This is a genomic window from Bifidobacterium callitrichidarum, from assembly GCF_003129905.1.
In the GTDB taxonomy this organism is placed as follows: Bacteria; Actinomycetota; Actinomycetes; order Actinomycetales; family Bifidobacteriaceae; genus Bifidobacterium; species Bifidobacterium callitrichidarum.
On record NZ_QFFM01000025.1, the window covers coordinates 1 to 48,756 of the forward strand.

A 48,756-nucleotide genomic window follows, 5' to 3' on the forward strand; every position below is an offset into this window, starting at 1 on the left:
CACGTCCATCGGGTTGGTGATGAGCGAGAGCACCTGGCGGGTGGTGCCGTGGACCGCGTGGCCGGCGCGGGCCATGTCGATGCCGTCGGGGCCGTCGTCGAAGCTCTTCTCCCAGGCGCCGTGCGAATGGATGTCCACATAACCAGGAGTCAAAATCCGCCCGGCCGCGTCAATAACCGCACCGTCCGATCCCGATGGAGCGGCCGGGTCGATGCCGACCGTGCGGCAGGCATGCTCGAACGCCTCCTCGCCGCTGCCGTCCGCCGTCGCGGCGCCCGTGCCCACGATCACGCCGCGCGCGTCCGAGACCACCCAATATCCGCTTTGCTCGCCGCGGGCATCCACCTTGCGCGCCCCGCGGATCGCGACCGGCTTGGCCTCGCCTTCCAACGCCGCGGTCACGCGCGCGACGATCTCGTTTCTGTCCTGCGTCATGATTTCCTTCCTGTATGCGTTCGGGCTCCTTCTTTGCGGAGAAAGAAGGAGCCCGAACCGTTCGATTGCCGATCAGATGCCCTGCCAGGCCGGCTTGTGGGCGAAGGCGTAGCGGTAGTAGTCCTTGTGGCGCAGGCGGCTGGCGGCCTCCTCGTCGATGATGATCGTGGCGTGCGGGTGCAGCTGCAGCGCGGAGGCCGGGCAGAACGCGCTCACGCCGCCCTCGACGGTCTCCTCGATGGCCTCGGCCTTGCCCGCGCCGAACGCGAGCAGCACGAGGTGGCGGGCCTTGAGGACCGTGCCGATGCCCTGCGTGATGCAGTGGGTCGGCACCTGTTTGATGTCGTTGTCGAAGAAGCGGGCGTTGTCGATGCGGGTCTGCTCGGCCAGGGTCTTCACGCGCGTGCCGGATGCGAGGGAGGAGCCGGGCTCGTTGAAGCCGATGTGGCCGTCGGTGCCGATGCCGAGGATCTGCACGTCGATGCCGCCCGCGGCCTCGATGGCCGCGTCGTAGGCCGGGCCGGCGGCGGCGATCTTGTCGCCGTCCTCGAGCGGGGCGCCGTTCAGCACGTCGCCGGGCACGTGGACCTTGGCAGGGTCGAGGCCCAGGGGCTCGACGACCGTGCGGTGGATGGTGGAGTGGTAGGACTGCGGGTGGTCGAGCGGCAGGCCCAGGTACTCGTCGAGCGCGAAGCCGCGCACCTTGGAGACGTCGATGTGCTCCTCGTGCACGATCTTGGCGAGGGCCTGGTAGGCGGCCAGCGGGCTGGAGCCCGTGGCGAGTCCCAGCACCGCGTCCGGCTTGGCCTTGATGAGGTCCGCCACGCAACGGCCGTAGATCTCGCCGGCCTCCTTCTCGTTCTTGATGATGATCACTTCAGCCATGATTGATTGCCTCTTTTCTGTGGGTGTGTTTTGGGGAATATGCACAGGCGGCGGCATGGTGGTGCATGCCGCCGCCCGTTGCCGGTCAGATGAGTTCGAGGTTCACGTCGAGGGTGAGCGGCCTGCCTGCGGGCAGCTGGTAGGCCGTGTGGACGGGGGCTCCCCAGGAGTCGTCTCCGCCGACGCCCATCTGCGCCGCGAGCAGACGCAGGTAGTTGTGGCGCGGGGCGGGCAGGTCCTCATGGCGGCGCGCGGCTTCGATCATGTAGGTGTTCCATGGCAGCAGGCTGGCCGTGAAGTGACGGTCGCCGCGCTGGCTGACGCGCAATCCGTGGCCTTGGATGTCGGTGGCTTCGAGCCAGCGGACGTCCTCGTGGCTTCCGGTTTCCTGCACCATGAGATACGGCGCCATGCTTGCCTCTGAGGTGGTGTCCCAGATGCCGAGCTTGCCGCCCTGCTTGCGGTCGCGGTAGGTTTCCTCGGGGCCGGGCCCGTAGTAGCGCAGCTGCGTGTATTCGCCGGGCAGTTCCCATTCGACACCGAACGCGGGCAGGCTGGCGGCGTTGGTGACACCGCCGGGGTATTCGACGGTCAGTCGCATGTGCATGTCGGACGTGATGCGGTAGGCGACCGTCACGGGCGTGTGGCCCGGGTCGGCGAGCTCGTACCGGTATTCGGCCGTGAGTCCTCCGTCGTCGGATTGCGTGATGCTCGTATCGGTCACGATGGCGTAGCGGCCGGCCGCGAACCATGCTGCACGGTCGAATCCGGAACGGTTACCGCGGTCGTTGTCGGTCAGAGGGCGGAAGGTGACGAGTTCAGGGCGACGGATGACCATTTCCCGTCCGTCCCGCGTCCAGGAGACGATGCCTCCCTGGGTGCGCGACAGGAGGATTTCCTCGTCGTCGCGGCGGATGCCCGTGTTCCACCGGCCGAGCGTGACCGTCGCGCGGCCGTCGTCGTCATAATCGGTCTCGGTGATGTCCCGTTCGGGGTTGAGGGTGCCGGTAAGCTGGCCGAACGCGAGCTCGTAGCCGGCCGGCGCCCATGCGGTGGATTCGGCGAGCAGGAGATCGACCTCGTAGGTGACCTCGCGCGTGTTCCCGTCCGTGTCGATGTCCGGGAAGGCGATGTCATGGCGTTGGGTGTCTCCGGCGGCCACGTCGAACCGGTAGTCGGCGTGCCAGATCTCGCGCCCGTCTTCGAGGAGCCGTGCGGCGAACACGTAGCCGTCGGTGCCGATGAACAGGTTGCGGTTCTCGATGGTCACGCCGTGCCCGTCGGGGGTGAGCTTGATCGGCGAATACAGCTGCTTGACCTCCTGCGCCTTGGGGCTGGGCGTGCGGTCGGCGAACACGATGCCGTTGCCCACGAATTCGTAGTCGGTCGGCCGGTCGCCCCATTCTCCGCCGACGCTGAGTCGTTCGCTCCCGTCGGGCAGGCGCTGGACGAGCCCCTGGTCGATGTAGTCCCAGATGAACCCGCCGGAGTAGCGCTCGTACTGTTCGAGGTCGATGAACTCGCTCAGGCCGCCGCACGAGTTGCCCATGGCGTGCATGTACTCGCAGCTGACGAACGGCTTGTTCGCCGCGCCACGCTCGTCGCCGTGTTCGAGCCAGTCGCGGATCTCGTCCGGCTTGGCGTACATACGGCTTTCGAAATCGCTGATCCCATCATAGGCGTGGTTCCAATTGACGCCTTCGTAGTGGACGGGACGGCCCGGGTCGAGCCGATGCGCGTGCATGCTCATGGCCTTGAGGACTTCGCCCGCGTAGGATTCGTTGCCCAGCGACCAGACGAGTACGCTGGGATGGTTGCGGTCACGCATGATCATGCTGTCCAGCCGGTCGATGCATGCGCCCAGCCAGGCCTCGTCGTCACCGGGGACGGAGGTGCCCACGGGGATGTCGCCGGGGCTGTTCCAGCTGCCGTGGGTCTCCAGGTTGGTCTCGTCGATCAGATAGATGCCGTATTCGTCGCACAGCTCGTACCAGCGTGACTGGTTCGGGTAGTGCGAGGTGCGCACCGCGTTGATGTTGTGGCGCTTCATGAAGCGGATGTCCCACAGCATGTCCTCTTCGGTGACGGCACGGCCGCGCCGGCAGTCGAACTCGTGGCGGTCCACGCCGCGGAACACGAGGCGCTTGCCGTTGAGCTTGAGGATGCCGTCCTCGATGGCCACATGCCGGAAGCCGATGCGGGTGCGCGCGGTCTCCAGAACCTTGCCGTCCGCGTCGAGCAGGGTGACGGACAGTTCGTACAGGTCCGGGCGTTCGGCGCTCCAGGGTGCGGCGTCGTCGATCTCGGCTTCGGCGTGCAGCGTTCCGGCCGCTTCCGTGGCGGTGCGCCAGACGATGGTGCCGTTCTTGTCTCGCAGCGCGAGGTCGGCCGTCGCGGCGTTCGTGGCGCCGTCGATCAGCACGTCCAGCGAGAGCGATCCGATCGACGTGGCAGGCTCCCAATCGGCTTCGGCGTGGATGTCGGAGACGTGGGCGGCGGGTCTCGCGTTGAGCTCGACGGAGCGGAACAGGCCGTGCAGCCGCCAGAAGTCCTGGTCCTCCAGCCAGCTCGCGCTCGAATACTCGTAGCAGGCGACCGCCAGCACGTTGCCGTCCTTCCTGACGGCGTCCGTCACGTCGAACTCGCTGGGCGTGAAGGAGTCCTCGGCGTAGCCGACGAACGCGCCGTTGAGCCACACGTAGATGGCGGTGGCCGCGCCCTGGAAGGTGAGCGTCACCGTGCGGCCCTCGCGGATGGCCTGGGCGACCGCGCCCTCCGCGGCGAACTTGCGTCGGTAGACCGCCACATGGCCATGCTCGGGGATGGCCGGGGCCTTTGGGTCCTCGTGGCCGTCCCACGGGTACTGCACGTTCACATACTGCGGGTCTAGCAGTCCCGCGGTCTCCAGATGCGAGGGCACCCGCACGCGGGGGAACGACGAGTCGTCGAAGCCCGGCGCGGCGAACAGCGGCGACACGTCGCTGATCCAATCCGGTCCGTCGCTCGTCCCGTCGGGGAAGCTGTTCGCCGGCGCCGTCTCGACGCGGACCCGCCATTCGCCGTCAAGGCTCTGCGTGAGATCCGTGCCCTCGCCGCCGGAGGGGGCGTGCGACCAGCACGTATGGTCGGAATGGGCGTCGAGCCGGTGGACCGCGTACACGCGCGGGTCGGCGAGCCATGCCGTCGTCGGCATGGACGGGGAGACGATCGGATCGCCGTTCTTCCGCTGATCGTCGGTTGTGTTCATGATGTCCTCGCTTTCGCATCGGATTGCGTCGCGTCGTTGCCGCCGCAGTGCGGGAGCCTTCGAATGTGACTCCTTGCACAACGATGATAAAGATATTTACTAATTTACGCAACTTCTTGCGCATGCCTCGACGGCGACTGCGAGAACCTGTGCAAATCTATTGATTGCAACGATAATTCGGCTGCTGCGATGTCTTTTCCCTGCGCGTCGCGTCGAATCGACGAATGCGATTCGTTGGCATTGCTTGCGACACGCGGTAAAGTTTTTTACTTTTTTGAGAAAGTTCTATACTCGCGTCTTGCGGGATCGGAGCTGTTCCCGCGCACGGATTCTTTACAGGTCGCAAGGAGGCCACCACACCATGAGCGGATCCACCACACAGCGCACGGCGACGCCCGGACAGCCGCAGGCAGCGCCCGCGAGGAACATGGGACAGAAGATCGCATACGCGTTCGGCAATCTGGGACAGGCCGCGTTCTACAACACGATGAGCACGTTCTTCATCACGTTCGTGACCACCGCGCTGTTCGTCGACGTGGACAAGACGCTGGCCGCGCGCCTCATCGCGGTGATCACCGGACTCGTGGTGGTCATCCGCATCGCGGAGATCTTCCTCGACCCGCTGCTCGGCAACCTCGTGGACAACACGAACACCCGCTGGGGCCGGTTCCGCCCCTGGCAGTTCATCGGCGGACTCGTGCCCGGCATCCTGCTGATCATGGTGTTCACCGGCCTGTTCGGCCTCGTGGACGTGAACACCGGCGTGTTCATGGTCCTGTTCGTCATCGTGTTCATCCTGCTGGACGTGATCTACTCGCTGCGCGACATCTCCTACTGGGGCATGATCCCCGCGATCTCCTCCGACTCGCACGAACGCAGCACGTACACCGCGCTCGGCGCGTTCACCGGATCCATCGGCTACAACGGCGTCACCGTCATCGTCGTGCCCGTCGTCAGCTGGTTCACCTGGAAGTTCACCGGCCAATGGGAGCAGGGCCGCACCGGCTGGGCCGCGTTCGCCATCATCATCGCCGTGCTCGGCCTGTTGACCGCGTGGAGCGTCGCGTTCGGCACCCGCGAGAACCAGGGCGAGCTGCGCGCCAAGGCCGAGGCCAACGGCAACCCCATCGAGGCGTTCAAGGCCATCGCCCAGAACGACCAGCTCCTGTGGGTCGCCCTGAGCTACCTGCTGTACTCCGTGGCCAACGTCGCCACCACCGGCGTGCTCTTCTACCAGTTCAAATACGTGCTCGGCGCGCCGGACAGCTTCTCCATCGCCGGCGTCATCCCGGTCATCACCGGACTGGTCACCACGCCCCTCTACCCGGTGCTCAACCGCCGCATCCCGCGCCGCTGGCTGTACACCGCCGGCATGGCGTTCATGATCGCCGGCTACACGCTGTTCATCATCGCGCCCATGAACCTGCCCGTCGTCATCGTCGCGCTCGTCCTCTTCTACCTGCCCGCGCAGACCATCCAGATGACCGCCATCCTGAGCATGACCGACTCCATCGAATACGGACAGCTCAAGACCGGCAAGCGCAACGAGGCCGTCACCCTCTCCGTGCGCCCGATGCTCGACAAGATCGCCGGCGCGCTGTCCAACGGCATCGTGGGCTTCGTGGCCGTCGCCGCCGGCATGGTCGGCAACGCCACCGCCGCCGACATGACCGCCGCGAACATCCGCACGTTCAAGACCTGCGCCTACTACCTGCCGCTCGCCGGCATCGTCGCCAGCCTCGTCGTCTTCCTCCTGACCGTCAAGATCGACGAGAACATGCACGACCACATCGTCGAACAGCTCGAAGAACGACTCGCCTCCGAGGAAACCGACAAGCAGTAAGCAATCAGGGCAGCAAGGGAACGGCCCGGCGCTAACGGTTTGAACCGTTGGCGCCGGGCCGTTGCCATGCCCGCCGGGGAGAGAAGAAGGAAGAGAACCGGCGGGGTTCCGGCCGGATTGTCGTCCGGCCGGAAGAATCATCGCGGCAGAAAGCGGTCCCTGCCGCTTCGGTCAGACCACGGATTGCCCGCCGGGAACCGAATCCACGGTTTCGACGGCATCCGCGTCGGCGTCCTCGGCATCGACGGGTTGCATCGTGCCGGAGTGACGGCCGGCGGCGTTGTTCCCGCGCCTGAACCTGCGGGCGGCGACCAGTCCCACGCCGACGGCGAGCAGGGTGATCGCCGCGGCGATCACGCCCTGGATGGCGGCGCCGGTGTGGGCGAGCCCGGTCCGGTAGCCGTTCCAGTCGTCGGTGTTGCTGACCACTTCGGTGTCGGGGCAGACGAGCCTGCCGTCGATCGTGACCGCGTCATCGGGTGCGGACGTCTCGTCCTTGCCGTCGAACGGATCCGGGTCGGAGACGACGCATTCGATCAGAGGCGTGCCGGTGACCGTGGCGCGGTCGGTGTGATGGTCGGTCACGCCCTTGAGGACGCCCCTGACCTCGACGCTTTCGCCGGGCTTGAGGATGCGGCTGTCCCAATCGGCGGGGTATTCGAGGTCGGTCACCCGGCCGTCGCCGGCGACCAGTTGGTCCTTGAGGTTCAGGTCCTTGGTTCGGTACCATGCGCCCTGCTTGGTGTCGGGGTCGGCGGTGCTGGTGTTGGTGATGGTGAACACGATGCGCGTGTCGCCCTGCATGGCCAGCGCGTCCTTGACCTGGTCGCGGTCGCCGGCCGGCCAGCCGGAGGCCTCGTCCCATTTCTCGATCTTCAGGCTCGGGGTCATGTCGGGCGTGTGCGTCTCGACCTGGTTGGAAGGCCGTTTGGTGCCGTTGAGGGTTTCGTCGAACCGGTTGGCGATGTGTTCGCCGGTCTTGACGCGCTTGCACTGGATGAACGCGGTCCATGCCTGCTCGCTTTCGTCGTTGCCGCTGATGAGGTCGAGCATGCGCTGGGTCGCAGTAACGGTGACCACGCCCTTGTCGTCCTGCGCGAGGGTGAACAGTTCGCCGCCGTATGCGCCGGCGTCGAAGCTGCTGCCGGCGATCTTCATGCCTTTATGGGCGATCACCTTGCCCTGTTCGGTCAGGTCGCGCATGGCGTACACGGCCCATTGGCCGGTGTACTGGTCGTGCTCGGTGTCGAGCGGGTCGGTGATGCTCCAGTCGGTGACCTTCTGGTAGGCGCGGTGCGCGGGCAGCACGGAGCTGTCGAGACGGTAGAGGAACAGGCTGTTGAGGTACACGCTCCGCTTGTCGATGGATTCGCCGTCCACCTTCACGACCACGTCCTTGGACGGGTTGACGGGTTTGAGGGGGTTGGCGACCTCGTTGGTGTCCTTGCGGGTGTCGTTGACGACCTGCGTGGCCTTGTTCTTCACGATATGTCCGTCGGTGACCTTGATGACGGTCATCGGCAGGATCACCTCGTAGCTCGTGCCCAGCATCGACTGGTCGATGGCTGGCTCCTTCAACGGGTCGTGGTCCTTCTTTTCGGCGTATTCCTTGAGGTTCTTGGGCTGGGGGTCGCCCTTGATGGTCTCGCCGGTGGCCGGCACCTTCGTGTCCGCGGTCTTGGCGTACACGTAGGCGACGCCGTCGATCGCCGCGATGTTGAACTTCGCGGTCACGTCCTTGCCGGTCGCGGTGTCGGTGACCTCGATGCGCTTGGCGTCAAGGGAGAGGTATTCGTCGTCCCAGTCGTCGGTCATGCCGAGTCTCCAGACCTTGTAGGCCTGGTTGGTTTGCTTGGCGTCGATAATCACGCGGTAGTAGATCCGGTCGCCCAGCAGGGCGGTCTTGCCGTCGATGCTGATGGACGGGTCGGCCTGGGTGTCCTTCTTCACCGGCGTGAAGTCGGGAGGCTCGTTCCACACCCTGTTGCTCGGGGTGACCATGTTGTTCAGTGTCAATGCCCACTGGTTGCCGATTTTGGTGTCCGTGGGCGCGTCCTTGGCGACCGTGCCCTCGAAGCGGACGATGATGCGCGGGTTCGCGCCGTTGCGCCAGTTGGTCTTCACATACCCGTCGGAGAACACGAGGCGCACCGCGTGCTGCGAGTCGTTCCACTGGGTCTCGTACTCGGTTTTCGGGATGAACCTGCCGGTGGACAGGTCGGTGACCTCCAGGGTCTGCTTGTCCACTTCAAGATGCTCGTCGTAGGTGTCGGTGACCGCCACCTCGCTGACGGAGTACGCGAGATTGCCGGGCAGGTGGGGCTGCGTCTCCAGACGGTATTCCACGCGCTGGCCCGGGTAGACGACCCTGCCGTCCACGGACGCCTGGTCGCCTCCCTGCGAGGATTCGCCGACCACGTCCTTGACGACGGGCGGTATGTAGCCGCAGATCTTCGGTTCGTTCGTGGGGATGGTGTGCGTGTTGACGGTCTGGGATCCCTTGTTCGTCAGCGCCTTGCCATCCGGCGTGGTGCAGAACGACAGTTCGTCGCTCGACTGCTTGCCGAAGTCGTCGCGCACCTGGCCCGCGCCCTTGCCGTTGGCATAGGACGCCTTGCCGGGAATGAGCAGCGTGACCTGCTTCGCGGTCTTCAGCCCCTTCAATCCCTCGCGGTAGGCCTGGCCTGCGGTGGCGGTCACCGTGGTGCCTTCCATCGTGATCGCCCACTGGTCGGTGACGTCCCTGCCGTGGTTGGCGATGTCGGTGACGCTGGACTCGCGATCGGTGCCGGCATCGGCCTCGTACACCTTGATCTTCGACTTGTCGTCGGCGTCGAACAGGTAGTCGGCGGCCGACCAGTCGTCCGTGAGCGTCAGAGCCTCCGGGGCTTGGATGAGGTTCTTGGCGATGGTGCCGTTGACCACCGAGGCGACCCGGTCCCCGTCCAGAAGCGTCATATCGTCGGCGCCGGTCTGGTTGGTCTCCTTCGGGTCGATGACCGCCTCCCACTGGCCCTTCGCGTTCAGGCGGATCCAGCTCTTGTCGGGATTCGGCCGCCACGTATCGAACTGTTTCGTTCCGGCGTCGGCCTCGGGCTCGTGGTTCCACTGGCCCCACGCATGGTCCCTGACCTGCTGGAAGTCGGAGGGCTTCGACACGGTCACGTCGAAGCTGAATTCGTAGACATGGTCCATGGGCATCTCGCCGTTGTCCGCCGAACGAGCGGCCGACACCGTGTTCGACGCCTTGTCCCAGTTGATCTCGAACTCGCCGGAAACGTCGCGGTTGCCGTCGGTCCTGTCGATGAGCCTGTAGTTGTCTACGGAGTATTCGACGCCGTTGGGTTCGATCACGTCGCGGAAACGCATCTCGTAGCCGCCGCGGCCGGTGCCGTACGTGATGGTGGTGCGGTTCGTCATCCGGTCGGCGCTCACGCCGTCCTCGATCTTCTTGACCGGGGGCTCGGGCGGCATCGGGCTCACCTTCCAGGATTCGGCCGGATCGCGGTCCGCGGTGTCCACGGCCGCCTGCATGCGGCCCTGCTTGGGCACCTGGATGTCGATCCAGTACGAGCCCTCGGCCCAGTATTTCATGCCGAAATCCTTCGGCGAGGCGAGATTGTCGAGCTGGGTGTCTCCATTGCTGGAGAAGCTGATCGGCTTGCTCACGCTCTTCGCGGGCATGTAGGGGCCGTTCTCGTAATGGATGATCGCGGTGCCGTTCAACGTCTCCTTGATCGCGGAACCGCCGTTGTCTGCGTGGATGACGTCGCCGATCGGGTCGGTGGAGCCGACCTGCATGTCGGTCTTCTGCTTGTGGCTGGTGGTCACGTTCAGCTTGTAATCGACCGGTGGCTGGTTCTGCGCCAGCACGATCACGCGGAACGAGGCGTTCGGGTTGGAGTTGATCGACTCCTGTGCCAGCGAGTCAACGCTGCGCGTGCCGAGCTTGTCCTTCCATGTGGTCGAGGTCGAGTACTTCTGGCCCTGATACGTGTAGTCGCCCTTCGCCTCGGCCTTCCACTGCGCCTCCCAACGGTTCTTCGCGTTCGAGCTCACGTAGCTGCCGTTGAACGAACCATCCGCCAAGCGCACGTAGCCCACCGCCACCAGACGGCAGTCCGCGTTCCCCTCACCCGTATAGGAGCGTTGGCACTCATCGATTGCGTCGCTCAAAGTCTTGTTCATGTTCACGAATTGGTTCTGCCCGTTCGCCAGATCGGACGACAGACGCACCTTCGCGTCACTCAACGCCGTCTTCATGCCATCCAGCGTGGCCGGCCACGAATCCTTGTAGATCCAATGCACATCGGCCGTCTGCGTCGGACCACCGCCCGAACCGCCGCCATCCTCGCCGGAACCACCGCCACCGTTATCGGCCAACGCGACCGGAACCAGACAGGCCAGCAACGCCGCGGCGGCAGTGATCGACGCCACCGCGCCGGTGCCTTTCTTCCCGAACCTCATACGAAATCCTTTCCCACATGCGATCACAAGCCCCTCTCCGGGAAAGGGAGGAGACGGGGACTCCAGAACCCGCCTCCTCCCGGGTCCCTGGAAGAAAAGCACGCCCGCAAGCCCGACGGCCGGCCGCCGGACCCCGAACGCACCATCAGCATCACCCCGCTCCAGGTGGTCTTGCGGCGGACAGACGTTGTCCCGGTCGAACCACCTCATCGTGGATCTGGGCTGTTGTGTCGCTCAGGTTATGATCTGATTGCGAAACGCGGCGGTATGCACACAGGTTACACTGTATAATAGTCATGTATTTCAATTAAAAATTGATTATTGTGAGTTTTAGAGAATGGCAATGCGATGATTCGTTTGAAAAGACTTGTTCTGGACGACATGAGGAACATATCGCATGGCGTCCTGGATTTCGATGATCTGCCCACCGGTGGCAGCGTCACGGGTATTTACGGGCAGAACGGGTCCGGCAAGACCACCGTCATCGACGCCATCGGGATACTGCGCGCGCTGTTGTCCGGGAATATGCTGCCGGATACCGCCGGTGATGTCGTCAGCGCCAGCGCCGGTTCGGCGACCGTGACGGCGACATTCCTCGTCGGCGATAAGCAGAAGCCGAACTATCTTGAGTACAGGGTGTCCATGCGCAAGGCGAACCCGGATTCGACGCGGGCGCGCGTCGTCGCCGAATCGGTGCGTATCGGCGACGATCCCTCGCGCTTGGGCCGTGAGGTGTTGGGACATCGTATGGAGGATTCCGAGGCGGACGGGTTCGTGTCGACCCCGGTCTACGTGTGGCGTTCCATCGAGGCGGTCGCTTCGGTGAAGACCGTGATCTCGCGCACCGCGGACCGCGCGTACATGGAGGGGCGTTCGTTCCTGTTCTCTCGGTGCGCCACGCTCGACGACCGGCCGGACGCCGAGTTCCTGATCGACTGGGCTGTGGCCCGCGTGCGGGAGGCGAACGGCGTGTCCGCCAGATCGTTGACGTACATCAACGAACGCTTCGGCGAGTTCGTTCGCCTGCGCGAGGCCCTGTGCGGCTACGCGACCAACGACATCTTCGTGTCCACCACCCGTCGCGGCTCCTACGCCGCGTTCGCGATCATCCCGATCATGGAGGAGAACCCGGAAGGTCGCAACACGGAGTTCGCGTTCGACCTGCTGCAGCCCAATCCATTGACCCCCGGCCAGGCGAAGCGACTCGGGCAGACCGTGGAGTCCTTCGACCGCATCCTGCCCACCATCGTGCCCGGCCTGCACGTCCTGCTGAAGACCGGCACCGCGCCTTCCGGCAAGGACGGCGAGGACCGGGTCACCGCGGAGCTGTTCTCCCGCCGCGGCGACGTCACGGTGCCCTTCCGCTGCGAGAGCGAGGGCATCATACGCATCACCGCGCTGCTCGGCTATCTCAAGCACGCGTACAACGACGAGAACGCACTGGTCGCCGTGGACGAGTTCGACTCCGGCGTGTTCGAGCTGCTGCTCGGCGACATGCTGGGCCAGCTGGCGGACGGGTGCGCGGGGCAACTGGTGTTCACCGCCCATAACCTGCGGGCATTGGAGGTGCTGCCGAACAGCTGCATCCGCACGACGGTGACCGATCCCAAGAATCGGTTCGCGACCATCCCGCGCAAGTCCTCCACGAACAACCAGCGCAAACGGTACCTGACGGCCAGCGAACTCGGATGGAGCGGTCCCGACATCTACGATTCGCCCATCCCGCGCATGTTCGGCAACAGCCTCTACGCCGCCGGCCACCCCGACGAGGACGACGATATCGACGACGATCTGGCCGCGCTCAACGCCGCCGGAACGGAGGCGGACCGTGGCTAAACGCAAGATCGTCCTGCTGGTCGTGGAGGGCGCAAGCGACGCCAGCCTGCTCGTGCCGGCGTTCTCGGCGTTGATCGAGAACCGCCTGTTCCAAGGTCAGGAATTCCATTGCGACGTGCTGACCGCGCCGAATCACCGTGAGGAATTCCACCGGCGCAACGGGTTCTATCCCGCGGACAAACCCTCACAAACGGTGCGCGAACTCGTCGAGTATTATCTCAAGGACCATGATCGCACATGGGGCCAGCTCGGCCATGTCATCCAGATCTGCGACCTCGACGGGGCGTTCACCCCCGACGACCAAGTGCGGGAGGACCCGTCAGCGGAAGGAACCCTGTATTCGACGACCGACATCATCACCACGAACCGCGACGCTCTGATCGCAGACCGGACGACCAAGCGAAACGGCGTGGACTCCCTGCTCAAACTCGACGGATTCAGGAAGAAGCAGGGCGGTCGCACCGTCTTGATTCCATACCGTCTGTTCTATGTCAGCCGCAACCTCGAACACGCGTTCCGCGGCAGGACCGACAACCTGGACGCGCAGCACAAGCAGAGCGGCGCCATCAAACTGGCCGACCGCTTCACGCAGAACCCGAACCTGTTCTCGACGACCCTTCAATCCCTGCGACGCATACATGGCAACCCGGCCACTTGGGAGGAATCCTGGCAATACGCCATGCAGGACTTCCACTCGCTCGAACGTGGCAGCAACCTCGCATTCGTGGAACCATACCTAGCAGGCGAACTACAATAGGTCATCAGCCGCCAGAAAGAGCTTTAGGAACGCATTCGGCGGCCCTAAAACTCTCTGGTTTGCGGATATGAATCGTGATTGCGGACCTATGTCTGGCCGTCATCGCACAGCATGGAATTTGTCCATGATATGCGATGACGCACTCGTTCTAGCTGCGGCCGATACGGGTGATGGCATAAACGACGAAGGCTCCAATGATGGCAATGGACGCAAGGATGGCGAGCTTGGTTTCGCGGCGTTCCTTGGCTGCCATGTCGGCCTGTCGGTTGGCCAGGGCTTCGGCTTCGGCGGCGACGCCGCTGGCGGCGATGGCAGCGATATGCGCGCTCATCTGGTCTTCGAGCGCGGAATCCTCGCTCGTGCCGTCGAAGATTTCTTCGTCTTCGTTATGGCTGTCGTTCATGGTTCTGCTCCGTTCCTGATTGTTGGATTGTTTGCTTTCCCGATTGTTGGCTTGCTTGATTGCTTGCATGTCCGATTGACTGCATGCAGTCAAGTTTGATTGTTTGATTGCCTGCATGCGGGCTTGTCTGCTTGTCAGCTTTCGTTTTGCCCGGCGAGGATGGACATGCGTGCGGCGATGAGCGCGTGGCGCGCGATCGCCAGGTAGAGCTGGTGGCCCTCGCCGTCGCCCCAGAACCGGTCGAACTGTTCGGTCGGCATCATGCTGGCGGGGTCGAACCCGTTCCACACGCCGCCGCAGAACACCTTCGCCGCCGCGTTCACCTCCTCGTCGGACGGCACGCCCGGATGCCCCTCCGCGGCGTCCGCGGCCGCGCGCATCTGCGCGCCGAACACGCGGGCCTGCAACGGCGAGAGCGTGTACGCCAGTCCCGCCGTGGAGCCCGCGGGGAATCCCGTGTTCACGCCGAGGGTGATGACGTGAGACTCCTCTCCGATGCTGATCCGGTCGCCGAGCACGGAGACCTCCATCGAATAATCCATAGTGTCTCCTTTCCGCAGACGCGCCGGCTTGCCGGATCGCGTCCGCATGTTTGACTGCCTGAATGTTTGGTTGTTGGCTTGTTTGCTTGCTGGATTGTCTGACGGGTTACGGCTCATCGTCGCCGTCGAGCCGGTCGAGCTCGCGTTCGATGGCGTCGCGCAGGAGCTGCTGCATGGGCAGTCCGTGCGCGGCGGCCGCGGTCTTGAGCCGGGTCTTGAGCGACACGGGTATGCGCAATGAGAGCATGACCAGCGGTTCGCCCGTGGCCTTGGAGGTCTTGTTCTGCTGACGCAGCACGTCGTCGAACGGCACCGGCCGTGCCAGTGGCTGGTAGTTGCCCTGCATGGTCTCACTCCTGCTTTCCGGCGATCTGCTGGAGTTCGGTGACGAGGTCCCGGTATTCGCCCAGCTGGTGCGGGTTGGTGCCGAGCGACCGCTTGTAGGACTGAGCCTTCGGCACGATCGTGTCGAACCGGGGAGTGTCCATGGCGTTGAGCGCGTCCATGGTGTCGCGGAACGCCTTCGTGTTGCGTTCGGCCTTGACCAGCAGCAGCGCGGCTGGCGTGCTCATCCTGGCCATGTCCAGGGTGCTCCATGCCTGCTGGAGGTCCATGGGCGAGTCCGACGCCGGCACGATCACGAAATCGGCGGCCTTGATGGCCATGTCCAGGGTCGGCCCCTGCGGCGGCGCGTCGATGATCGCCCATTCGTCCGGGTCCGCTCCCGCGGCGAGCTGACGGAGCGTGGCCTGGTTGGCCGGAAGCACGTCGAACGTCAGCGGGTCCGCGGTCTGTTCAGCGGCGGCGGCCCACAGGCTCGCGCTAGACTGCGGGTCCGCGTCGTACACGACGGCACTGCCGCCCCTGGAAACGATGACCGAGGCGATGTAGATGCTGGACGTGGTCTTCGCGACCCCGCCCTTGGCGTTGGCTATGGCGATGCGCATTCGTTCTTCTCCTTTGCGACTGCCGGCGATCACGCGAACCTGATCAGTCGGACGCCTGATTGTCTGCTTGTCTGATTGCTTGGATTCCTGCTTGTTTGAATGTTTGATTGCCTGACGGCTCATGCGGGTCGGGGCAATCGGCCGTCCTGCCCCGTGCGCGCAGGCGTCGTTGCTGGCGTTCGGCGCTGGCCTCGTCGGTGGCTTCGTCGAACACGTTCCGATGGGCGCGTATCCAGTCCGTGAGCAGCCGCCAGCGTTGCGGCCACGGCAGGCCGCGGTCCCGGCAAGGGACTCCGTCGGCTTCGGCCATGCGCGCGATCCTGCGCCGGTCGGTGCACACCTTGCCGCCGTACACGCCCCATTCGAGTCCGCCGCTGGCCGCGTAGGCCAGGCATTCGGCGCGTACCGGGCATCGTTCGCACACGGCCTTGGCGACCGAGTGGAACGCCTTCGCGTCGCCGGGACGGTGCTCGAACTCCAGCGACCACAGGTAGTCGGACCATGGTTGCGGGAAGTCGCGGCATTCGCCGGCCTTCTTCCACGCCTCAAGACGCTGCCCGTCCCCGCTCATGGCCGCACCGCCTCCGCCGGCGCAACGGCTTTCGCCTTGCGGCGCCCGGCGACGTCGTGGGTGGCGTGGTTGCGTTTGTCGTACGCGCATACCGGGCACGCCTCCTGCGAGATGGCGCCTTCGATGTGTTCCTGACACAGCGAGGTGCGCAGCAGCGCCGCCCCGTAGATCGGCACGCGGCTTGCGGACGACGAGCTGACCGGTATCGCCCGGTTGGGGTCCTTGACGACCGGCAGCGGGGCGTCTGGCGCCCGCTTTCCCGTCGGATCGGGATGGGTGAGCATTTCCAGTCGCAGCTGCACGTAGTTCGCGGCGAACCTGGCGCCGCTGGTGAGCCGGGGAAGCCAGTAGCGGTTGCGGTACGCCCAGTCCATCGTCGCGACGATCTCGCCGTACGGGCGATCGATCAGCAGCGAGTGGACGGCCTTGCGGTCGGCCATGGTCGCCGGAACGTCGAACCTCTGGTCCACGGCGAGCATGCGCCGGCGGATGCCGTCGAGCACGCGCACCTCCTGGCCGGCGCGTTCCGTGACCGGCTCGGGCAGCTTGCCGGGTTCGGGCACCCATAGCGGGTTCCTGCAGCCCTTGGGAGGCAGGGCCTTGCCCCAATCGGTCGCCGGAACGGGTTCGGTCTTCGTGGGGGCTTGTTCGGCGTTGAGGGGAGCATCCCCGAAGGGGATGAGGGGAGAATTGTTTATCACTTGTCTATTGGGTGACTTTCTGTCCAAGATTCCGGGACAATTTGTCCTCGGCTCCACGCCCTTCGGTTCGGGTGACAATCCGTCGGGTGACAAATTGTCCTTGTCTGGATTCGATTTGCCGTCGCCTTCCGCCAGCGCGTCCAGGTTCCGGGGCTTCTCCTCGATGTTCTCGGCGGCGTGGTCGCCGTCCATGACGACGTCCCACACGCGCGAGCGGTGTCCCTTGGCGATCGGCTTGCGCGTGCGCGGGTTGCGCGCCGACATCTCCTGGTCGCCGGGCCTGATGTAGCCCTTGCGCTCCAACTCCTGCAACGAACGGATCACGGTGCGCTCACAGCACCCGCAGTTGAACGCGATGGTCTCCACGCTCGGCCACGCGGCGGCGCCATCGTCGTAGTAGGCGCGGCGGGCCAGATACACCAGCACGAACTTGGTGATGCCCTTGACGTCGTCGCGCTCCCATGCCCAGTTCTCGGCTCTGCTGCTCATCGTTCGACCTTCCCGCCGTCATGCTCCGGGTCCGCTTCGCGGCGTTCGCGCAGCCTCGCGCCGATGTCGTCGCCCAGACGGGCGGCGCGGCACAACGCATACGAGAGAACGCCGCCGGACACGCACACGGCGGCAACGACCAGCCACCACATGGTTCGGCCGGTATCGGGGAAACGGTCCGCGGACGCGCGCCTCAGCGGCGCGAGCCCCGGGACGGGTGGGCGAGCATGGACAGCACATGCGCCTTCGCGATGCGCAGATCGACTTTGCCGCCGGCCCGCGTCGTCCGCCGCGCGGCGTCGCGCTGGCGATTAGGCTCGAAGACGGATGCCGGGCGAATGCCGGCGGTATTGGTAGAATCGGTCATGGCGATGACCCTCCTTCGGGGAATCGGAACGACGGGCGTCTGATCTTGGCGGATATGCGCGCCCGCGGCTCCATGGTTGTTGCCGTTCAATCCCCGCGCCGGGTTCCAGCCGGTCCGGGGATTCTCGTTTCGGGTTTCCACCCGCCATCCGTGAGATAGGCGTCGATGCCGAGCACATACCCAGGGGACAGGTTTCGGTGAATGGCCAGCCAGATCAGGTCGGACTGCTGCCACGGTATCGAGCCGTTGACCTTTCCCGCGACCGAGGATTTGGACGTACCCATCTCCCTCGCGAGGTCTCGGCAGCTCAGACCCGCCGCCGTCATATAGCGACGCATCGGAGAATCCATTATTTTTGCCGTCAGTCCATTCACAATAGACAATATATCAAGAAACTTGCACAGCAGCAAATCATTGTTGTAGGATTATGTCCATCGATATTGGACAACTCCAATCTGAAAGGACTTGATATGGCAAAAATCGAACCGTCGTCCGAATCCAATGGACTCGGCGACTACCTGCAGAGGGTATTCATCTGGAACGTCAACATGCAGCTGACCGGCCGCGGGATGACCCAGCAGTCACTTTGCGCGGCACTGGGGCTGAAGAGGGGCGCCGTGTCCGCGAAGATGACCGGCAAGACCTCCTGGACCATCCAGGATATCGCCGCAGTGGCGGAATTCTTCAACGTCCCCCCGCTCTCCCTGCTGGATGCGTCGATGTACGAGCAGATGATGCGCGGAATGAGCAGTGACGGAGGTGCATCTTTGGTGGCAGTGGCCACCGCCGGGTTTCCTGTGCGAGCAACTGAAGGCCAAGCTGGCGGCCTGAAACCGTTGGAAACAAAAGGCTCCGGGCCACGATACCTCGTGGAACCCGGAGCCGGCGAGTACCCCCAGAGAGAGTCGAACTCTCGTTGTCAGATTGAAAGTCTGGTGTCCTAACCGTTAGACGATGGGGGCGGACAACTCGTGTAACATTACTGGAAGATCTGGATTAATGCAAATCGGCGACACGCCGACGTATCGTGCGGGTCGTGTCGCCGCTTTGCTGGGAGATACCGGCTCGGTCGCCGACTGCCGGCCGGGTCGGCATCTGGGGATGACCGGTCAGGCTTCCGCCTTGTCCGTATTCGTATCCGTAGCCATGCCTTCGCCGACTGCCTGATAGGTGAAGTCGTGAATCACGCGACCGGCCGTCAGGCCCTTCTTCTCGAAATTGGTGAGCACACGACCGGCGAATCGTTCGGATTCGGTGAAGTCGGCGTGCGGCATGTCCGCGGCCAGGTCGGCGTTGCCCTTGCCCACGTGCTCCAGTGGCAAACTCGCGGTCATGGTGCCGATGTTATGCCAGCCGGGCAGGTCGTCCATCACTTCGTGGACGTGCAGGGCGTAGTCCTCGATATCGGTGGCGATGCGCCACACACCGCCCTCACCGAGCGCGCGATGGATGTCCGCGGCCAGGCCCTCCTGCACGATGCGGCGCTTGTGATGCTTCTTCTTGGGCCACGGATCCGGGAAGAAGGTCCACACCTCGGCCACGGACCCGGCCTCAGCGACCTTGAACAGCTCCGGCGCGTTGACCTGGGCCACGCGCAGATTCGTCAGCTCCTGCTTGCCGGCAAGCAGCATGGTGTGCGCCACGCCCGGGTCGTACACCTCCAATGCCAGGAAGTTCGTATCCGGATGCGTGGCGGCCGCGGCCACCACGTTCTCGCCCTGGCCGGTGCCGATCTCCACGATAAGCGGATTGTCGTTGCCCCAGGTCCGTTCGACGAACTCGCGGCTGAGCTGCACGCCCTCGCGTACATCCAGCAGGCCGTTACCGGCGGCGATGTCCAGAAGATAGGTGTCGGCGTAGCGGTCCCATGCGCGCTGCAGTCGGTCGTCCAGGCGGCCCGAGCGGCGAACGAAGGAAAGGACCTTGTGCATCGGGTGGCCGGTGCCGGCTTCCGTTTCGATGGGGTTGTTGTCTGCGGCGGCGCGGGTATCGTCGGTGATTTCGAGATCCGGGGACTCCGGGGCGACGTCGGATTCGGGGTTGGTCATGCTGTGATTGATGCCTCTCGCTGGTGGGCGCCGTGGGGTGACGGGCGGCCATAACGTATCGAAATATGCTGTAGTTCACCATACCAAGTCGTTTCCCCGAACGGATACTGCGGTTGCGGCTGTGATGCTGCGGGTGCGATGAAGCGGCTGTGGTCTGTATTCGCGTTGTTGCTTTACCTTTGGCTCTGTTAAACCAAGATTGATATGCGCCTATTCTTGGCTCCCCTTGTCAGGGGAGCTGGCAGCAAAGCTGACTGAGGGGTAGTCAGACATGGATTCATGTCAATCTTGGTTTAACAGAGCCCTACCTTGTACCTGTGCTTTCGCTCGGGATTTTGGTGAGATTTCTATGATGCGCGCTTATTGGGATGGATATGAAATCGTTGGAATTCCGCGGGACACGCCGTAGTTTGCGTGATCGCTGGAAATCAGTAATATATACATCTGTTGCTTCACGCAAGTGAGACACACGGCCCCGTAGCTCAGTTGGTTAGAGCGCCGCCCTGTCACGGCGGAGGTCACCGGTTCAAGTCCGGCCGGGGTCGCTGGAATGGTTGAGGATTTGATTCGAATCTTCTTCTGTTCATGGCTCTGTAGCTCAGTTGGTAGAGCGAGCGACTGAAAATCGCTAGGTCAACGGATCGACGCCGTTCGGAGCCACCACGCGGAACCCCGCAAGCCAAGATTTCCAAGGCTTGCGGGGTTTCCCGATTCTCCGGCAAACTCACCATAAACCCGCCGACTCACCATAAACTCACTGCATTCAATTGCAACAAGGGTTATAGGCAATTGGGGGTTAAGTAAAGAAAAGTGTGTCTTATCCGTGCGTGTCACTGGCGTGTCGGTGGGCTAGTGAGCGTCCGGCCCAGCCTTTCCTGATGCCGAACCCGCCCTCGTAGGCATCGATGCCGGCGGCCGGCAGTTGCACGCCCGTCAGGGTTCCAGACGTCGGCGCGTCGTCCTCCGCTGGTTCCTTCCTGATGGATTTCCAGTGGTCGGGCGTGACGAACGACACGGGGTCGGGCTCCGCGGTGAGCATGTACACCGCCCATTCGCAGCACCGTTTCATATGCTCCTCCGACAGGCCCCGGTGATGGTCGAGCGTGCGTTTGACCACAGCGTTGACACCGCCCTCCAACTGGTTTGCGGTCGACGGCAGCGAATCGCCGTCCCCGACGACGGCGGGATCGCAGAACGCGAACAGCATCCCGGCGCGGTTCAATCTGACGAGCCGGAAGTAGGCGCGGCGCAGGCGTTCGTGCGTCCACCACCACTTACGCCCTTTCGCGTGCGCGGGATCCTGTCTGGCCGTGGTCCTTTCCTTGAGGTAATCACCGTGCTCCCCGTGCCATGCATTGAGTTCGGCGAGCCAGGCGGCGGCCTCATCCGCAGTGCGGATTTTGGTAAGCCCGCGCGCGAGTTTGAGCAGTGCCTTTCCCGCCCCGCTTTTGGGCTTGTTCGTCAGATCGACGCGGGTGTTGCGCAGCACGTGCACGAGACAGCGTTGCACGGCGACGCCCTTCCACCGGGTCCCGGCGGCCGCCAGGCATCCTTGGCCGCCATCGCTCACCAGCAGCCCCGGCCCCCTCACCCCGTGGAACAATTGCAAGTAGGCCGGCTTCGTCTCCGTGGAGCACCACTGCCATTTCACGGGACGGCCATCCTCGCCGGTCAGGACCAGCAGGCACCAGCCATATGGAACATACGTCCCGTCCGCCATCACGTACCGGTGGAAACGGGGGACGGGAGGCAAGACCGGCTCCACATTCCAGCACCACGCGACGCGGGCCGAGAACGCCTGACGGGTGATGCCGAGCCGGGCGGCCGCCTCGCCCATGGAATCCTTGCCGGTCAGCCACGCGAGGAACGCGCGGAACTCCGCCATACGGGTCGAGTCCTCCCGCTTCGCGGTGGTGCTCAGCCTGCACTCATCGCACCGCCATCGCCGGGAGCCGGCCTTCGTGAACCCGTTCCCGCGCATCGGCCTGCCACACAAAGGGCATTTCCTCGCCCTCGAGGACCTGTTCCTGCTCATGGAACAAGCCAACCCGAAAAGTCAAGCACCCCGCCGGATTAACACCCAAACCGTTAATCACACCCCGACACGCGAACCCGCAGTAAGCCTCACCCCGGATTTAAGACACACTTTTCTTTACTTAACCCGCAATTGGGGTTATAGGTTGTGGAGTTAAGGGCCAAAACGTGAAAGCCTTGAAACGCTCCGGCGAGTGGAATAATGGGATTCGCATACAACCGTTTATCCAACTCTGTTCAAAGGAGAACGCCATGGCGCAGCCTATGACCGATTTCACCACCGATCTGCAGCATTCCGGCATGCCGGCCAAGGACCTCGACGAGACCATCCGCTTCTACACGGAAAAGATTGGGTTCAAGCTCGTCGGCGTCTACCATAACGGTGAGAACCGATGCGCCTTCCTGCGATACGGGCACCTGACCATCGAGACGTGGGAAGGCGATCCCGCGCCCATGACGACTGGCGCGATCAACCATTGGGCGCTGGACACGCCCGACATCGAGGCGGCCTACGAGAACGCCAAGGCCTTGGGGCTGGACATCAAGGAAACAGAAATCCAGTCCATTCCCTCGTTCTGGGACAAGGGTATCCGGTACTTCAACGTCACCGGCCCCAACGCCGAAACCATCGAATTCTGCGAGATCGTCAAATAACGGTCAAATAACGGTATTCATTGGGAAAAATCGCTTCTTCTCGAAATCCATGCGAGAAGAAGCGATTTGAAAAGTCCGTCAAACCGTAGATAGGACTACGGCTAGCCTCACGCCTTCCACCACGGGCGCAGCGGGTACCACTTGCCGTCCGGGTGCCCGACACGGTCGGGCTTGATGGCTAGGAACTGGTGGATCTGGATGCCGTCGAGTTCGAAGTTCAGCGCGCAGGCGGCCATGTACATGCCCCACACCTTGGCGCGCTCGAAGCCCACCTGGCGAACGGCGTCATCCCAGTGCTCGGACAGGTTGCGGTTCCAGTGGTGCAGCGTGAGCGCGTAGTGCTGGCGCAGGTTCTCCTGATGCACCATGTTGAAGCCGGCATCATGGATGCATGACTCGATGAAGCCGGGCGCGCCCAGATCGCCGTCCGGGAAGATGTAGCGGTCCAGGAACTCGTCCGTGCCGGGCTTGCCGTTCGGCTTGTCGTGGCTGATGGTGATCTGGTGGTTGAGCAGGCGGCCCATCGGCTTCAACAGCCGGAACATCTCCTCGAAGTAGCTCTGGTAGTTCTTCACGCCCACGTGCTCCATCATGCCGATGGAGCAGATGCCGTCGAAGTCATGCTCGGGTACCTCGCGGTAGTCCTGCACGCGCACCTCGGCCAGGTCCTGCAGTCCCTCGCGTGCGATCCATTCGTTCGCGTACGCGGCCTGTTCCTTGGACAGCGTGACGCCCAGCGCCTTGATGCCGCGGCGTGCGGCCGTGATGACCATCGAACCCCAGCCGCAGCCGATGTCCAGCAGACGCTCGCCGGGCTTCAGGCCGAGCTTGTCGAGGATGAGCCGCAGCTTGTTGGCCTGCGCGTCCTCCAGGCTCATGTCCTCGTTCTCGAACACCGCGCAGGTGTAGGTCATGGACGGGCCCAGGAAGTCGGCGTAGAACTCGTTGGACATGTCGTAGTGGAAGCTCACGGTTTCGGAGTCGGCCTTCTCCGTGTGCGGCATGAGTCCCTGCTTGATGCGGGCGAACTTGCTCGGTCCCTCGGTGGCCGGCACCGGCGGCTTGCGGAAGCCGTGGCTGAGGATGCCGGCGGAGACGCGCGCCAGGGAGACCGGGGTGATCGGCTTGACGTACTTGGCCAGGGAGATGAGCTTGCGCATGGCGGGGTAGGGGTCCGCGTAGTCGATGCCGGCCACGTCGAAGTCGCCGAGTACGTAGGCGCGCACGATGCCGATCTCGTTCGGATGCGCCAGCAGCTGGTACATGCAGTTCGGACTGGTGATCTTGACGTTGAGATCAGCATCCTCCGGGCCGAAATGCGAGCCGTCGAACGCATCCACACGCACCGGAGCGGTCGGTTCCACGAACAGCGACACCATCTCCGCGACCGTCATAGCCTTGCCATTTGCCATACTCCACCTCGATTTTGCATTATTCTGGTCGAATCTATCCAAGTTCAAACCCCAACTTTGGTTTGGTATCCTAGTCCGTTCGTTGACTTGATTCGATGCCCTTCCTCGATCGCTGGCGCGCTGTTCGCCCTCGGCGGACGATGTGTGACCGCGAAACCCGACAGGAAGCCGTGTCGTGGTGTTTCGATCCGGGCGATGCTCTGAGCCTTGTCGTCCGAATGCGCCACATGATTCCGACGTGACGTTGCGTGATTCGGTGTGATGCGATGCGATTCCGGTTGTTGCGCCGATATCGTTCGATGATTTGCCTAATTTGACTATTTTGCCCATACGTTCCCAGCGTGTTTCCAGGTTAACGTTCACATGCGGGGTACACTGGTGAATCGTTGGGCCGTTCAACGAACGAATGGCTTACGGAAAGTACTGAAAAGTACCGAATACATAAGGTACGAGCTCAAAAGGAGAGCACCTATGGTCTATCGCATGATTTTCAACCAGACCGCCTACTTCGGCCGTGGCGCCATCAAGGAGATTCCGACCGTCGCCAAGCAGCACGGTTTCACCAAGGCCTTCATCGTCACCGATCCGGTCCTGCTGGAGACCGGCACCGCCGAGAAGGTCACCAAGGTCCTGGATGAGGCCGGCCTGCCGTACGAGGTGTTCTCCAACGTCAAGCCGAACCCGCCGGTCGAGTGCATCAAGGACGGCGTCGAGAAGTTCGCGGCCTCCGGCGCGGACTTCCTGATCGGCCTGGGCGGCGGTTCCCCGCAGGACACCTGCAAGGGCATCGGCATCATCACCGCCAACCCCGAGTTCTCCGACGTGCTCTCCCTCGAGGGCGTCGCGGACACCAAGAACCCGTCCGTGCCGATCTTCGGCGTGCCCACCACCGCCGGCACCGCCTCCGAGACCACCATCAACTACGTGATCACCGACACCGCCAACAAGCGCAAGTTCGTGGCCGTCGACCCGCACGACATCCCGATCGTCGCCTTCGTGGACCCCGACCTGACCGACTCCATGCCGCGCGGCCTCAAGGTCGCCACCGGCCTCGACGCCCTGACCCACGCCATCGAGGGCTACATCACCCCGGGCGCCTGGAGCCTGTCCGACTGCCTGTCCATGCAGACCATCCGCATGATCGCCAAGAACCTCGCCAAGTCCGCCGACGGCGACATCCCGGCCGGCGAGCAGATGGCGTACGCCTCCTACATCACCGGCATGGCCTACTCCAACGTCGGCCTCGGCCTGGTGCACGGCATGGCCCACCCGCTGGGCGGCCGCCTCGGCGTGGCCCACGGCGTGGCCAACGGCATCCTGCTGGCCCCGGTCATGGAATACAACAAGGACTTCACCGGTGAGAAGTACCGTGACATCGCCGACGCCTTCGGCGTCGAGGACGCCTACACCGGCGACCTCGAGAAGGTGCGCGAGGAGGCCGTGCAGGCCGTCCACAAGCTGACCGTGGACCTCAAGAACCCGACCACCATCTCCGAGGTGGGCGCCACCGAGGCCGACCTTGCCCCGCTGGCCCACGACGCCTTCAACGACGTGTGCACCCCGGGCAACCCGCGCAAGGCCACCGAGGAGGACATCCTCGCCATCTACAAGAGCCTGATGTAAGCCTTCGTGAGGCTCTACACCCGATAGACGCTCAATAGAATGGGGAAAGGTACCACTGAACGACTTTCAGCGGTACCTTTCCCCATAATTTTTCCCGACTTTGGATTTTTGTACCACTGACGTGAGCCCAGTGGTACTTTTTCCCAAAGTCTCCCTTGATTCTGGATTGTTGTGCCGCTAACTGTGCGTCAGTGGTACTTTTCCCCAAAAAACCGATGCGGCGCCGATGCGATTCCGGTTACTCGGCGTGCTTCTCGTCGTATTCCTCGTCGGTGGGCGTCTCGTCGTAGAGCTGCTTGCCCTGCGACTCGGCGAGCTGCATCTGCTCGTTGATCCACGCGGCCTCCGCCGGGTTGATGTCCGCCGTGCTGAGGACCTTCTGCCACACCGGGTAGAACAGGTGCATCGCCGGATACATGGCGGTGAACAGGATCTCCGGCTTGTGCTTGCGCCAATGCTGCGGATGCGCGTTGAACGTGTTGCGGAACCTGCGCATGTAATTAAGGAACGAGCCGAAGGAGGTGTCCATGCGCCGGGCGCTCATCGCGGCGATCATGCGCGGCGAATACACGGTCTTCAGCCCCTTGCCCATGAGGTGCAGCGAGATGTCGATGTCCTCGTGCATCACGTCCGCCTTGTCGCGGCACACCTCGTCCGCGATCTGATGCCAGGCCGAGGCGCGCAGGGCCATGTTCGAGCCGAACAGCAACGGCTGGCCGCCGTCGGCCTTGTAGATGCGCTTGCGCAGGGAATTGTCGCCCTTCAACCCGAAATGACGGGAGGGCATGTCGTAGTACATCACCGGACCGGTGGCACCCATCGCGGCCGAATCCTCGGTGAAGATGCCGGAGACCACCTCGACCCAGTCGGGCCGGATCATGCAATCGGCGTCGAAACGGCCCAGCACATCGCCGGTCGCGGCGTTGAGACCGTAGTTGCGCGTCGGGATCAGTCCCTGCTCATCGTTCTGGTGCAGCAGCTTGACGGGCGCTTCCGGATGGTCCTTGATGAACTGCTCCACGATGGCGCAGGTATCGTCCGTGGACTTGTTGTCCACCACCAGCACCTCATGCGGCATGACGGTCTGACGGGTCGCGTTGAGCAGACAGTCGTGGATGCGTTCGGCTTCGTTCCACGCGGGGATGATGATCGAAACGTTGAGCATGGCTTCAAGGATAGGGAAGCGGGTGTACGCCGAGAGCGAAGACGACGTCCGTTCACCGGCAGTCCACCGCCTGTTCGCCGGCTTCCGCAGGCCGGCTGACCGTCGGGTGCGACGCGCGTACGCCGCGGTCGCGTACGTCTCGTTTCCGTCCGTCCCCATCCGCCGCCGGCCCTCTCTTCGACCGCCCCGCTACAATGGGGAGCCATGAGCGAACGCGCGCGCAATATGAATGGCACCGGCCGGACCGGGGGACAGTCCGGGATCGGGGCGAACGGAACCGTACACGCAAACACGACCACGAGCATGTCCGCCGGCGGCCGGACCGGCATCGATGACCGGACGGCCGCAGGCGCCGACCATACCGCCGCGTATACGGGTGCGGAAACCCCCTCCGGCGACGAGAACCGCATCGATTTCGGCACGCTGTTCCCGGCCAAGGGCGACCCCCGCAGGCCGCCGGAATGGTTCAGCCGCGCGCTGATGTACGTGGCCATCGCCATCGTGGTGTTCAGCTTCTGCTGGCGCTCCTGGGGCAGCATCTCCTACCTGGTGCTGGACGTGATCATCTCCCTGTTCCTGGCGCTCGCCATCGAACCGTTGGTGGTGGCGCTGGTCTCGCATGGTTGGAAGCGCGGCGTGGCCTCGGCCGTGGGCCTGGTGGGGCTCGCGGTGATCATCGGCGTGCTGCTGACGTTGTTCGGCAACATGTTCGTCCAGCAGATGATCGCCATGGTCAAGGGACTGCCGGCCATGTACGAGCAGTTGCGCGAGTTCCTGCAACCGTATTCCAAGTTCCAGCTGCCGGAGATCGACAGCCTCGGCACCGAGATCTTCAACAACATCCAGACCTCGTGGGTCACGGACTTCGCCGGCACCGCCATGAGCACGGTGGGAGGCCTGTTCTCCTTCCTGCTGGACCTCATGACCGTGATCATGACCACCTATTACATCTCCGCGGCCGGCCCCAAGCTGCGCCGCTCGTTCTGCCAGTGGCTGGCGCCCAACACGCAGCGCCGCTTCCTCCTGGTGTGGACTGTGGCGCAGGGCCAGATCTCGTCGTTCCTGTTCTCCCGTTCGATTCTGGCCATGATCAACGCCACCTGTACCGCCATCTTCCTGGAGGTGCTCAAGGTGCCGTACTGGCTGCCGCTGGCGCTGTTCTGCGGCGTGGTCTCCCAGTTTATCCCCACGGTGGGCACGTACATCGGCGGCGCCCTGCCGGTGCTGTTCGCCTGGGGCAACCGCGGATGGGTGTACGCGGTGGCCGTGCTGGCGTTCATCATCATCTACCAGCAGATCGAGAACCTGATTCTCTCGCCGAAGATCTCCCAGCGCACCATGGACATCAACGCCGCCGTGGCCTTCCTGGCCGTGCTGGCGTTCGGCTCGCTGTTCGGCGCGTTCGGCGCGTTCCTGGCGCTGCCGGTGGTGGCCTCCATCCAGGCCATCTTCCGCGTGTACACCCGCCGGTATGAACTGATCGACTCGCCGCTCATGAACGATCCGGTCTCGGACAAGAAGTCCAAGATCGTGGAGGCGTCCGAGGCGTTCGGCGAGCACGTGCTGCACCCGATCGGCGAGCACATGCCGCGCGCCGCCAAGGGGTCCAGCAGCCGCGTGCCGATGAACGAGGAACTGCGCCTGCTGCAGGAACAGATCTACGCCATTCCCGAGCGCGAGGACACCCAGCGCGACATGGACGATTCCGCCACCGTGGCCATCCCGAAAAACGTGCTGTCCGTGGGGGTCCGCAAGGGATTGCGCGGTACCGAGGAGGGTGACGTGCCCGATGGGACCGTGGCCGGTTCGCCGGAACGCTCCGAAGGGTCGCGGCCGTCCGGCAGGGCGAACGTCGGAGCATACGACGCCGCCGCGGATGCCGAGGATACCGAAGGCATCCCGCAGCCGATGCATCTGGAGCACGGGGCCGGCAAGCCCGATAAGACGTCCGGCGGGTCCGGCACGTCGCGTAAGCCGCGTAGGTCCGATGATTCCGGTGATACGGACGGCTCCGACCAGCCGGCCCCCGCCTCCGGTTCCGCGCAATCCGGCGGCGACGGCGCATCCAAGACACCAGACCAATCCATTTCCAGCAATATTTCCAGCAATCCGAGAGCGGGGTGGCGCTGATGACGCTTCTGACCGTACTTGACGTCCTCCTGATGATCGTGGGCGGCGCGGGCGTGATCTACCAGGGCGTGTGCATCGTCATGTCCCTGTTCGCCAAGCCGGTACGCTTCCCCGAGGCCCCGATGACCACGCGGTACGCCGTGCTCATCTCCGCGCGCAACGAGGAGAACGTGATCGGCAACCTCATCGACTCGATTCGCGCCCAGACCTACCCGTCCGACCTCATCGACATCTGGCTCGTGGCGGACAACTGCACCGACCACACCGCCGACGTGGTGCGTGCCCGCGGCTGCCATGTGGTCGAACGCCACAACCTCGAACAGGTCGGCAAGGGATACGCGCTAAGCTACCTGCTCACGCACATGATGGACATCGGCGTGGCGGACGACTACGACGCCTACTTCGTCTTCGACGCGGACAACAAGCTGGACAAGCATTACTTCGAGGAGATGAACAAGGCCTTCTGCTCCGGCTTCCGCATCCTGACCAGCTACCGCAACTCGGTGAACCTGGCGGACAACTGGGTCTCCTCCGGTTCGGCCCTGTGGTTCATCCGCGAATCGCGATTCCTGTCCAACTCGCGCATGATCCTCGGCTCCTCCTGCCATGTGGGCGGCACCGGCTTCATGTTCTCCCGCGAGATCATGAAGCGCAACAAGGGCTGGAAGTTCCACCTGCTCACCGAGGACTTGGAGTTCACCATGGACTCCATCCTGCACGGCGACCGTGTGGGCTACTGCGGCACCGCGATCCTGTACGACGAGCAGCCGGTGACGTTCGCGCAGAGCTGGCGTCAGCGCCTGCGCTGGAGCAAGGGGTTCCTGCAGGTGTTCCGCTACTACGGCCCGGCGCTGCTCAAGCGCGCCGTCCGTGAGCGCGATTTCTCCTGCATCGACTTCACGCTGATGCTCTGCCCGTTCACCGTGCTCGGCGTGATCCGTATGCTGATGGGCATCCTGTTCGCGGCGCTCGGGTTCGTGAGCTGGTCCAGCCAGGTGCAGTCGCTGGCCGGCTGGTCGAGCGGCATCGTGACCTCGGTTCTGGGTCTGATGGCGCTGGCCGCGCTGACCATCATCGTCGAACGCGACCAGATCGGCGCCACCAACAAGGAGCTGCTCGCCTACGTGCTGAGCTTCCCGATCTACATGCTCAGCTACGTCCCCATCTCCTTCCAGGCCATCTTCGCCAAGGCCCAGTGGAAGCCGATTACGCATAAAGGCTGAGTCGCTCTTTGGCTCCCCTCTCTGAGGGGAGCCGGAGCCGGATCGGCTCACGTACACATCCGTCCACAGCCTCCCGGCGTGGCGCTGGTTGTTGGACTAGAGTGGAGTCATGAGCCTAGACAACAGCGATAGAAATGCTGCATTTTCCGCGGCGGCGACGCCGCAAGCCCACTACACGCCTCAATCCCCGCAATCCCCAGCTCCAATCCAATCTCAACCGCAGCCGCCCGTGACGCCGGCATCGCCCATGCCGCAATCGCAACTGTCACCCATGCCGCAGCCGCAGCCGTCGGCACAGTCGCAGCAGCCCTACTCGCAGCAGCCGGCACAACCCCAGCCGTACTACGCCCCGCAGCCGGTGCCGCCGAACCCGGCTGCCGCCGTCTCCATCCGCGGCCTGTTCAAGCGATTCGGCAACAAGATCGCCGTCAACGGCCTGTCCCTCGACATCCCGGTCGGCTCGTTCTACGGTCTCGTCGGCCCCAACGGCGCCGGCAAGACCACCACGCTCAACATGGTCACCGGCCTGCTGGTCCCGGACGCGGGCCTCTCCATGATCCTGGGCCGCAACGTCTGGCAGGACGTGAACGACGCCAAACGCTCCATCGGCGTGATGCCCCAGCCCGACCAGATTTTCGACCGCCTCACCGGCCTGCAGCTACTGGTCTACGCCGGTATGCTGCGCGGCATGAAACGCGCCGAAGCCCTGAGCCGCGCGCACGACCTCCTCAACGCCTTCGACCTCGCACAGGCCGCGAACACCATGGTCTCCGACTACTCGGCCGGCATGACCAAGAAGATCTGCCTGGCCTCCGCGATGATCCACAGCCCGCGCATCCTCGTGCTCGACGAGCCGTTCGAATCCGTGGACCCGGTCTCCAGCGCCAATCTGAAAGACATCCTCATCGAATACGCGGGCACCGGCGGCACGGTGATTATCTCCTCGCACGTCATGTCCCTCGTCGAGAAGATGTGCACGCATGTGGCCGTGATCAACAACGGCCAGGTGTGTGCCGCCGGCACGGTCGATCAGGTGGCCGCCGGCGAGGACCTCGAGGATCGCTTCCTGCAACTGGTCGGCGGCCGTCACGAAGCCGCGCACCTTTCCTGGCTCGACGGCGGAGCCCCGCGCGTACCGGCATCTGCGGGCTCACCGGAGACTTCGCCGACACCGGTCGCGCCGGCGCCGGCGCAACCCCTGCCGAATCCCACCGCGCTGGAGCCGTCGCAATCCCGGCCGAACCCGAACGAAACGGCCGTCCGATGACCACCGCACTCACCCTCGTACGCCTGCGCTGGTCCCTCACCTGGGCCACGCTGAAGAAGTCCGTCTGGCAGACCGTGGCCTATGTCGTCGCCATGATCACCGCCGTGACCACCGTCATCATCACCGGCATAGCCGCATGGGGCGCGGGCGGCCTCGACGGCACCGGAACGTCGGGCCCGCTGCCCGCCGACTACGGTCACTTCGCCGTCCTCCGTGCCCTCGTCGTCATCTTCGGTTCGATGCTCACCGTCACGGTGGCCTTCATCCAGCTCATGCTGATTGGCGAGGGTTCCACCATGAGCCCGCGCAAGTTCGCGTTGTACGGTCTGCCGGACCGCCAGCTGCAATTCGGACTGCTGCTTGCCGGCATGTCCGGCCTGCCCGCGATCACCGGCATGCTCTCCCTCATGGTGTGGACCCTGGCCTACCGGCATATGGGCGGGGCGGCCGTCGTGACCTCCCTGGTCGCCTCCGTTCTCGCCGTGTTCACCATGATGAGCCTGTCCAAACTGCTCATATCTTTGGCGACCACGCTCGTGACCTCCAGCCGCGGCAAGAACCTGTTCTACATCGTGGTCGTGCTCGGCTTCATTGCGCTGTGCCAGTTGCCGAACATCATGGTGAACTCGGGCATGATGGAGCACATCGCCCCGAACGATCGAGGTCAGATAATCACCGCATTCGCCACCGTCCTCGCGTGGACCCCGTTCGGCGCGGCCTTCCAGTTGCCGTTCGACGCGGCCACGGCCAACGGACTCGCCCTGCTCGGCCATCTCGCCGTGCTGGCCGTCACCTGGGTGGTCTGCTTCGCTGTATGCACCTGGTGTTTCAGGCATGAACGGCTGACCACCGGGGCCGGTGCCAAAACGGTCACCGCCAAGGGCATCGGCGCGTTCGGCTGGATGCCGGATTCCGTACCGGGAGCCGTCGCCGCCCGCCTGTTCACGTACCTCAAGCGCGACCCGAGACAGGGCATGATTTTCCTGATGCCGATACTGTTCGTGGTGGTGTTCGCCTTCCAGGCGCGTGGTGAAAGCGCGATCGTCTGGGTGTCGTTGATCTGGACCGGCTGGATGCTTTCCATCGCCGAAAGCAACGGTCTGGCCTACGACGGCCGCGGCTTCACGATGGAGGCGATCTCCGGCGTACGGGGCCTGCAGAACCGCATCGGCCGCGTGCTCGTCTATCTGGGCATCGCCGTGGCCTATCTTGTGGTGCTGGGTGTGGGCATCGCCATCTTCACCGGCGACTGGGCACATCCCGTCCGGCTGCTGTTCGGCATCCTGCTGTGGTCGATCGGCCTCGCATGCGCTTGCTGCGGATTAGGGCTGGCCGAAATCACCTCATGCGTGTTCATGTATCCGGTGCCTTCGCTGGACAAGCCGTTCTCCTCGCCGCAGGGCCGTGCCATGGCCCAGGGATTCTTTCCGTTCATCTACCTGTTCGGCACGATTCTGCTCCTGCTGCCCACCGGTATCGTTGCCATCGTGCTGACCGTCACCGGCGTGATCGACACGATGTTCTGGGTGCTGATTCCGGTTGCCCTGGCCAATGGCGCGGGCATGCTGGCGCTCGGGACATGGCTGGGCGGTAAGCTGTTGGATGCGCGAATGCTCTCGGTCGTCTCCACGCTCGACTCGTTCGCCTCATTGCAGCACTGACGGTTGATTCAGGTTCCGCCGCCCGGCCTTGCCCGCGCCGGCGAACCCACGAAGGAGCACGATGGTATCCACAGCGGTGTCACGTCGCCAACGGCGTGAAACGCAGCGTCAACAGCAACGGCAATCCCGTGCCTCCCGCCGCCGCCCGCTCACCGTGGCCGTCTCCGCATTGGTAACCGTCGCCCTGTTCGTGGGCTACTGCACCGCCGACATCCTGGATGTCGCGCCCGGCCCGCTGACGCTGAAGAACGTGGATGTGCCAACGTTCACAGACCCGCTCACCGCCAAAACCGGCGGCACGGTGGCCGGCAAGCTCGACCTGACCAAAACCGTGGACGCCAAGGCCGCCGCGGCACTGATCGACGACCTGCTCGCCACCGAAGGCGTAGGCTCGGACACCTCGGTCATCATCGAGGATGCGCAGGGTAACGTGGCCGCCGAACACGAGGCCGGCACCTCGCGTGAGCCCGCCTCCACCATGAAGACTCTCACCGCGCTCGCCGCCTCATCCACGCTCAACATGGCCTCCACGCTGGATACGCAGGTGTTCCTCGCCCAGACCGACGGCGTGGACACCCTGACCCTCAAGGGCAACGGCGACATGCTGCTGGGTTCCGGCGAATCCGACCCCGACCACATCAACGGTCGTGCGGGCCTCGCCACGCTCGCCCAATCAGCCGCCGCGGCCCTGGCCCAGCGTGGCATCAGCACCGTGCGTCTCGCCTACGACGATTCGCTGTTCGGCGACGCGCGCGTGCCCGACGGCCTGAGCGAGAGCACCAACACGGTCCTGAGCGATTACACCGTCTATTACACGCCCGTCTCCTCGATGGCCATCGACGGCGGCCGACAGTACACGGATGCCATGCCTGCGCCCGCCAACCCCGACGATTCCGCCGGATACCCGGAACTCTCCCAGCATACGGCCGCCGATGTGGCCGAGGAATTCGCCTCGCTGCTGGCCGACCAGGGCATCACCGTGGAGGGCTCGCCCGAAGAAGGCGATGCTCCCGCCTCCACCAGCCCGCTCGCTTCGGTCAGCTCCGCCACACTGGCCGAGATCCTGGCCTTCACCTTGCGCCACTCGGACAACACGCTCGCCGAGGAGTTCGGCCGACTCACCGCCCTGGCCCGTGGCAAGGACAACAGTCCGGAAGGCGGCACCAAGGCCGTGCATGAAGCACTCGATAAGCTCGGCATCGACACGTCCGGCCTGACCATGGCCGACTGCTCGGGACTTTCGCCCGGTTCCAAACTCACGGTACGCACGCTCGTGGCCGTCCAGCAGCGCAACCTTACGGAAGGCGAGGGCGCTGCGGCGGCCGAGGGACTGTCCATCGCCGGCCTGGTGGGCACCGCCCAATACCGGTACGACGACGATGCCGCGGCCGGACTGCTGCGCGTCAAAACCGGCAGCCTCGGCACGGTCACCTCGATGGCCGGCAACGTCTCGCGCACGAACGGCGGCGCGCTGGCCTTCGCCGTGGTGGTCAACAACCCCGATGACATGGAGGCCGCCCGCAACGCCATCGACGCCTTCATCACCAAACTCACGGAGCTGTAGAGGACATATCCCGTGGTGCTCCCCTCAGTCCGCTCCGGTGACAGCTCTGCTATCGCAGAGCCTTCGCGGCGAAGCCGCTCACTTCGCCTACAGGAAGTCCACTGGACTTCCTGCTTCACGGCTCAGCCCTCAGAGAGGGGAGCCAGATTACAAGAGGTTTTGGCTCCCCTCGCTGAGGGGAGCTGTCGAACGGAGTGAGACTGAGGGGAGCCCCACGGATAACCGCCACACGATTCAAAGGAACTGACATGGCATACACGGCACGGTTGCGCAAGGCGGTGGGGGCGGTGCGCGCGGCGCTGGCTGAGGCTGGATTGGAGCGTCAGTCGCCCGAATTCGCCCAGCATGGCGAGCATCGCACGGCCCCTGACGCGCCGCTCGTATTGGTCGCCTGCTCGGGCGGCCGCGACTCCATGGCCCTTGCGGCCGTCGCCCATACCGTCTGCGCCTCGCTGGGATTGCGCTGCGGCGCCGTTATCGTCGACCATGGCCTGCAAGCCGGTTCGGACGAAGTCGCCGCAACCACCGCGCAACGCTGCGAACAGCTCGGCCTGACCCCGGTCATCACCCGTAAGGTCGCCGTGCGAGAGTCCGGCGAAGGCCTCGAAGCGGCCGCTCGCGAGGCCCGCTACCAAGCCATCATCGAGACTGCGGGGGAGTGCCGCGCCGCAGTCGTCCTCTTGGCCCACACCATGGACGACCAGGCGGAGACCGTGCTCATCGGACTGCTGCGGAACACCGGCATCGACGCCACCGCCGGCATGCCGCCGCACTTCACCCGTGGAGGCGTCACCTTCCTGCGCCCGTTGCTCGGCCTGACCCGCGCGGACACCACCGGCATCTGCCGGGACCTCGGCATCGCATACTGGGACGACCCCACCAACGGCGAGTCCATCGACGGCGAACTGCCCGCCGACTACCCGCTGCGCTCGCGTGTCCGGCATGACCTGTTGCCCGCCATCGTGCGGTTCGCCGGCCGCGACGTGGCCCGTCACCTCGCCGAAAGCGCGGCATTGACGCAAGCCGACAAGGACTATCTTGACTCCGCTGCCGTCCGCGTGGCCGCACAGGTCGTCGGTGGCGCGGACGGGGGAGCGGTGCTGCGCATCAACGCCGCACGGCTCGGTGCCGAGCACCCGGCCATCCGCCGCCGCGTGATCGGGCGCGCGCTGGAACAGGCCGGCATTCGGGCGGGTGCGACGCAGGTGGACGCCATCGACCGGCTTATCACCGACTGGCACGGTCAGGGCCCCGTCCATCTTCCCAGTGGTTATTCAGCGAATCGCAAGAAACACGTCATTCGCGTGTGCCAAGATGGAGCGCATGCGAATCGCTGACGTTAAGGAAGACATTGACCACGAGCTGGTCAGTAAAGCACAGATTGACAGCAAAATCCGTGAGGTCGCCGCACAGGTGAGCGAGGATTACCGAGGCAAGAACCCGCTGCTGGTCGCGGTCCTCAAGGGCGCCGTGAACACGCTGGTCGCATTCTCCGAGGCCGTGAGCATCCCGGTGCAGATCGATTTCATGAGTCTGTCCAGCTACGGCTCGGGCACGGTGTCCAGCGGCCAGGTGACGGTTCGTCAGGATTTGTCCGCCGATGTTCGCGGCCGGCACATTCTCATCGTGGAGGATATTATCGATTCAGGACGCACGCTTGCGTGGCTGGTCGACGAATTGAAGCGCCGCGGCGCGGCCTCCGTGGAGGTGTTCGCGTTGCTGAGCAAGCCCTCCCGCCGTGAGGTGGAAGTGGACGTGAAGTACGCCGGCTATGAGATTCCGGACGAGTTCGTGGTGGGCTTCGGCCTCGACTACGACGAGCGCTACCGCAATCTCGACTCGATTGCGGTGCTCAAGCCGTCCGTGTACCAAGGAGAATAACGTATGAGCTTCCCCCAGGGTCCTGGGCCGGGCAACGGGAACAACCCGAACCCGAACAACCGTAATAACGGCAACCCGTTCACCAATCCGTTCAACCGCAACAATAACCACGGCAACAACGGCAATCGCAACGGCAACAACGGCGACCGCCCGTTCTGGCAGTCCCCGTGGCTGTGGGGCGCGGTGCTGGTGGTCATGTGCGTGCTGATGTTCCAGATGTTCGCCGGCACGGGCACCAAGACCATCGACACCAAGGACGGCTTCGCGCTGCTCAACCAGGGCAAGGCCACCTACGCCGAGATCACGGACAACAAGCAGGTGGTCCGCCTTGAGCTGAAGGAGGACTTCACCAAGAAGAACGCGGACACCGGCAAGACCACCAACTACGGCAAGGACGTGCAGTTCTACTACACCTTCGCGCAGGGCGCGCAGGTGGCCAAGGCGGTGGAGAACGGCGACCTGTCCAAGGGCTGGACCTCCAACATCCAGCAGACGAGCATGCTGAGCTACCTGCTCACCTCGATCCTGCCGTTCATCATCTTCTTCGCACTGTTCTGGTGGCTGATGAGCCGCATGGGCGGCGCCTCCGGCATGATGGGCATGGGCAAGAAGAACAACGGCAAGCTGCTCGAAGGCCAGACGCCCACCACCAAGTTCTCCGACGTGGCCGGCGAGGACGAGGCGCTCGCCGAGGTGGAGGAGATCAAGGACTTCCTCAAGGACCCGTCCAAGTACAAGGCCCTGGGCGCCCGCATCCCGCGCGGCGTGCTGCTGTACGGTCCTCCCGGCACCGGTAAGACGCTGCTCGCGCGAGCCATCGCAGGCGAGGCGGGCGTGCCGTTCTACGCCATGGCCGGCTCCGACTTCGTGGAGATGTTCGTGGGTCTCGGCGCCTCCCGTGTGCGTGACCTGTTCGACGAGGCCAAGAAGAACGCCCCTGCCATCATCTTCATCGACGAGATCGACGCCGTGGGCCGCAAGCGTGGCTCCGGCATGGGCGGCGGCCACGACGAGCGTGAGCAGACGCTGAACCAGCTGCTCGTGGAGATGGACGGCTTCGACAACGACACCAACCTCATCATCATCGCCGCCACCAACCGTCCCGACGTGCTCGACCCGGCCCTGCTGCGCCCCGGCCGATTCGACCGTCAGGTGGGTGTGGCCGCCCCGGACCTCGAAGGCCGCGAGGCGATCCTCAAGGTGCACGCCAAGGGCAAGCCGTTCGTGCCGGACGTGGACCTGCACATGGTGGCCGTCCGTACGCCGGGCTTCACCGGTGCCGACCTGGCCAACGTGCTCAACGAGGCCGCCCTGCTGTGCGCCCGCGCCGGCGCCCAGCTCATCGACAACCGCGCCATCGACGAGGCCATCGACCGCGTGCAGGCCGGCCCGCGCCGCAAGTCCAAGGGCATGGCCCTCGACGAGCTGCGCAACACCGCCTACCACGAGGGTGGCCACGCACTGGTTGCGGCGGCCCTGCACAACACCGACCCGGTGACCAAGGTGACGATCCTGCCGCGAGGCCGCGCGCTCGGTTACACCGCCGTGATGCCCACCTCCGATCGTTACTCGCAGTCCCGCAACCAGCTGCTCGACCAGATGGCCTACGCCATGGGCGGCCGCACCGCCGAGGAGATCGTCTTCCACGATCCGACTACCGGCGCGTCCAACGACATCGAGAAGGCCACGAACATCGCCCGCACGATGGTGACCCAGTACGGCTTCTCGAAGCAGCTCGGCGCCATCAAGTGGGCGGACGACGAGGACCAGAGCGGCGATCTGGGCAGTCTGGCCCCGCACAACTACTCGAACCGCACCGCCGAGATCATCGACGACGAGGTGCTCAAGCTGGTGGAGACCGCGCACACCGAGGCGTGGAACATCATCAACGACAACCGTGAGATCCTTGACGAGCTGGTCCGCCAGCTGCTGGTCAAGGAGACGCTCAACGAGAAGGAACTGGCCGAGATCTTCGCGCCGATCAAGAAGGCGCCGGTCCGTCCGGTGTGGCTGTCCAACGACCGCCGCCCCGATTCGGACAAGCCTCCGGTGGAGATTCCCGAGTCCCTCAAGCGCTCGGTGGGCATGAAGCCCGAGGAGTAGTCGGCTCCTCCCGGCCGCTGGCTCCTCTCCCGAAGAGGTGCCAGAGGCCGGGAGGGGACTGAGGGGAGTCCGGATACGATTACGACTCCTTGAGAAGAGAAAACAGTAATTGTGCAATACGAGCCCGCAGCCTGACCTGTCCGTGCAGGATGGGCTGCGGGCTCGTTCATTGGGAATGAATGAGATGGAGAGAGCAATGACCGAGGAAACGACCGCCGTCGAGCGTGCCGCCCACTACGACGAGGAGGGCGTGCGCCAGGCCGTGCGCCTGTTCCTCAAGTCCATCGGCGAGGACCCGGAGCGCGAAGGCCTCGTGGAGACGCCGGACCGCATCGCCCGTGCCTGCAAGGAACTGTTCTCGGGACTGCAGGCCTCGCCCGCGGACGTGCTGGAGAAGCACTTCGACGTGGACACCGACGAGCTCGTGCTGGTCAAGGACATCGAACTGTATTCGGTGTGCGAGCACCACCTGCTGCCGTTCCACGGCGTGGCGCATGTGGGCTACATCCCGGCCAAGGACGGCGTGATGGGCCTGAGCAAGCTGGCCCGCCTTGTGGAGGTGTACGCCCGCAGGCCGCAGGTGCAGGAACGACTCACCCAGCAGATCGCCGACGCCCTGGTGGAGTACGCGGGCGCGCGCGGCGTGATCGTGGTGACCGAATGCGAACACCTGTGCATGTCCATGCGCGGCATCAAGAAGTCCTCCGCCCGCACGGTGACCTCTGCGGTGCGCGGCCTGCTGCGCAACCCCGCCACCCGCGCCGAGGCCATGAGCCTGATTCTTGACAAGTAACGTAACTCAGGCTCCCCTTGTCAGGGGAGCTGGCAGCGAAGCTGACTGAGGGGTAGTCCAACAAAACTAAGCCCTTTGACTACCCCTCAGGCTCGCTACGCGAGCCAGCTCCCCTGACAAGGGGAGCCGAGAAAATGACACGGAAGAGAGAGCATAATGACCAATCTGCAGGCATTGCATGACGCACCGGACACGATGGTGATGGGCGTGCTCAACATCACCGAGGACTCCTTCTCGGACGGCGGCCTCTGGCTGGACCCGGACAAGGCCGCCCAGCACGGTCGCGACATGATGGCCGCCGGCGCCGACATCATCGACATCGGTGCCGAATCCACCCGCCCCGGCGCCAAGCGCGTCTCCGAGGAAGACGAGCTCAAGCGCATCACCGGCGCCGTCTCCGCGCTGATCCCGGCTGGTGCCGTGCTCTCCATCGACACCACACGCGCCTCGGTGGCCAAGGCGGCCCTCGAAGGCGGCGCGCAGATCATCAACGACGTCTCCGGCGGCACGCTGGACGCGGACCTGCCGCACGTGGTGGCCGACCACGACTGCCTGTACATCGTGCAGCACTGGCGCGGCTGGCTCGCCGGCTCCAAGGGCGCGAACCCCGATCAGGACACGTCCGTGTACGAGCACGGCGTGCTCAAGGACGTGCACGACGAGCTCATGCGTCAGGTGGACGGCGTGCTGTCCGCCGGCGTCAAGCCCGAACGCATCATCATCGACCCGGGTCTGGGCTTCTCCAAGCCGGGCATCGAACACAACCTGCCGCTGCTGGCCGGGCTGGAAGCCTTCCGCGCCACCGGATATCCGGTGCTCATCGGCCAGTCCCGCAAGCGCTTCATCTCGGCGATGCTGGCCGAAGCGGGCGTCGCGGACGCCGATATGGCCGAACGCGACAACGTGACCGCCGGCCTGTCCGCCCTGTGCGCCGAACATGGCGCCTGGGCCGTCCGCGTGCACGACGTGACCAAGAGCCGCGCCGCCGTCATCGCCGGCAACACCTGGCGCAAGTACAGCGAACAGTAGTGGGCCGGAATGGCCCTGGCGAAGTTTACGACAATACCGATAGGAGTGCGGAGATGGACACGATTCGACTGACCGGTGTACGCGCCAACGGCACCCACGGCGTGCTTGACTTCGAGCACGAGCGCGCCCAGCCGTTCGTGGTGGACGCCACGTTGTACCTCGACCTGTCCGCCGCCGGCCGCACCGACGCGCTGACCGACACGGTGGACTACGGCCGTGCCGCCAAGGAGATCGTGGCCGTGATCGAGGGCGAACATGTGGACCTCATCGAGCGCATGGCCCAGCTCATCGCCGACCGACTGCTCGCCATCGACCCCATCGCCAAGGTGGACGTGACCGTGCACAAGCCGCACGCGCCCATCACCGTGCCCTTCGACGACGTGGCCGTCTCCATCACCCGCGAACGAGTCAGTGCGGGAGCAGTGGAAATCGCGGCTACGGCGGGCAATCAAGCTGTTTCAGGCGACGATTCCGGTACGGACGGCACGGATGGTCGAATCAGGACCGCTGATTCCGCACAGGTACGTCACTCCAGCCCCACGCCGCGATCCACGATGCATCATGCCGTGGTGGCGCTGGGCGGTAACATCGGCGAGGTCGAATCCACACTGCGTGCCGCCGTGCGCGAGATCGACGGCCTGCCCGGCACCCAGGTGACCGGCATCTCGCCGCTGTTCCGCACCGCCGCGTGGGGCATGGCGGACGGCGCGCCGGACTTCCTCAACGCGGTCATCGAGCTGGAGACCACGATGGGCAGCCACGAACTGCTCGCGGCCCTCCAGCAGATCGAGGCCGACCACGGCCGCACCCGCGAGCATCACTGGGACTCCCGCCCGCTGGACCTGGACATCATCGACTTCGACGGCATCACCAGCGCCGACGAGGATCTGGCCCTGCCGCACCCGCGTGCCTGGCAGCGCGCCTTCGTGCTGGGCCCGTGGAATGCGCTGAACCCCAACGCCCGACTGGCCGGCGCGCACGGGGGACTGGTGCACGACCTGCTCGCGGCCGCACCGGACCGTGACGCGGTCGAACTGGCCGCCGAGGACTGGATGCTGGGCGGCCGACACGGGAGCGGGGCCGGTGATTCAGCGGCGACCCCGGCAGCGGATGCATCGGCGCAAGCCGGAGAAACGACTTCGGATATGGCGGCATCGGCGCAATCGTCGGCCTCTCCGGCCTCGATGGCCTCGGCAGACGCCAAGCAGCCGGCCGACCAGTACGCGCCGGCCGTCTCCCGCAGGGCCGTCATCTCGATGGACTCCACCTCCACGGACGCTGAACGGCTGTTCCGCGAAGCCATCGTGACCATTGACGGCATCCCCGGCAATCAGGTGGAAGGCATCTCGCCGCTCTACCACGTGGCCCATTTCGACGGCCCCGACGCCATGAGCGCGGTCATGCAGATCGAAACCAAGCTGCCGGCCGCGGACCTCATCGCCGCACTTGGCGCGGTCGAGGCCTCGCAGGAGGGACTCATCGACCTGGACCTGGTCGACATGGACGGCGTGACCTCGGATGAGCCGAACTGCCGTGTACCCTGGCCATCCGCTCGCGAACATGCCTCGGTGCTGGCCCCCTGGATGGACATGGACCCGAACGCCACGCTGGGCGGCGACCCCGTCTCGTTCCTGCTGGCCATGGCGCCGGACGCGGGACAGGTGGGGATGCTGTCCGACAACTGGATTCTTTCGCAGCGCTGAGTGGCGTGAACCGAGCGGACCGAACGATAAGGAAGTATGGAAATGAAGGCACGACGAACCCCATGGTGGCAGTTTGCGCTGGCCGCCGCACTGGGCCTGCTGGCGGGCATCGGCCTGGCCTCCTACGGCGAAAGCTCCGGGCTCTCGCTCATCGGCGCGCCCTGGGTGGTGGCCGGCCTTCTGGCCGTGCTCGGCCTGCTGGTGCTGATCATGGCGCTGCAAGTGCACAAATACGCCAACACCGACCCCAAGAAACGCCCGCACAGCTTCGTGAACCCCACGGTGGCGGTGTACACGCTGGTGCTGGCCAAGGCGCTGGGACTTGCGGGCGCGGCGCTCTCCGGCTGGTATGTGGGCCAGATTCTCATGAGCATCGGCCACTTCGAGGCGCCGTTCTACCATGATGCGGTCATCGAATGCGCCGTCTCGGCCGTGATCTGCATCGCGGACATGATTATCGGCATCATCGGCGAATGGCTGTGCCAGCTGCCGCCCAACGACGGGCCGGAAAGCGCCAAACTCAAGCAGGCGAAGAACCGTCAGGACGTGGCTCAGGCCTTCAAGCAGTAAGGCTTATCATTCCGGCTTTCCTGTCGAGGGAAGCCGTCGAACAAAAGTGAGACTAAAAGGGATGCGAGATCCGGAAGTGTTCGGATGCGTCGCCCTATAGACGACTGCGCCGCCGGCTCATCCGCAATCATGGATGGGCCGGCGGCGCAGTTTGTCTTTCCCGTTATTCCGCTTACTGCTGCGGCACGCGGACCATGGCCTCCTGGGCGATGGCGGCTACCAGCTGGCCATCCTGCGAGTAGACCTTGGCGATGCCGAGACCGCGGCCGTGGGCGGCGGTGGGCGTGTCCTGCACGTACAGATGCCACTGGTTGATGTCCACGTCGCGGTACCACCACATCGAATGGTCGATGGAGGCGTAGGAGATGCCCGGCGTGGAGATGGACAGGCCCGCGCGGCGCAGCACCGGCTCCATCATCACCTGGTCGCAACCGAGCGCCAGCATCGCGCGATGCATGATCTGCGGCACGTCCACATGGCCGTCGGCCTTCATCCACACCATCTGCTTGCCGGAATCGTGCTCGGCGGACTGTCTGTCGGCCCGCAGCATCACGGTCGGCGTGACGTGACGGATGTCGAACGGCGACTTCTCGGCGTAGTAGTCGGCGAACGGCGACTTCTCCGCGAACGGCTGCATGAGCTGCTTGGCGGAGGTAAGCGATTCGGGGTCGGGCAGGTTCTCGGGCATCGGATCGGCGAACTCCACACCCTCCTGGCCGGTCTCCTGGAAGGAGGCGATGGCGGTGAGAATCGGGCCTTCGGACTGCGTGACGTTGACCCTGCGGGCGGAGAACGAACGGCCGTCGCGCAGCGTCTCCACATCGAAAAGGAGGTCCTGGCGGATGTCGCCGGCGGCGATGAAGTAGCCGTGCACCGAATGCGGCAGGCGCGAGGGCGCCACGGTCTTGGACGCGGCAATCACCGATTGGGCGATGACCTGGCCTCCGTAGACGCGACCGGTGGGGAAGTACAGGCTCTCGCCGTTGATGTAGGTGTGGTCGCGGTAGGAGGAGGGCTCGCCCAACTTGAGCACCTTCACCAGATGTTCCAAAGGCGTGACGGTGGCGGTGTGAGCCATGATTCCTCGATTCCGTGGTTGTGGGTCTACTTTGCGCTTCTGCATTGCAGTGTACGCAAGGAGGGTTAAGAGATGCGGGAGCGCCATGTAACGAGCCTGTGAGGAAGGTAAACGTGCGGTAAGGTCTGGAATCGTCTCATATCGCGGACATGATTGCGGACGATGTTTGCAATCACAGTCGTCGACTGCCGTTGTTTTTCCTTGGCTCCCCTTGTCAGGATATTGCCGTGAAGCAAACAGCAGAGCTGTTTGCAGGCAATGTGCGAGACGACAGTCGAGCCAATGGAACGCGAATGAAGTTCGTCCCCAATTGCAGGACGAGCTGTCGGCGTAGGCCGACTGAGGGGTAGTTCGGTGGGAATTGCACTGGCTTGGATTGACGAGGTATATGAAAAAGGACCGCCACCAATCGGTGACGGTCCTATTATGCGATTGCGAAGCGCGTCGCTAACGCAACGTCGTCAGCGGTTCTCAGCCGCGCACGAGCTTCTTGTGCAGGCGGTGCGGGCGGGCCGCATCCTCGCCGAGGCGGGCCACGCGGTTCTCCTGGTAGGCCTGGAAGTTGCCCTCGAACCAGTACCACTTGGCCGGGTTCTCGTCATCGCCCTCCCACGCCAGGATGTGCGTGGCCACGCGGTCGAGGAACCAACGGTCGTGGGAGATCACCACGGCGCAGCCCGGGAAGGCGAGCAGCGCGTTCTCGAGGCTCTCGAGGGTCTCCACGTCGAGGTCGTTCGTGGGCTCGTCGAGGAGCAGCAGGTTGCCGCCCTGCTTCAGGGTCAGGGCCAGGTTCAGACGGTTGCGCTCGCCACCGGAAAGCACGCCGGTGAGCTTCTGCTGGTCGGAACCCTTGAAGCCGAAGCTGGCCACGTAGGCGCGGGTCGGCACCTCCACGCCGGCCACCTCGATGAAGTCGAGACCGCCGGAGACCGCCTCCCACAGGTTCTTGTTCGGGTCCAGGCCCTCGCGGTTCTGGTCCACGTAGCTGATCTTGACGGTGTCGCCGATCTTGAGCTCGCCGCTGGTGAGCGGCTCCAGGCCAACGATGGTCTTGAACAGGGTGGACTTACCCACGCCGTTCGGGCCGATCACGCCCACGATGCCGTTACGCGGCAGGGTGAAGGACAGGTCGTCGATGAGCACGCGGTCGCCGAACGCCTTGTGGATGTGGTTGGCTTCCAGCACCGTGGAGCCCAGGCGCGGACCGGCCGGGATCTGGATCTCGGAGAAGTCGAGCTTCTTGTTGTTGCGTGCCTCGTTCTCCATCTGGTCGTAACGCTCCAGACGGGCCTTGTTCTTGGCCTGACGGGCCTTCGGCGAGGAGCGGACCCATTCGAGCTCGTTCTTGAGGCGCTTGGCCAGCTTGGCGTCCTTGGCGCCCTGGATCTCCAGACGCTTGGCCTTGGTCTCCAGGTAGGTGGAGTAGTTGCCCTTGTACGGGTACAGGTGGCCGCGGTCGACCTCGCAGATCCACTCGGCCACGTTGTCCATGAAGTAACGGTCGTGGGTCACGGCGATGACGGCGCCCTTGTACTGGTGCAGGAACTGCTCCAGCCACAGGATGGACTCGGCGTCCAGATGGTTGGTGGGCTCGTCGAGCAGCAGCAGATCCGGGGCCTCGAGCAGGAGCTTGCACAGGGCCACACGGCGGCGCTCGCCACCGGAGCACACGTTCACCGGGGTGTCCGGATCCGGGCACTGCAGGGCGTCCATGGCCTGCTCGAGCTGGGAGTCGAGATCCCATCCGTTGGCGGCGTCGATCTCGGTCTGGAGCTTGCCCATCTCGTCCATGAGGGCGTCGAAGTCGGCGTCCGGGTTGGCCATCTCCTCGCCGATCTGGTTGAAGCGGGCCACCTTCTCGGCGATCGGGCCGAACGCCATCTTGATGTTCTCGCCCACGGTCTTGGTGTCGTCCAGCGGCGGCTCCTGTTGCAGGATGCCCACCGTGAAGCCCGGGGTCAGCGTGGCCTCGCCGTTGGAGACGGTCTCCAGGCCGGCCATGATCTTGAGCAGCGTGGACTTGCCCATGCCGTTGGGGCCCACCACGCCGATCTTCGCGCCCGGCAGGAAGCTCAGGGTCACGTCGTCAAGGATCACGCGGTCGCCGAAGGACTTGCGCGCCTTGATCATCTGGAATACGAATTCTGCCATGTTGTTCTCTAGCACTCCTATTTGCCCGGAAAATCAACGATTTCCGGACCTCGCAAGCGTAAATGACACATTCAGGAATGACACGAATCGTGACGTGCCGACGAAACGGGGCGTCCATGTGCTCGTTTTTCTGTCCGCATATCGGTTGATACCGCGCCAAACCACCGCCCACCATGGTATCGGAAGGGCTGGAATGGCGCGGCTTGCGCCGGGTCGCTCGTCGTAGTGCGCGTTGTGGCACGAATGCCGCGGTCGGCAAGTCGCAATGCCGCCGGTTTCAGGCATCCGAACGGTGTTTCAGGAACAGACCTTCCTGTGTGGCCAGTGCTTGCAGCCGGTCGGTGGCCTCCGTTCGGGGTTCGGCACCGTAGACCGTCACGGAGAATCCGCCGCAGATGCTGATGAGGAAACGGGATGGGCGTTCGCGGTGCGGAATGGAACACAGCACCTGTACCGAGGACGGGCCGTCGGTGAGGACGATGCGTCGTATGATCGCGGCAAGCTCGGCCGGCGGATAGCCGCTGATGTCGGTGTCATAGGGGATTGAGATGGGGATTGTCGCTTCGGAAGCCGGTTCGGCGTTGTTCGGCGTGCGTTCTATGCGGCTTGGTGTGTCGCCGGCTTCGGAGAGCCGCATGGAATCGTCGTCTTCCGATGGGCCCGTCACATAGATCGCGCAGGGAAAACGGTAGATGGTCTTCAGGATGATGCGGATGATCTTCTCCGCGAACGACGGCAGATAGGTCCGTTCGAAATACTCCTCCAGCTCCAGGAATCGCGGATCGTCCGTATCGTACGGGATGTAGTCGATGACGTAATACTGATCCCGTTCCTGCAGGGCGTCGATTTCCTCGTACAACGGCGGACTCCTTGCCTTGTTGTATCGGTGACGGTGGGGTGGTCCTTTAGCCGTAATCAGGCTAATGGGTGACGTCCTGAGTGACAAGTCATATGACGGTTTTGGACTTTGCGGGCTTGATGTTCTCGTCCTTGTGCTCCACTGGCTTCAATGAGGCGCATGCCATCCGGGGCACATTCGGTCGCATGCGTACGGAAGGCGCAGGAGAGGACTATATCGTCTTGCGGGGCAAGATTGCTTGCCCCCATTTCAGGAATCCGGCATTATTGCGGAATGGGGACAAGGCCTCTCTTGCGTGGTTTTGGGCTTGGGATCCGAAAATGGCTTTATTCCAAGGATTTGAGGGAATGGCGATTTGCCCCTGTAGGCGGGTCAATCGTTGGACGCCCAAATGGGGGCACGGTATGTTGCCCCCATTTTCGAAAAGAGCTGGTTGTGGCAAATGGGGGCACGTTTTCCTGTACACCATCATGCGGGAAAGCGGTTTCAACGACAATGGGGGCAGCTGCGGATTCCTGGAGAGTCCGTATGGACACTTCCGCATACAAAAGCATCGTACAAGGTAGGCAATTAGCAGCTACAGCATTGATACGAGTTCGCAATTCATACGCCAGTGCCAGGAGAATATTGTACGGATGGTCGGAATGATGGCATCCTACAAGAGCCTGCGGCGCGGCCTGGAGAATGCCGCCGGTAATGGCTTCATACAATATGAGGAATGAGCGAAAGAGCATCTCAGGGGTGTGGGACGGCAACGACGGCTGGCTCGGCTGCCGGCATGATGGTTGGCGAGGCGGCTGGTGTGACGGTCGGTGAGACAGGCAGAACGACGGCCGACAAGACGGCCAAGCCTGCGACTGAAGCCACGGAGACCTTGGAATCCGGCCCGGCGACCCCGCCACTGCTGGCGGCGCTGATTTTCCTGGTGGCGCTGAACCTGAGACCTGCCATCGCCGGAGTCGGGCCGGTGCTGACGCGCATCGGCGATGACCTCGGCTGGGGTGAAAGCGTGCTCGGCGTGCTCGGCGCGATGCCGCTGTGGGCGTTCGCCGCCGTCAGCCCTCTGATCCGATTCGTGACGAAACGGTTCGGTACCAATCGCACCATCCTCATCGCGTTGCTCGTACTTGCCGCCGGCGACCTGATTCGATCCCTTGGCGGGCCGTCGGGCGTATGGCTGGGCACGTTTGCAGTCGGCGCAGGCATCGCGGCCGGCAACGTGCTCGTGCCGGTCATCGCCAAACGCGATTACGCCGGGCATGTGGCCGTCGCCACGGGTGTGTACTCCGGCTGCATCACCGCCGGATCCGCTATCGCGGGACTCACCGCCGCACCGCTCGCTGCCCGGTTCGGCGGCTGGCGCCCGGCGCTCGCCGTATGGGCCGTGCCGCCGCTGATCGTCGCCGCGCTATGGCTGATTCGCGTGGTGCGTGACGGACAAGAGAACAGGAATGCCGGTACTGGCGCTGGTACTGAGGTGTCATCGGCGGCTCCGTCGAGTTCCTCTTCGATGTTGCAGGCGGCTGGTTCCTCCGACGCCGTCGTTGCTGACGATTCCGACCAATCCGGCGCTGATCGGGCCTCCGCTCCGAACGCCTCATCAACCGCCGTGACAGCTGCCGCAGAACCCGCTGCAGAACTTGCCGCGAAGCCCGCACCGGACCCGCGGCCGTTATGGCGACGCCCGATGACCTGGTGGGTCACGCTGTTCATGGGGCTGCAATCGTCCGCGTTCTACACCATGTCGAACTGGCTGCCGTCGCTCGCCACCGCCAGCGGATTCACCGAATCTCAGGCCGGCGTGCAATTGTTCGTCTTCCAATCGCTTGGCATCCTCTCCGGACTGCTGATTCCCGTGCTGATGCACGTGCGCGGCAATCAGATATGCGCGGCGCTCACGGCCAGCGCGCCCATGGTCATCGCCGGTTTCGGATGGATGCTGCTGCCGCGGTGGTCGATGCTCTGGAGCGTGATCGGCGGTGCCGGACAGGGCGCATCGCTGGTCGTCGCGCTGACGTTGATCTCCCTGCGTGGCCGCGACCCGCAGGATACGGTCGCGTTATCCGGACTGGCGCAATCCCTCGGTTATCTGATCGCCTCCATCGGGCCGCTCGCCTTCGGCTCGCTGGCGGAACTCTCCGGCACTTGGATCGCGCCGCTCGTTCTGTTCACCGCATTCGCCGTCGGCCAGTGCGTGGTGGCGGTGCTCGCTGGCGCCGTACGCTGGCGGAATAGTCTTCACGAGGTGCCTCATTTGAAAATGAGCGCGTAATCCGGAGTGGTGCCTCACCTGTGGTGAGCGTGAAATCCTAGTCCGC

General features: G+C 64.3%; 37 protein-coding genes, 3 tRNA genes and 2 pseudogenes. 21 read left to right on the top strand and 21 right to left on the bottom strand.

The features are described from left to right. The 3 genes and pseudogenes from DF196_RS10445 to lacZ all read right to left on the bottom strand — a co-directional run. Positions 1-435: pseudogene (locus tag DF196_RS10445) on the bottom strand (N-acetylglucosamine-6-phosphate deacetylase); the annotation flags it as partial. A 72-nt stretch (positions 436-507) separates the two neighbouring features. After that, positions 508-1,320, bottom strand: a complete 813-nt coding sequence (nagB, locus tag DF196_RS10450) for a glucosamine-6-phosphate deaminase (protein ID WP_109057771.1) — start codon at positions 1,318-1,320, stop codon at positions 508-510. Between the two features lie 85 nt (positions 1,321-1,405). Further along, complete coding sequence (gene lacZ, locus DF196_RS10455) at positions 1,406-4,567, bottom strand: beta-galactosidase, LacZ type (RefSeq protein ID WP_109057772.1); 3,162 nt, start codon at positions 4,565-4,567, stop codon at positions 1,406-1,408. Between the two features lie 361 nt (positions 4,568-4,928). Between lacZ and DF196_RS10460 the strand changes: the two genes are divergently transcribed. After that, positions 4,929-6,410 carry a glycoside-pentoside-hexuronide (GPH):cation symporter gene (locus DF196_RS10460; RefSeq protein ID WP_109057773.1) on the top strand — a complete coding sequence of 494 codons (1,482 nt, stop codon included), beginning with the start codon at positions 4,929-4,931 and terminating at the stop codon, positions 6,408-6,410. 171 nt (positions 6,411-6,581) lie between these two features. On the opposite strand, the gene DF196_RS10465 is transcribed toward DF196_RS10460, so the two are convergent. Next, positions 6,582-10,877 carry an LPXTG cell wall anchor domain-containing protein gene (locus tag DF196_RS10465; RefSeq protein ID WP_109057774.1) on the bottom strand — a complete coding sequence of 1,432 codons (4,296 nt, stop codon included), beginning with the start codon at positions 10,875-10,877 and terminating at the stop codon, positions 6,582-6,584. A 348-nt stretch (positions 10,878-11,225) separates the two neighbouring features. Between DF196_RS10465 and DF196_RS10470 the strand changes: the two genes are divergently transcribed. Then, positions 11,226-12,713 (top strand): AAA family ATPase, encoded by a 1,488-nt coding sequence (locus DF196_RS10470; RefSeq protein WP_094667179.1) that lies wholly within the window; start codon positions 11,226-11,228, stop codon positions 12,711-12,713. Then, on the top strand, positions 12,706-13,470 hold the full coding sequence (locus DF196_RS10475) for a hypothetical protein (RefSeq protein ID WP_109057775.1): 765 nt from the start codon (positions 12,706-12,708) through the stop codon (positions 13,468-13,470). Before DF196_RS10470 ends, DF196_RS10475 begins: the two co-directional genes overlap by 8 nt. 148 nt (positions 13,471-13,618) lie before the next feature. Here the strand turns inward: DF196_RS10475 and DF196_RS10480 are convergent, their stop codons facing one another. The 9 genes from DF196_RS10480 to DF196_RS10505 all read right to left on the bottom strand — a co-directional run bounded on the left by DF196_RS10480 (position 13,619) and on the right by DF196_RS10505 (position 17,900). After that, complete coding sequence (locus tag DF196_RS10480) at positions 13,619-13,990, bottom strand: hypothetical protein (RefSeq protein WP_233428118.1); 372 nt, start codon at positions 13,988-13,990, stop codon at positions 13,619-13,621. A gap of 17 nt (positions 13,991-14,007) precedes the next feature. Beyond that, on the bottom strand, positions 14,008-14,415 hold the full coding sequence (locus DF196_RS10485) for a transcriptional regulator (protein WP_094667182.1): 408 nt from the start codon (positions 14,413-14,415) through the stop codon (positions 14,008-14,010). Positions 14,416-14,521: 106 nt separating this feature from the next. Then, entirely contained in the window at positions 14,522-14,761 is a 240-nt protein-coding gene (locus DF196_RS13960) for a hypothetical protein (RefSeq protein ID WP_165784786.1), read from the bottom strand. A gap of 4 nt (positions 14,762-14,765) precedes the next feature. After that, positions 14,766-15,362, bottom strand: a complete 597-nt coding sequence (locus tag DF196_RS10490) for a ParA family protein (protein ID WP_164514793.1) — start codon at positions 15,360-15,362, stop codon at positions 14,766-14,768. Positions 15,363-15,405: 43 nt separating this feature from the next. Beyond that, positions 15,406-15,933, bottom strand: coding sequence for a WhiB family transcriptional regulator (locus DF196_RS10495; RefSeq protein ID WP_101626208.1), 528 nt, complete (start codon positions 15,931-15,933; stop codon positions 15,406-15,408). After that, positions 15,930-17,123 carry a helix-turn-helix domain-containing protein gene (locus DF196_RS10500; RefSeq protein ID WP_101626207.1) on the bottom strand — a complete coding sequence of 398 codons (1,194 nt, stop codon included), beginning with the start codon at positions 17,121-17,123 and terminating at the stop codon, positions 15,930-15,932. Before DF196_RS10500 ends, DF196_RS10495 begins: the two co-directional genes overlap by 4 nt. Beyond that, positions 17,120-17,275, bottom strand: a complete 156-nt coding sequence (locus DF196_RS13595; RefSeq protein ID WP_164514792.1) for a hypothetical protein — start codon at positions 17,273-17,275, stop codon at positions 17,120-17,122. The genes DF196_RS10500 and DF196_RS13595 overlap by 4 nt, the downstream gene beginning before the upstream one ends. Before the next feature lie 41 nt (positions 17,276-17,316). Next, positions 17,317-17,490, bottom strand: a complete 174-nt coding sequence (locus tag DF196_RS13600; protein WP_165775776.1) for a hypothetical protein — start codon at positions 17,488-17,490, stop codon at positions 17,317-17,319. Between the two features lie 86 nt (positions 17,491-17,576). Further along, positions 17,577-17,900 carry a helix-turn-helix domain-containing protein gene (locus tag DF196_RS10505; RefSeq protein ID WP_239512457.1) on the bottom strand — a complete coding sequence of 108 codons (324 nt, stop codon included), beginning with the start codon at positions 17,898-17,900 and terminating at the stop codon, positions 17,577-17,579. A gap of 60 nt (positions 17,901-17,960) precedes the next feature. On the opposite strand from DF196_RS10505, the pseudogene DF196_RS14225 reads away from it, so the two are divergent. Then, positions 17,961-18,218 (top strand): annotated as a pseudogene (locus DF196_RS14225) (helix-turn-helix domain-containing protein); the annotation flags it as partial. A 162-nt stretch (positions 18,219-18,380) separates the two neighbouring features. On the opposite strand, the gene DF196_RS10515 reads toward DF196_RS14225, so the two are convergent. Both DF196_RS10515 and trmB read right to left on the bottom strand, forming a co-directional pair. Next, positions 18,381-18,452: transfer RNA gene (locus tag DF196_RS10515), tRNA-Glu, on the bottom strand. A 147-nt stretch (positions 18,453-18,599) separates the two neighbouring features. Further along, positions 18,600-19,538, bottom strand: coding sequence for a tRNA (guanosine(46)-N7)-methyltransferase TrmB (trmB, locus tag DF196_RS10520; RefSeq protein WP_109057776.1), 939 nt, complete (start codon positions 19,536-19,538; stop codon positions 18,600-18,602). A gap of 471 nt (positions 19,539-20,009) precedes the next feature. Here trmB and DF196_RS10525 point away from each other — a divergent pair. Continuing rightward, positions 20,010-20,083, top strand: a tRNA-Asp gene (locus tag DF196_RS10525). A gap of 42 nt (positions 20,084-20,125) precedes the next feature. Beyond that, positions 20,126-20,201, top strand: a tRNA-Phe gene (locus DF196_RS10530). 154 nt (positions 20,202-20,355) lie between these two features. On the opposite strand, the gene DF196_RS10535 is transcribed toward DF196_RS10530, so the two are convergent. After that, positions 20,356-21,573, bottom strand: a complete 1,218-nt coding sequence (locus tag DF196_RS10535) for an IS1249 family transposase (protein WP_109057777.1) — start codon at positions 21,571-21,573, stop codon at positions 20,356-20,358. A gap of 251 nt (positions 21,574-21,824) precedes the next feature. Here DF196_RS10535 and DF196_RS10545 point away from each other — a divergent pair, with 251 nt between their 5' ends. Further along, positions 21,825-22,226, top strand: a complete 402-nt coding sequence (locus DF196_RS10545) for a VOC family protein (RefSeq protein ID WP_109057778.1) — start codon at positions 21,825-21,827, stop codon at positions 22,224-22,226. A 107-nt stretch (positions 22,227-22,333) separates the two neighbouring features. Here the strand turns inward: DF196_RS10545 and DF196_RS10550 are convergent, their stop codons facing one another. Beyond that, complete coding sequence (locus DF196_RS10550) at positions 22,334-23,638, bottom strand: class I SAM-dependent methyltransferase (RefSeq protein WP_109057779.1); 1,305 nt, start codon at positions 23,636-23,638, stop codon at positions 22,334-22,336. 471 nt (positions 23,639-24,109) lie between these two features. Between DF196_RS10550 and fucO the strand changes: the two genes are divergently transcribed. After that, positions 24,110-25,261 (top strand): lactaldehyde reductase, encoded by a 1,152-nt coding sequence (fucO, locus tag DF196_RS10555; protein ID WP_109057780.1) that lies wholly within the window; start codon positions 24,110-24,112, stop codon positions 25,259-25,261. Positions 25,262-25,499: 238 nt separating this feature from the next. Here the strand turns inward: fucO and DF196_RS10560 are convergent, their stop codons facing one another. Further along, a complete protein-coding gene (locus DF196_RS10560) occupies positions 25,500-26,426 on the bottom strand; it encodes a glycosyltransferase family 2 protein (protein WP_109057781.1) in 927 nt (308 codons plus the stop codon). A 204-nt stretch (positions 26,427-26,630) separates the two neighbouring features. Here DF196_RS10560 and DF196_RS10565 point away from each other — a divergent pair, with 204 nt between their 5' ends. The 12 genes from DF196_RS10565 to DF196_RS10620 all read left to right on the top strand — a co-directional run bounded on the left by DF196_RS10565 (position 26,631) and on the right by DF196_RS10620 (position 42,350). Beyond that, complete coding sequence (locus tag DF196_RS10565) at positions 26,631-28,556, top strand: AI-2E family transporter (RefSeq protein WP_421728485.1); 1,926 nt, start codon at positions 26,631-26,633, stop codon at positions 28,554-28,556. Beyond that, positions 28,556-29,779, top strand: coding sequence for a glycosyltransferase family 2 protein (locus tag DF196_RS10570; protein ID WP_109057782.1), 1,224 nt, complete (start codon positions 28,556-28,558; stop codon positions 29,777-29,779). The genes DF196_RS10565 and DF196_RS10570 overlap by 1 nt, the downstream gene beginning before the upstream one ends. A 271-nt stretch (positions 29,780-30,050) precedes the next feature. Then, on the top strand, positions 30,051-31,046 hold the full coding sequence (locus DF196_RS10575; protein WP_109057783.1) for an ABC transporter ATP-binding protein: 996 nt from the start codon (positions 30,051-30,053) through the stop codon (positions 31,044-31,046). Then, on the top strand, positions 31,043-32,707 hold the full coding sequence (locus DF196_RS10580) for an ABC transporter permease (protein ID WP_109057784.1): 1,665 nt from the start codon (positions 31,043-31,045) through the stop codon (positions 32,705-32,707). Before DF196_RS10575 ends, DF196_RS10580 begins: the two co-directional genes overlap by 4 nt. Before the next feature lie 61 nt (positions 32,708-32,768). Continuing rightward, a complete protein-coding gene (gene dacB, locus DF196_RS10585; protein ID WP_109057785.1) occupies positions 32,769-34,271 on the top strand; it encodes a D-alanyl-D-alanine carboxypeptidase/D-alanyl-D-alanine endopeptidase in 1,503 nt (500 codons plus the stop codon). 248 nt (positions 34,272-34,519) lie between these two features. Further along, positions 34,520-35,608 carry a tRNA lysidine(34) synthetase TilS gene (tilS, locus tag DF196_RS10590; RefSeq protein WP_109057786.1) on the top strand — a complete coding sequence of 363 codons (1,089 nt, stop codon included), beginning with the start codon at positions 34,520-34,522 and terminating at the stop codon, positions 35,606-35,608. Next, positions 35,595-36,152, top strand: a complete 558-nt coding sequence (hpt, locus tag DF196_RS10595) for a hypoxanthine phosphoribosyltransferase (RefSeq protein WP_109057787.1) — start codon at positions 35,595-35,597, stop codon at positions 36,150-36,152. Before tilS ends, hpt begins: the two co-directional genes overlap by 14 nt. Positions 36,153-36,155: 3 nt before the next feature. Continuing rightward, positions 36,156-38,255 carry an ATP-dependent zinc metalloprotease FtsH gene (ftsH, locus tag DF196_RS10600; protein WP_109057788.1) on the top strand — a complete coding sequence of 700 codons (2,100 nt, stop codon included), beginning with the start codon at positions 36,156-36,158 and terminating at the stop codon, positions 38,253-38,255. A 196-nt stretch (positions 38,256-38,451) separates the two neighbouring features. Then, positions 38,452-39,048 (top strand): GTP cyclohydrolase I FolE, encoded by a 597-nt coding sequence (gene folE / locus DF196_RS10605; RefSeq protein WP_109057789.1) that lies wholly within the window; start codon positions 38,452-38,454, stop codon positions 39,046-39,048. A 156-nt stretch (positions 39,049-39,204) separates the two neighbouring features. Then, a complete protein-coding gene (folP, locus tag DF196_RS10610) occupies positions 39,205-40,077 on the top strand; it encodes a dihydropteroate synthase (protein WP_109057790.1) in 873 nt (290 codons plus the stop codon). Positions 40,078-40,130: 53 nt separating this feature from the next. Beyond that, positions 40,131-41,780, top strand: coding sequence for a 2-amino-4-hydroxy-6-hydroxymethyldihydropteridine diphosphokinase (gene folK / locus DF196_RS10615; RefSeq protein ID WP_109057791.1), 1,650 nt, complete (start codon positions 40,131-40,133; stop codon positions 41,778-41,780). Positions 41,781-41,822: 42 nt separating this feature from the next. Next, positions 41,823-42,350, top strand: coding sequence for a DUF3180 domain-containing protein (locus tag DF196_RS10620; RefSeq protein WP_109057792.1), 528 nt, complete (start codon positions 41,823-41,825; stop codon positions 42,348-42,350). Between the two features lie 172 nt (positions 42,351-42,522). On the opposite strand, the gene DF196_RS10625 is transcribed toward DF196_RS10620, so the two are convergent. The 3 genes from DF196_RS10625 to DF196_RS10635 all read right to left on the bottom strand — a co-directional run bounded on the left by DF196_RS10625 (position 42,523) and on the right by DF196_RS10635 (position 46,438). Beyond that, entirely contained in the window at positions 42,523-43,428 is a 906-nt protein-coding gene (locus DF196_RS10625) for an acyl-CoA thioesterase (protein WP_109057793.1), read from the bottom strand. A gap of 471 nt (positions 43,429-43,899) precedes the next feature. Then, positions 43,900-45,579, bottom strand: a complete 1,680-nt coding sequence (ettA, locus tag DF196_RS10630; protein WP_109057794.1) for an energy-dependent translational throttle protein EttA — start codon at positions 45,577-45,579, stop codon at positions 43,900-43,902. A 277-nt stretch (positions 45,580-45,856) separates the two neighbouring features. Beyond that, positions 45,857-46,438 carry a hypothetical protein gene (locus tag DF196_RS10635; RefSeq protein ID WP_109057795.1) on the bottom strand — a complete coding sequence of 194 codons (582 nt, stop codon included), beginning with the start codon at positions 46,436-46,438 and terminating at the stop codon, positions 45,857-45,859. A gap of 718 nt (positions 46,439-47,156) precedes the next feature. Between DF196_RS10635 and DF196_RS10640 the strand changes: the two genes are divergently transcribed. Beyond that, positions 47,157-48,710: an MFS transporter gene (locus DF196_RS10640; RefSeq protein ID WP_241519700.1), complete on the top strand. Its 1,554-nt coding sequence runs from the start codon at positions 47,157-47,159 to the stop codon at positions 48,708-48,710. Positions 48,711-48,756 lie beyond the last annotated feature (46 nt).

Coding starts and splice junctions, on each gene's coding strand:
- DF196_RS10625 (WP_109057793.1), bottom strand. CDS start 43,428: ATGGCTCACACCGCCACCGTCACGCCTTTGGAACATCTGGTGAAGGTG.
- folK (WP_109057791.1), top strand. CDS start 40,131: ATGGACACGATTCGACTGACCGGTGTACGCGCCAACGGCACCCACGGC.
- DF196_RS10495 (WP_101626208.1), bottom strand. CDS start 15,933: ATGAGCGGGGACGGGCAGCGTCTTGAGGCGTGGAAGAAGGCCGGCGAA.
- DF196_RS10490 (WP_164514793.1), bottom strand. CDS start 15,362: ATGCGCATCGCCATAGCCAACGCCAAGGGCGGGGTCGCGAAGACCACG.
- DF196_RS10565 (WP_421728485.1), top strand. CDS start 26,631: ATGAGCGAACGCGCGCGCAATATGAATGGCACCGGCCGGACCGGGGGA.
- DF196_RS10550 (WP_109057779.1), bottom strand. CDS start 23,638: ATGGCAAATGGCAAGGCTATGACGGTCGCGGAGATGGTGTCGCTGTTC.
- ftsH (WP_109057788.1), top strand. CDS start 36,156: ATGAGCTTCCCCCAGGGTCCTGGGCCGGGCAACGGGAACAACCCGAAC.
- folE (WP_109057789.1), top strand. CDS start 38,452: ATGACCGAGGAAACGACCGCCGTCGAGCGTGCCGCCCACTACGACGAG.
- hpt (WP_109057787.1), top strand. CDS start 35,595: ATGCGAATCGCTGACGTTAAGGAAGACATTGACCACGAGCTGGTCAGT.
- DF196_RS10560 (WP_109057781.1), bottom strand. CDS start 26,426: ATGCTCAACGTTTCGATCATCATCCCCGCGTGGAACGAAGCCGAACGC.
- ettA (WP_109057794.1), bottom strand. CDS start 45,579: ATGGCAGAATTCGTATTCCAGATGATCAAGGCGCGCAAGTCCTTCGGC.
- trmB (WP_109057776.1), bottom strand. CDS start 19,538: ATGACCAACCCCGAATCCGACGTCGCCCCGGAGTCCCCGGATCTCGAA.
- tilS (WP_109057786.1), top strand. CDS start 34,520: ATGGCATACACGGCACGGTTGCGCAAGGCGGTGGGGGCGGTGCGCGCG.
- DF196_RS10460 (WP_109057773.1), top strand. CDS start 4,929: ATGAGCGGATCCACCACACAGCGCACGGCGACGCCCGGACAGCCGCAG.
- DF196_RS10545 (WP_109057778.1), top strand. CDS start 21,825: ATGGCGCAGCCTATGACCGATTTCACCACCGATCTGCAGCATTCCGGC.
- DF196_RS10465 (WP_109057774.1), bottom strand. CDS start 10,877: ATGAGGTTCGGGAAGAAAGGCACCGGCGCGGTGGCGTCGATCACTGCC.
- DF196_RS13960 (WP_165784786.1), bottom strand. CDS start 14,761: ATGCAGGGCAACTACCAGCCACTGGCACGGCCGGTGCCGTTCGACGAC.
- DF196_RS10470 (WP_094667179.1), top strand. CDS start 11,226: ATGATTCGTTTGAAAAGACTTGTTCTGGACGACATGAGGAACATATCG.
- folP (WP_109057790.1), top strand. CDS start 39,205: ATGACCAATCTGCAGGCATTGCATGACGCACCGGACACGATGGTGATG.
- nagB (WP_109057771.1), bottom strand. CDS start 1,320: ATGGCTGAAGTGATCATCATCAAGAACGAGAAGGAGGCCGGCGAGATC.
- DF196_RS13600 (WP_165775776.1), bottom strand. CDS start 17,490: ATGACCGATTCTACCAATACCGCCGGCATTCGCCCGGCATCCGTCTTC.
- DF196_RS10575 (WP_109057783.1), top strand. CDS start 30,051: ATGCCGCAGCCGCAGCCGTCGGCACAGTCGCAGCAGCCCTACTCGCAG.
- dacB (WP_109057785.1), top strand. CDS start 32,769: ATGGTATCCACAGCGGTGTCACGTCGCCAACGGCGTGAAACGCAGCGT.
- DF196_RS10570 (WP_109057782.1), top strand. CDS start 28,556: ATGACGCTTCTGACCGTACTTGACGTCCTCCTGATGATCGTGGGCGGC.
- DF196_RS10480 (WP_233428118.1), bottom strand. CDS start 13,990: ATGCAGGCAATCAAACAATCAAACTTGACTGCATGCAGTCAATCGGAC.
- DF196_RS10620 (WP_109057792.1), top strand. CDS start 41,823: ATGAAGGCACGACGAACCCCATGGTGGCAGTTTGCGCTGGCCGCCGCA.
- fucO (WP_109057780.1), top strand. CDS start 24,110: ATGGTCTATCGCATGATTTTCAACCAGACCGCCTACTTCGGCCGTGGC.
- lacZ (WP_109057772.1), bottom strand. CDS start 4,567: ATGAACACAACCGACGATCAGCGGAAGAACGGCGATCCGATCGTCTCC.
- DF196_RS10580 (WP_109057784.1), top strand. CDS start 31,043: ATGACCACCGCACTCACCCTCGTACGCCTGCGCTGGTCCCTCACCTGG.
- DF196_RS10640 (WP_241519700.1), top strand. CDS start 47,157: ATGAGCGAAAGAGCATCTCAGGGGTGTGGGACGGCAACGACGGCTGGC.
- DF196_RS10485 (WP_094667182.1), bottom strand. CDS start 14,415: ATGGATTATTCGATGGAGGTCTCCGTGCTCGGCGACCGGATCAGCATC.
- DF196_RS10500 (WP_101626207.1), bottom strand. CDS start 17,123: ATGAGCAGCAGAGCCGAGAACTGGGCATGGGAGCGCGACGACGTCAAG.
- DF196_RS13595 (WP_164514792.1), bottom strand. CDS start 17,275: ATGTGGTGGCTGGTCGTTGCCGCCGTGTGCGTGTCCGGCGGCGTTCTC.
- DF196_RS10535 (WP_109057777.1), bottom strand. CDS start 21,573: ATGAGCAGGAACAGGTCCTCGAGGGCGAGGAAATGCCCTTTGTGTGGC.